The organism is Acinetobacter sp. V102_4 (genome assembly GCF_031799005.1).
Classification (GTDB): Bacteria; Pseudomonadota; Gammaproteobacteria; order Pseudomonadales; family Moraxellaceae; genus Acinetobacter; species Acinetobacter calcoaceticus.
Genome location: NZ_JAVQNR010000035.1, coordinates 53,632 through 111,302, shown reverse-complemented (window position 1 = coordinate 111,302; position 57,671 = coordinate 53,632). Strand labels below are relative to the sequence as shown.

The window sequence follows — 57,671 nt, the reverse complement described above, 5'->3', positions numbered from 1 at the left end:
CGACTGATCCAACTTGCCAAGTAACCTATTTAGCTTTAGAAGCTCCTTTATATGAGGTCGGAACAAAGGATTCTGCAGGTATAGACGCTTATAAGCTGAAACTAGGTTTATGGACAGATATCTTTGTGCGTAACCCAAATAAAATAAATGGTGCAGCAGATCAATTTAATTATGGGGACTCAAATGGCTTAATTGGCACTAGTACCGATGCAAGCCGTGCAAACCGTCTTCGTTTACAAGGTGTTTGGAATAACTTTAGCTTAAATGGCAGCCGTTTACAGCTTTTCCAAACATTAGGGGGCGCAACATCTGCTGGTGGGATGAGTCCTTTTTATAACGATACTTTGGGTTTAGCTGGAGTTGTTCGTTTAAACAGTGGTGATGCCTCTAATTTAAGAGCAACAATTACTTCAAATACCCCAACATCTACAGTAGGGCCATGGGTAAATCGCTATAGTACCCAATATACTGGCGCACCAAGTAATAACTCTCCAAGCTCGGACTGGTTATATCGGGTTCGTAGTCAGACTACGACTGTTACTTCAACGGGTTCATGGACCGCGCCAACGGATAGCGCTATGAATAACGTATTACGTTTGAGTACACGTGAATCTGGAACTACCCAAGGTAATTTGGTAACACCTGCAATTAATGGTGGGCTTGCTCCAACTTTTGATGCGAATGAAGGTTTATATCTCTATAACCCAAACATTAACCTTGTGTTAGGGTCTTTATATCAACCACTCGTTTTAAGCTCAGATGGTAAAAACTTTAGTTTAGAGCTCGCTCGTATTCCAAATAAACCAGAAATTTATAAGAAAATTTATACAGACTATAGTGGTGCCGATACTAGTTATTTAGGTTCTACTTGTAATATTTACCAATGTGGTACGAATGTAACCTTAGGTGGTAAAACTTATCAAGGTTCTAGTGCAACACATAGTAGTATTTCAATTGGTTCAACTGTTTATAATTCTGCCAATAATACTTTAGAGGCTTTTAAAGGGAACAATACCCAAGATGCGGTTGGTATTTCTTTTGGTAAATTACCTACGGGCACTGTGGCGGCGATAACGCAAACTAAAAACTTCTACCAATTGCAAAATCAGGAACGCCGTGCGGGTAGTTATACATGTGGCTTAATTTTTACTTGTTATGATACATGGCAATACCGTACAGCAACAGGCTGGACGGGCAATGCGGGCTCAGGTTTGAAATTTGACTCACAAGGTGCTAATTGGGCTAATGTAGATAGTACTGCTTATTATAACCCGACAGTAAATAATACAGGTTATACCTTAGCTGATGCCGGAAATGGGGCTCAGTTTGTTGTACCTAATGGCACACCTTTACCAGATGCACTTTATAATAATGGACGTTGGTCTACCACCACTCCAAATGCAGATTTGAACACCTATAAGCTATCTGGGGCGCAAATTAGCTCAGCGATTACCAATAACATGGGTTCAGCTGTCATTGATGGTGTATTAATCCAACATTTAAAACTGACAACTAAAGGCTTATAAGAGGAGGATAATGATATGAAAAAATTAAGTACTTTGATCCTCGCTCTTTTTGCAACGGTTACTCACGCAGAGCTGCAAACTTTAGATAATGAAGCTTTGCAGGCGATTAATGGGCAGGCCGGTGCTGATTTATCTTTGATGCTCAATTTAAACCAGACCAGTAATGGTATTTTTGACAATGGTAGTGGTGGTGTCTGTGAGAACGTAGAGTTCTGCCATATTGGTTTGGCAATTAACAAACGTTTTGTACAGGCTGATGCGACGAAACCGAGTGGTTGGGCTGAAAATAGCGATAGTGGTAATAAACTTTGGCTAGTATTTAAAGGCGTACAAGGAACTTTGAATATTCAAAAAATGGGTTTAGATGGTGCTGATTTAAAATATCTGGATAAAAACAATACAGAAATTATTAAGCCCGCCATTCAGCTGAGTTTTAGTGCAGCGCAGCCAATTTTAATTCGTAATTTTGGTTTCAATGCTTTATCGATTGAACAAGATAACTTTACGAGCTCAACAACAACGCAAGGGTCGAGTGCAAATATGTATGATTATGCATATTTCAAAAAGCCAACATATGCGGCGACTGCTAATAGTGCGAATCAGCAAGTTGCTACTGCAACACCATCGGCCTATGACCATGGGCGTGAAACTGGTTTTATGGGCTTAATGATGAACGGAAACTTGGCTATTCAAGGAAAAGTCATGGTCTTTAGCTGTGATGGTAGCCATCCTCGTTGTTAAGGGTTAATGTAGATTTCAAAGGAACTGAAGTGATGAAAAAAAATAAAGAAAATCACAGCTCAAAGTTTATTTTAAATACATTAACAACCAGCATGTTGTTAGTGAGTGGACAAATTTATGCTTTAGAAGCCTTAACAGACGCTGATTTGAGTGCCGTCAATGGACAAGATGGTATCTCGATACAAACTACGTTTAATGAAATTAATATTGATAATGCTTATTGGGATGACCATGCAGGCACACCAACAAGTGCTGATCAGGTCTTAAGAGCTCAAGCGAGTGGCGTAAAAGTTCAAAAAAGTAATGCATCTAGCCAACCTTTAAGTACTAATTACCGTTTAGATGTAGGTAGTAATCCGACTACGGGTAAAACTGGACTCGACTTTTCTATGCAAAGTAGTCCATCACTTATTACCGTAAATAGCGTTAAAGTTTGTAATAGTTCAGCTACATGTTCGCCAACTTTAGGGCAACTAGCAATTCAAACGACTTCTCCTTTAAATTTGGCAATTACTACCCAAGATGGTTTATTTAATGCAAATAGCCAGTCAAGCATGACGCTTGGTATTAATAATGCCAATATTTATCTAGGGCAAGTGGATGCTCGCAGCCAGTTAAATCAATTAATTTTAAGAAACTTTAATTTTAATTTTGTTGGTAAAGGGGCCATGTTGATTGATCCAACTCGTGGCTTAGTTTTACAGACAAATACAGGAACTAACGTTGCTGGTGTAGGACAAACTCCGAATACTACCTATGGCTATGTTGATTTTAACCGGGTAGCAGATTCAGCTTCTGGTTTAACTGCGGGTACGTATGTTGACAGTAGTGGCAAAGTAACCAATTCAGGCCTGAATATTGAGGTGATGCTCAGCTCGAATGTAGATAAAACTAACCCTTATGCTTTAGATGCAACTAATAGCCCACAAAATGCGAAAGGTTTGATTCGCTTAGGTGCTAGCGGACGTATGGTAAATAGTTATTTACAAGTCCGTGGTATGGATGGTACGGCGGATACCACCACTTTAGGCACTGCAAATACAGCTGCTGGTACAGGTTCAAGTAATAGTATTTTAGGTAATTCTGGCATTGCCTTTCGTATGAAAGGTGAATTCACTAAAGATAATGATTCAATGCTAGGTGCAGATGGTAAAGCAACCACTTTAGAAATTGGTGGAGCAGGTCTTAATGCTTACGGTTTCGAGTTTGGCAATTTAACAGGACTTAACTCTGCTACACGTGGTTATTTCGACAGCGGAAATATTTATTTAAATCTTGCTGATACAAAAACGTTATTAATGCCAAACAACGCGACTTTAAATGCAATTCGTTTAGGTAGTGGTACTTTAACAACAGCTGCTGATTATCAGCATAATATTCACCGTGATACGGTTACTAATCCGTTTAGCTTAATTCTTGCGATGCGTGGAGCAGAGTTTCAAGCATTTTCAAGACGTGGTCGTTTTACGACAAGTGCGAATGTCGCTCCTGCAAATCAGTTTGCAGACAATGGTGCAAACAACCAGTGGGGCTTAGCATTACCTTTTTATAACTTAAATGCTAATGCTGCTGTATATGGTTTAGATGCGCCGGCAAATAGTGCTTATTACTATACAAAAGATGCAAATGGTAAGCCTGTTCAGAATGTTGTTGCTACGTCTGGAACGACTTCTCGTTTAGGTTTTGGTATTGCTGCTGGAACTACAGGACGTGATGCGACTGGAACCAAAACAACCTCAATTTTATTAATTGATGGTTCTCCAAATGCTAATAATGGTGGTAGTCCTACTGATTATTACATGGGCTTACGTAATATCGATATGTTCCTCAAAGGCAATGGCAGTATCGGTTTAGAAAATGGCAGCCTCAATATTAGTTTAAAAGAGATGCTGCTTGCTTTATCAACAGAAATTGCAGCAGGTTATTTACCAGGGGCTAAATATAAAACTTGTCCAGCGACAGGTTCATGTACTTCACCTATTGATAATTTTGCCAAAAATAATGATGTCTTATTTGGTTTAAAACTACGTTTAGGTGGCGATCTTAACTTATCGATCGTGCCAAACAGTTCAATTGCTGATGGTAGTGCTCTAACTGTACTCGGCGATTTCACAATGCCTGCCACAGCAACTGGAAATACAGTTCAGATTAGTGATCCGATCGATGGTTCTGCAATTGGCTTTGATAATATTACTGGAAAGCTTGCGTTTAATACTGCTTTAGTTGTGGGTAAAGACACCGCAAGTGGTTTAGGTAAAGTTGGCGTAAATACGGCGGTTTATTTTAATCCTGATAAGAGTATTGACGGTGCATTACGTGTTAAAGATATTAACTTCTATCCGCCATCAACTGGTGCAGGTGCACGTTTAGGCGAGCTTGCCATTACTGGTGGACGTTTAAATAGTAGTTTTAGTATTGTGCCTAGAAATGGTGCTTTTAATTAATCAATTAAAGTGACGATTATCGTCACTTTTTTATATAAATTTTATTTTAGTGTGATTGGATTTACATTCGTCGGGTTGTAGGGATAATTGCTTTGTACTTGAATATTATTCTGATAGTCTGAACAAATAATAAGCGTTTGTCTCTTAAGGATTAGAGCGACATGAAGAATAAAAATATAGGGTGCTGGTTGTTACTTGCCAGTAGTTCAAGTGTTTTTGCAATGCAGCCTTTGGATGATCAAAGTCTTGCGGCAACGACAGGCCAAAATGGCCTAACTTTAGGTATTCAGGCCGATAAAGTCCAATTTAACCAAGTTGCTCTGATTGATACAAATGGTATTGCCTCAACTTCGTATAATAGTAAGGCTGGCTTTGTTATTGCAGGGAATTCTACTAATCCGGTTCCTGGCATAGAATTTATTAAAGCTGCGGTATCTAGTAATCCTTCTTTTAATATCGTAATGGATGTCGATGCAGGTGGTGGAAATCCTTTTTTAAATTTAGCTGTGTCTATGGGGAGTGATGTAAACGGTATTCGACTTTTACCATTTTCAGTTTATATGGCTCCCAGCGCATCTTTATCTAGTCCATCCGATTATGCATTAACGAGTTATGCACCAAAATCAATTTTTAGTTCGGGAACGACAGTGAATACAGGTGTAAAAGAACTCATTCGTTCAACTGGAAATCTAGATATTAACTTTGTACAAACCAATAAACCTCGTTTAAATATTCAGCTTGGCCATGCTGCTCAATCAGTGATGGTTAAATTTGGTGGGGCAATTCAATCTATTTGTTCTGCTGCTGCGGGTTGTCCAATTACTTTAGTCTCCGATAATACGGGAGCTACATTCGGATTTAAATTTGCTGGAACAAATACCTCGACAGGTTTTGTGCTTGATGGGTTTTATGCAGGCGTTGACCCGACGGGATTAACTTTTGGGAATAACGGCGTGTCGAGTAAGTTCGATGCTTCACTTAACAATGTCACTTTAGGAAATATGGGAACCCAAAGTACAACGACATTTAATAACTTGCCTAATGGTTCTATGGGGAGTTTTGGTATTACAGGGGCGTCAGTGACTGACTTAAAAATGAAAGTAAGTGGCTTTTAGAAAAAATAATAACTTAACCTGAAATATGAAAGAGGGCGGTTGTGAAAACAATCGCCCTCTTTTTATAACTATATTGAGTTAAATATTTTCTGATCTGGTGTGTTCTAACTGTTGAACAATTTCATCCAAAGCTTTAATACGTTTTACTTGGTCCCATAGGTCTTTCGCTTGTGGATAGGCTTTCGTCATCATTCCTAACCATTGCTTATAACGACCGACCATACCAATTTCTGTTTTTGCTTGACCGTTTAAAAAGCGAATTTGTAAGTCAACCAGTTGTTCCCAACTGAATAATGCCTCATTCATATTTTCACGAATGCATTGTGTTAAATCTGGGGTAGTCACAGCACCACGCCCAATCATTAAATCTTCACAGCCAGATTGTTGCTGGCAAGCTCTAGCATCTGCATTGCTCCAGATTTCACCGTTGGCAATTACATTAATTTTTAAAGCTTCTTTAATGGGCAGAATTTTTTCCCAATAAGCAGGTGGCGTGTAACCATCTGCTTTAGTACGAGCGTGAACTGTCAACCAACTTGCACCAGCATTTTCAACAGCATGGGCATTTTCCATGGTGTGATTTTCATCTAGATAACCTAAACGCATTTTTGCTGAAACAGGAATGTGTGCAGGCACAGCATCGCGGACAGCTTTAATGAGCATATGTACAACATCAGGTTCATCAAGAAGAACTGAGCCGCCTCGGTGTCGGTTTACAGTTTTTGCAGGACAACCAAAATTAAGGTCGATTGCAGGAGCACCTAGTTCAACCACTTTTGCAGCATTTGCTGCCAGCATATCTGGGTTGTTACCTAAGAACTGGACATGAACAGGCGTTCCCGCAGCTGTTTTACCGTCATTTTTTAATTCTGGACAAAAACTATAGTAAATATGGTCTGGCAAAATGCTGTCTGTAACACGAATAAACTCGGTCACACACCAGTCGAAATGACCAACAGATGTGAGTGTATCCCGCATGATCGGGTCAGTTAAACCTTCCATTGGAGCGAGTATGAGTTTCACAGTCTGTGTCACCTGAGCAAAAAGAAAACAGCGTTATACGGGATATGTATAACGCTGTCTAGTATCGATGAAATTTTAATTAATTTAGAGACCCAAAATCATTTCAAGCACAAATTTACTACCAATAAAACCAATGGCTAAAAGCACAAAACCGATTAAGGTAAAACGAATGGCCTTTTGTCCTCGCCATCCTAGTTTGTAATGGCCAATCAATAATGATCCATAGATAAACCAGGAAATAATACTAAATACGGTTTTATGAGCGAGATGTTGGGCAAAGAAGCTATCGATAGTCAAGAAACCAAAAGCGAGTGCAATTGTTAATAGAATAAAACCAGTAATGATGAGGTCAAATAACAAAGACTCCATCGCCTGAATTGATGGGAGTAAATTGACCCAAAAGCGTTTTTTTTGTTTCTTTTTGAGTTCACGATTTTGGAACCACAGCAAAATAGCGTGAATGGTTGCCATCAGTAAAACTGCATAGGCAGATAAAGACAGAATGATATGGACATCAAGGCCTAGGGAATGCTGTTCAATAAATTGATCGGGTCGGCTGAATGCAAAACCTAAAATCAGGCCAATAGCCGCTACAGGAATGCCTAACAAGTTTAACGGTACAATGGGGCGAAAAATACTAAAAATTAAACTTAACAACAGCATAAGCCACGATGTAAAAGATACTAAATTAAAAACATCGTAGTTAATTCCGGCTGGTGTCAGCATGGCGTGGCATAAAACTGTACCGTGCAACAGGAGTGCCAAAGTTGCAACAACAGCAAATAACCATGGGTTTGGTTCACGTTTTGACATTAAACGAATAAACAGATACCAGAAAGAAGTGGTATATGCAATGAGTGCCAAAATTGTGTAAACCAAGGGGAGGCTAATCATGTCAAACCTTTTTCAGGATTAATTCATCTATATAAGATATAAATTCGCTGCGAACTAAAGTATCCTATAGCATTCTATGCATAAATTTTCTATTTCGAGAAAGATTTTTTTGCAACTAGCCATTTTAAGCGGATTTTGCAATGTTTGATACCTTAACAGAACGACTCACACAGAGTTTAAGAAATGTTACTGGCTCAGGGCAGCTGACCGAAGACAATATTAAAGATACCTTACGTGAAGTACGTATGGCACTTCTTGAAGCCGATGTCGCGTTACCTGTAACTCGTGAATTTATCGCGAAAGTTAAGGAAGAGGCATTGGGCCAGGAAGTGATGACTCAGTTATCGCCAGGCCAGGCATTTGTAAAAATTGTCTATGACGAACTCACCAAGATGATGGGTGAGGCGAATGAAACACTTGATTTAAGTGCTAAGCCTCCCGTTGTTGTATTACTTGCTGGTTTACAAGGTGCGGGTAAAACGACAACTGCCGCTAAGTTGGCACGTTTCTTAAAAGAGCGTCAAAAGAAAAAAGTAATGACGGTTTCTGCCGACGTTTACCGTCCAGCAGCGATTAAGCAGTTAGAAACTGTCTCTAACGAAGTTGGTGCTGGTTTTATTCCTTCAGATGCTTCTGAAAAGCCAATTGATATCGTTAATCGTGCAATTGAACAGGCAAAAATCCAATTTGCTGATGTATTAATTGTTGATACCGCAGGTCGTTTACATGTCGATGCAGACATGATGGACGAAATTAAAGAATTACATGCCGCTGTTAAGCCAACTGAAACCTTGTTTGTGGTTGATGCCATGACAGGTCAGGATGCTGCAAATACAGCTAAAGCCTTTAATGATGCATTGGCACTTACAGGTGTGATTCTCACTAAAACTGATGGTGATGCACGTGGTGGTGCAGCGCTTTCTGTGCGTGCAATTACGGGTAAGCCAATCAAGTTCTTGGGTATGGGTGAGAAGCTTGATGCTTTAGAACCATTCCATCCAGATCGTGTTGCTCAACGTATTTTAGGCATGGGTGACGTACTTTCTTTAGTCGAGGAAGTTGAACGTAAAATCGACAAAGAAAAAGCCGAAAAAATGGCTAAAAAATTGCAAAAAGGAGGCAGCTTCAACTTTGAAGATATGCTGATGCAATTTGAGCAAATGAAAAGTATGGGTGGCATGATGGGCTTCTTAGATAAGTTGCCTGGCATGAGCGGTGCAGGAATTCAGCAAGCGATTGAGCAAGCGAATCCTGAAAAACAGGTCAAGAAAATGGAAGCTATTATCCAGTCGATGACCGTTAAAGAACGCCGTAATCCAGACTTAATGAACCCAAGCCGTAAAAAACGTATTGCAGCTGGTTGTGGTATGGATGTTGCTGAAGTGAATAAACTCATTAAGCAACAAGCACAAATGGCTAAAATGATGAAGAAGTTTGCGAATCCATCTGGTATGAGCAAAATGATGCGTTCATTAGGCAATATGCAAAAACAATTTGGCGGCGGCGGTGGCGGCGGAATGGGACCACTCTTTGGCAATAACGACCAAAAGAAATAAGTTCGTAAAATAAAAGGCGCAGATAGCGCCTTTTATTTTGCCCTACATTTTAGTCTTTAGGATAATGAGCAATATATTGTTGTAATCCTTTGAGCAAAAGATCAGTTTCTACAACTGGATCATATTTTTTCAAGAACTTGGCAAAAACAAGCGCATCTCCACCAGTAAGGAGCAGTTTTTTCGGAGATTGCTGCATAATATTTTCGATAGTACTAATTAAGCCTAATAAAATACCGTGGTGGACTGCATCTACAGTGTTGTTGCCTGGGTTCAGATTATCAAAAGCTGAGTCAGGAATTTTAATGCCTTTTGTATTTTGAATAAGTGCATCGCGTTGCAGATAAAGGTTAGGTAAAATGTACCCGCCTAAATGTTGTTTGCCTTGCGTTAAATCAATCGTTAAGGCTGTTCCACAACCAATAATACAATAGTTTTCATTAGCCTGAGCCACAGCGAGTACTTGTAACCAGCGGTCAATCCCGAGCTGACTCGGTACCTCATAGCCACACTTTAACTCAGCATATTCAGCATGAACTTTTGCAAAAACAACTGGAATTTCAAGCCATTTTAGAATTTGTTGAATGCGTTGATTATTCTCAGTATCTAAGACGGATGACACCCCAATCCGATGTAGACCTTGATGCTTAAAATGTTGAATTAACCCAAGTAATAAATCGGCAGGGGATTGCAAATGCAGTTCTGCGGCATGCTCAATAGTTTGGTGATTTTCAGTAATCCAGTATTTTAAACGAGTGTTCCCGATATCGAGCCATAAACTTTTCATGGAGAAACACCTGTTTATTGATTGATCTGTGGTCTTAAGCGACCTTGATAAAACTGCTTAGGTTCCGGAGTTTCAAGTATGACGGCTCCATCATTGGAAATTCCAACAAAACGACCTTCTACTAGTCCTTGGCTATGCTCAAACTGCACGAATTGATTAATCCATGCGGCATGATGATTAAAACGGCCAGCTAAGTTGTAGCAGCCATGATCGAACCAGCGAGCTGCATTTTGAATAGCCATATACAGCTCTGAAACTAACTCAAGACGGTTGTTTTGCTCTAAACCTAAATCTTCTAAAGAGGTAATCGGCTGATCACTGTCGGTTACGGGTGGCGTTTTTAAATTAATGCCCACACCTACTATAGCCTGATGTTGCGAAAGGGGTTCAACTAAAATTCCACCCCATTTACCTTGCACACTATATAAATCATTTGGCCATTTTACTTGTAAGCTTAGAGGCTGTAACTGAGGGATTTGCAAAATATTTAGAGCAACTTCAAGTGCTAAGCGACCATCTAAGGGTGTTCGAGTTTGCACCAATGTGCTTAAATAAATGTTTCCTTCAGGTGAAATCCATTGCCGTTGATGTTGACCTCGCCCTTGAGTTTGTTGAGCACTGCAAACCAAGCCTGTTGTAATGCCTTTTTGGGCAATTTCACGAATATCATCATTGGTCGAAGTTGTGGTTGCTTTTAATAAAACCACTTCTGGAAGCTGGTTTTTTGCGCTTAAAAGTTGTTGTAGTTGGCGAGTCTCTAAATCCATGTTGAATATGAGCAGAGTGGTAAAACATTTATGGAGTTAATCATATATTTACTCATTGGCGCAATTGCTGGTTTTACTGCCGGATTGTTTGGGGTTGGTGGTGGATTAATTATTGTACCAATCCTCTATGTCGTTTTTACCCAGTTACACTATGACCCTGCGGTAATCATGCATATTGCAGTAGGAACATCACTAGCAACGATTATCGTAACGTCTTTTAGTTCGGTGTCGGCTCACCATAAAAAAGGAGCTGTACTTTGGCCAGTTTTTCGTAATTTAGCGCCCGGGCTCATTATTGGTTCATTTTTGGGTGCTGGTATTGCTGACCTGATGTCTGGTCAACATTTGCAACTTCTTATTGGGATTTTTGCTGTTTCCATGGCTTATCGCATGTTTAAAGGCGCCCATGTTGTCGTTGATCCAACACGTCAACTTCCTTCAGCATCTATGCAAGTGATGGCAGGTGGCGGAATTGGTGTTGCCTCTGCAATTTTTGGAATTGGGGGAGGAAGCCTAACCGTACCGTATTTAAACCGTCATGGCGTCGTTATGCAAAAAGCAGTCGCAACTTCTGCTGCTTGTGGTTTACCCATTGCAATTGCAGGCGCAATTGGCTTCATGTGGTTTGGTGCTAAAGAACACATCTCTGTACCTAACACGATTGGCTATGTACATATCTATGCTTTTATCGGCATTAGTGTTATGAGTTTTATTACAGCCAAGTTTGGAGCAAAAGTCGCTCATGCATTGTCACCGCAAATGTTAAAAAAATGCTTTGCCTGTTTGCTAGTCGTGGTAGGTAGTTATTTTATTTATAAAGGCATTATGCACTAAAGAATAAAATATTAATCTTAATAAGACTACGATGTAAGAGCTTGAATTTTTAGAAATTCGAGCTTTTTTTATTAAATAATATAAGAACATTCGGGGCTTTTATTCATCCGATTTTGGTGTTGTTTTTAAATGGGTTGGCTTAAAATGCAATGAAATTGTCAGACAATGACATAGTTTTTAATCGGTACGATCAGTTAAAAACAAGGATGCGAAAGAAAAGCATGGATTAATGCATATAAAAAGTAGCGGGTGATTTATGAATCTCGAAGAGACAGAAAGTCTTTCTGAGCAAATTGTCAAATATATTAGCGAACAGATCATTAGTGGCGAGCTGGTTGAAGGCGAACGTATTCAAGAACTACGTATTGCTAAAGAGCTTGACGTGAGCCGAGGGTCAGTTCGTGAAGCATTGTTATTATTAGAGCGTACTCATTTAATTGAGATATTTCCACGCCGTGGGGCAATTGTTTCAGAAATGTCTGCACAGCAGGTTAAAGCACTGTTTGACACAAATATGATGTTATTGGGGCATATTGTTCAGCGAATAAGTGAAACATGGCGGGCACATGAAGCAGATCAATTGCAGTTATTGTTAGAACAACTTCTTGAGCATGTAAAAGCAGGGGATATCGAGAAATTTTATGATGGTGTTTTTCAGTATCTCGCTGAACAGCAAGATATGGTCGGAAATCCTTATCTAATGAAATTCTATAAAGAGTTATTGCCTTCATTACGTCGTAGTTATTTTTTGACCTTAAATACTTCTAAACGAGAACTACAAGAAGCATTTGCATTATTTAAACTCGTGATTGATGCAATTTTGATCCGAAAATCACAACAAGCCGCTTTATTTATGGAAGATTTTTGTCGACACTTACGTAACCTTGTGTTGGAATCGCTGACACGAATGAAACAGATTGAATTGGCCTGGGCAAGACGCTCACGCCGCTAGTTAGGGCATTATGCGTTTAAGCAGTTTAAAACTTTCCGGCTTTAAATCTTTTGCAGATAGTACAACTTTAAATTTTAAGGCTAACCGCACAGCAGTGGTTGGTCCAAATGGTTGTGGCAAATCAAATGTAATTGATGCCATTCGTTGGGTGATGGGTGAATCAAATGCTCGTCAACTGCGTGGTGGTAGCATGCAAGATGTTATTTTCACAGGAACCTCCAAACGTAAGCCAGTTGGTGTAGCGAGTGTTGAGCTACGTTTTGATAATACATATGGCAAGTTAGGTGGATCCTATAATGCTTATAATGAGTTAGCTGTTCGTCGTCAGGTCACTCGTGAAGGCAAGTCCGAATATTTCTTAAATGGCACACGTTGTCGCCGTCGTGATATTACCGATATTTTCTTAGGAACAGGGTTGGGACCACGTTCTTATGCGGTGATTGAACAGGGCATGATTAACCGCCTGGTTGATGCCAAGCCTGAAGAAATGCGTATCTTTATTGAAGAGGCAGCAGGTGTTTCACGCTATCAAGCTCGTCGACGCGAAACTTTGCAACATCTTGAGCATACTGAGCAAAACCTTTCACGTTTAGAAGATATTGCCCTAGAGTTAAAATCGCAGCTTAAGACGCTTAAACGCCAATCAGAAGCAGCCGTTCAATATAAAATATTAGAAGGTCAGATTCGTACGCTTAAGATTGAAATTTTATCTTTTCAAGCAGATAAAAGCGTACGCTTACAAGAAGAATATACAGTTCAAATGAATGAACTGGGCGAAAATTTTAAGTTGGTACGTTCAGAGCTAAGTACGATTGAACATGATTTGGAAGCAACTAGTGCTTTATTTCAGAGACTCATTCAGCAATCTTCACCACTACAACACGAATGGCAGCAAGCTGAAAAAAAACTATCTGAACTGAAAATGACTCTGGAACAAAAACAGAGTTTATACCAGCAAAATAGTATGACTCTCGTTCAGTTAGAACAGCAAAAATTCCAAACTAAAGAACGTTTACAACTTTCTGAATTGCAACTTGAAACACTGAATAATCAGTTAGATGAACAAACTGAATCATTAACTGGAATTGAGCATACTGCAACGGAAGCTGAACAAAACTTTGCTGATTTACAATCCCAGCAAAAACAAGCACAACAACAGTTTGAACAAGTAAAAGCTCAGGTTGAAAAACAACAGCAGCAAAAAATGCAAATGTCTGCCCAAATTGAGCAGTTAGGCAAAAATGTTCTAAGAATTGAGCAACAAAAAGAAACGTTGCAACATCAAGCAAGTCAGATTCAATCGCATGTTCATGAAGATGAGCAGGGTGAGTTTGAGCAACTGCAACAGCAGCTTCGTCGTGAAATTGCGACACTTGAGACTGAAATTGAGCAGCTTTCACAGCGTTTAGAGCAGTCTCAACTGCAACATCAGGCAAGCAGAAATCAGCAGCAAAACCTGAAAACAGAAATACAGGTTTTGTTATCTGAACAGAAGAATTTAAGCCAGCTTGTTGCTAAGCAAAGCCCAAAGCAACATCAAGATACTCTACGTTTAATGCAGGCTTTGCAATTAACAGAGCAGGGAAAACCGCATGCGCAGATTATTGAAAAGTTTTTAGCAAAATGGTTGCAAGCTCATATTCTTGAGACCGAACAAAATTTTCAAGAAGGGGTTGCTCGCCAGTTAAAACCTTCAGAGCAAACAAGTCAATTTAAAGGTAATTTAGCTTGTTTAAATGATTGGATTGCATCTCCACAGCTATCAATCTTTTCGAATGTAGCGATTGCACAAGATTTGGCTCATGCTTTAAAAGAGCAAAAGCAACTGCAACATGGGCAGTCTATTTTGACTTTAGATGGTTATCATGTCGGGCAGGATTGGGTCATTGCTCTTATGTATGATGACGAGAGTCAAAGTGCACAAGGTATGCTCAGTCATCGCATTCGTCTAGATGAAATTGAACAAGTTCTTGAAAAGCAACAACCCGAATTACAAGCATTAGATCAAGTTTTAGTTCAGCAAAAAGATGAACTAGGGCAGTTGCAGTCTGATGTGCAACAGAAACAGCAAGTTGTTAAACAAAAACAAAAAGACTTACAACAGCTTGATGTGCAAATTGCTAAACAGCAAACTGCGGCACAGGCATTTTTACTGCAAAAACAGCAATTGAAAGATCAACTCAGTCAGTTAGATATGCAACTTGAAGAAGATGCAATGCAAAAAGATGATCTGGAGATTGATTTACATGCGCTAGCAATCAAGCTTGAAACCATTTTACCTGACTATAAAACATTGCAATTTCGGGTAGAAGAGTTAACAGAGCAACTAGAGGAACAACAACAAGCTCTGCATCAGCAAAAACAAGAACGTGAAATTTTACGTCGTAACAGTACGCAAACGACTCAACAGATAGAGTTGCTTGAAAAAGATATCTCGTTTTTGCAGAGTCAATATCAGCAAATCAATGCTCAAATGGAACAGGCGAAAAAATTTGTTGATCCAATTCAGTTAGAGTTGCCAAATCTTGAGTCAGAATTTCAGCAACAATTTGCTCAAACTGAAAAGTTGCAAAAGAACTGGAATGAATGGCAGCTTGAACTCAATAGTGTGCAGGAAAAACAACAAACCCTGACAGATCAGCGTCATCAATATCAACAAAAAGATGAGCAGCTCAGAGAACAACTTGAAGCAAAACGTTTGGCATGGCAAGCAGCTAAGTCCGATCGTGAACATTACCAAGAACAGCTTAAAGAGCTAAATGCTGAGCTCCAAAAGGGTTTACAAATCGACTTAACCGAGCACCAACAAAAACTGGAAAAAGTACAGAAACAGTTTGAAAAAATCGGTGCGGTTAATCTTGCTGCTTCACAAGAGTTTGACGAAGTTTCTCAGCGGTTTGATGAGTTGAGCCACCAGATTCAAGATCTGGAAAATACGGTAACTCAACTAAAAGATGCGATGAAAAGCATTGATCAGGAAACCCGTAAGTTGTTTATGACAACGTTTGATCAGATTAATCAAGAGTTGCAAAATCTGTTTCCAAAGGTCTTTAATGGTGGTGAAGCAAGTTTAAGTCTTGAAGATGACTGGCAATCTGGTGTTAAACTGATGGCTAGACCGCCGGGTAAGAAAAATAGTTCTCTAGCATTACTTTCCGGTGGAGAAAAGGCTTTAACAGCTTTAGCATTAGTATTTGCGATTTTTAGATTGAATCCGGCACCGTTTTGTGTGTTAGATGAAGTGGACGCACCACTTGATGATGCGAATGTTCAGAGATATTGTAATTTGGTAAAAGAGCTTTCTGAACATGTACAATTCATTTACATTACACATAATAAGCTGGCGATGACCATGGCAACTGATTTGTTGGGTGTGACCATGCCTGAACCGGGTACATCAAAATTAGTCACTGTCGATTTAGAACAGGCAAAAGAATACGGGTTAGTTTCGGAGTCATAGAATGGAAATCAATACGATTATTGGCATCGTTGTCGCCATTATTATTATGCTAATTGGCTTAAAAATGATTTTAAAAAAGTCAAACCATGCTGAACCCTCATTAGACAGTGATTTGCATATTAATCCTGATAGTAATCAGCCGGTTATACCTAGGCATGTGAGAGATCAGCTTGAGCAAGCTGAAGCCGAGGGTGTATCGGCGACTAGCGCAGAGCGAGTAGAACCGACTTTAAATGCGGCGTCACAAGTCAGTGAAACAAAACAAACAGAAACTTTGGCTGTAGAACCTACTAAATCAATTTCGGCTGAACAAATTCAACCAGTTGTTGAAACGTCTCCAGATGAAATTAAATCTGAAGAAACTGTAAAAAGCTCTACCATTAACACAGATAGTTCAGTTGAGTTGGTTGATACGGTTTCTGTTAAACCAGAAGAAAGCTTGGAACCTGAAAGTGAAAAGGCTGAGCCTGAGTTGAGTTTGAACCCAAATATTGAAACTGCCGAAATTGCTGAATTTGAAGGCGAGAGTAATATTCTGGATGTGCATTTGCATGAACAGCAACGCTATGATGATGAAAGTGCATTAGCGATGGCTGAACAGATTATTGCATTAAATGTCTATCCAAACCCTCGTCGCGCGTTGTCTGGCGATAAAGCACTTAAAGTGCTGCTGAAATACGGTTTACGTTATGGCGAAATGTCGTGTTTCCATCGCTATGAAAATACTGATGAGCCGAGTGTACTTATGTTTTCAGTACTGCGTATGACAGACAATGGACCAGCTGGGTTTGATCTTGAAACCTTATCCACTGAACAAGTCCAAGGGTTGGCATTTTTCCTTGCGCTTCCAAACAGTAAAGCTGTAACTGGTTTTGACATGATGGCGAGTATTGCAGGTTTAATTGCTCGTGAAATTGACGGCAAAGTTTATGATGAGAATAATCTTGAATTTACACCACAGTTAAAAGAGCACTGGCGTCATCATGTGATTGATTATCGTCCGGCACAGGCGACCGCCTAGTTTTAATTTTTTACATTCGTTGCGATAATTGCAACATATCTAGTCGCAGTTCAGGGTGGAGAAATTTCCACCCTTTTTTATGGTGAATAACATAATGGCAACAACTTCCGTGATCGAACAGATGCGTCAGCTTATTCAACTGATTGCAAAGCATAACCATGCATATTATGTGATGGATCAGCCGACAATCTCGGACAGTGAATATGATCATTTATTTCACCAGTTAAAAGCTTTAGAAGAGCAATATCCAGAACAGGTTCAATCAGACTCTCCAACTACAAAGGTAGGCGGACAAGCACTCTCTAAATTTCAAAGTGTGACCCATGTGGTTCCTATGCTTTCTTTGGGGAATGTTTTTAATCAGGAAGACTTGTTTGCTTTTGCACGCCGTGTCGAAGAGCGTTTGCCCAATCAAAAAGTACAATATGAAGTAGAACTAAAACTCGATGGTCTTGCGATTTCGCTTTGGTATGAAAACGGTGTGTTAATACGTGGTGTTACACGTGGTGACGGAGAAACCGGAGAAGACATTACCCAGAACGTTAAAACGATTCGCAACTTGCCTAAAGTGTTGCATTCGGATCATTTTGAAATTCCACGACTGCTTGAAGTACGCGGTGAAGTGCTCATGCCAAAGTCTGGCTTTGAAAAACTCAATGCTGATCAAGAAGCAAAAGGCGATAAAACGTTTGCGAACCCACGTAATGCCGCAGCTGGTAGTTTAAGACAGCTCGATCCAAATATTGCTGCTGGCAGACCGTTAGCGTTTTATGCGTATGGTATTGCTCAGTGCGAACCAAATCATGGCTTAACCACCATGCATGATAGCCTGCAATGGCTAACACAACTTGGATTTGAAATTGCTGAACGTCAATATCTATGTAATTCAATTCAAGAAGTACAACAACGCTACGAGCAAATTCAGCAAGAACGTCCAGATCTACAAGTTGAAATTGATGGAATGGTCGTAAAGGTTGATGACTTAAAACAACAGCAACAACTTGGTTTTTTAAGTCGTGAACCACGTTGGGCGACTGCTTATAAATTCCCTGCACAAGCTGCATTAACTACGGTGGATCAGATTGATTGGCAAGTGGGGCGTACAGGTACTTTGACTCCTGTAGCACGCTTAAACCCTGTATTTGTGGGTGGTGTTACGGTTTCCAATGTGACTTTACACAACATTGGTGAAATCCATCGTCTGGATGTACGAGTTGGCGATACGGTTAGTGTTTATCGTACTGGCGATGTTATTCCTAAAGTAGAAAAAGTCTGGCCAGAGTTCCGCTCACCTGATGCTGAAATTGTACATTTACCTGAAAGCTGTCCTGTTTGTGCCTCACCCGTTGTAATGCCAGAAGGGGAAGCCTTAGCACGTTGTTCTGGTGGTCTTTACTGTGCTGCTCAGCGAATTGAAGCCATTCGTCATTTCGTGTCACGTAAGGCGCTTGATATTGAAGGTTTGGGCGATCGTTGGGTAGAGTCTTTATTACATCTCGATTTGCTTAAAGATGTTGCCGATATTTATCATTTACATGAGCACCGAGAAACTTTACTTGGCATTGAAAAAATGGGAGAAAAGTCAGTACAAAATCTGATTGATGCCATCGAAGCCAGTAAAAAGACAACCCTTGCGCGTTTTATTTATGCTTTAGGAATTCGTGGGGTAGGTGAAACTACTGCCAGAATGTTGGCTAATACTTTCCAAACTTTAGAAGCCCTAAAAGCTGCTGATGTTGAAGCTTTAAAGAAAACACCGGATGTCGGCGATATTACCGCAGAATGGATTGCTGACTTTTTCTTGGCGCCTCATAACCTTGAAGTGCTTGATCGCTTAATTGCAGCTGGAATTCATTGGGATGCACCGACTGCACCAACACGCCAGCCATTAAATGGCGAGAGTTGGGTTTTAACAGGCACATTAGAGCAAATGACCCGTGATCAAGCGACTCAAATGCTACAAGCCTTAGGTGCGCGTGTGAGCGGTAGTGTATCGAGCAAAACGAAATGTGTTGTTGCTGGTGAAAAAGCAGGTTCTAAATTAGAAAAAGCTGCAAAGCTTGGTATTATCGTTATGAATGAGACTGATTTCTTATCTCTTATGGCGAGCTATGGGCAGACCTTAAGCGAATAAACCTACCGAAATAAGAACCATTGATTTTAGTTACAAATTTATAAATTGATGGTTTATGTCATATTTTAACGCTTGTCTGGATGTATAAATCGGACAAGCGTTTCTTTTTGCAGAGAAAATTTAATTAACTTAAACTGCAAATGCGTATGTTTCTCATTTTAATTTGATAAAAATCATAAACTTAACTATTTTTTACTTTGCAATCATTTTTAAGATTGCCCATAATAGTTCTCATACGATAGGAGATTTATTATGCGTGGCAATCCAGAAGTCATAGACTATTTAAATATGCTCATTGGCGGAGAATTGGCTGCCCGTGATCAATATCTAATCCATTCTCGTATGTACGAAGATTGGGGTTTAAATAAAATTTATGAACGTATTGATCATGAGATGCAAGAAGAAGCATCTCATGCTGATGCGATCATTCGCCGTGTATTGTTTTTAGGTGCTAAACCAAACATGCACCGTGAAGACATTAATGTCGGTACAGACGTTGTTTCTTGTTTAAAAGCAGATTTAGCACTTGAATATCATGTTCGTGAAAAATTAGCGACAGGTATCAAACTCTGTGAAGAGAAAGGCGATTACATTAGCCGTGATATGTTACGTCAACAATTATCTGATACTGAAGAAGACCATACCTACTGGTTAGAAAAGCAATTACGTTTAATTGAGTTGATTGGCTTACAAAACTATATTCAATCTCAAATTTAATAAAAAACCCAGCTGATGCTGGGTTTTTTATCGCCTGATTTTTAGCTTTAATAAAATAGAAATAAAAAAGTATTTTTCTCAAATTTAATATATTCAAAGCCTTAGTATATAAGGCTTTGGCAGTTACAAAAAAATCAGAAAAATTGTATCACCCCCCCTGTTTTTTTTATGAAATTGGATATAATTTCGCCAACAAAACCCTTGCCTAGAAACTTCATGAGGCAAGGGTTTTTCTATGGAAAATCGGTTGGTATGGATCGCCAATGATTTTATGGTGAGTTCGCGAAATATGTTATTTACCAAACCTGCTGTTTTAGATACAGCTACTCTCTTAAGCACGCAGCGTCTTGCAACACGACTAAGCTTTTTTAGCTTAGGTTTTGCGACCGCAGCTTGGGCGCCATTGATTCCTTTTGCACAGCAACGTTTAAACCTCAATCATGCTGATTTTGGTTTGCTTTTGCTTTGTATGGGTATCGGCTCAATGATTGCGATGCCTGCGACTGGCGCTTTAGTCAAGCGTTGGGGATGTCGACCATTAATTGCGTTGGCATTGATGCTGTTAATGGTGTTATTACCTAGCCTAACGATGTGGAACAGCATTGTGATGATGGCTGTAGCATTATTTGTGTTTGGGTCGGCAGCAGGCTGTCTTGGGGTAGCTATAAATTTACAGGCAGTGGTTGTTGAAAAACATAGCCTGCGAGCTCTGATGTCTAGCTTTCATGGAATGTGTAGTCTTGGCGGCTTAACTGGGGCTATGCTGGTGACTGCATTATTGGCAGTAGGTCTTTCTCCATTAATGAGTACTTTGTCTGTTGTAATGATTTTGCTCGTCATTGGTGCAGTTGCTATTCCTCCTTGTTTAACGTCTTTTGAACAGGATGAAAAGCCACATCAAGAAGCCGATACACCTAAAAAACTCTATCGACCTAACGGCATTATTCTGCTTATTGGCATGATGTGTTTTATTGCCTTTTTATCAGAAGGTGCGGCAATGGATTGGGGTGGTATTTATTTAACAAGTAAGTATGAACTTAATCCAGCCTTTGCGGGTCTTGCTTATACCTTTTTTGCTCTGAGCATGACGACTGGACGTTTTACGGGCCACATTTTGCTAAAGCAATGGGGTGAAAAAAATGTTGTAACTTATAGTGCCATTGGTGCAGCAATTGGTATGGCTGTTATTGTGACCGCACCCGTATGGCAAGTGGTTGTATTAGGCTATGCACTTTTAGGATTAGGCTGTTCCAATATTGTGCCAGTGATGTTTTCTCGCGTAGGTCGACAAAACGATATGCCTAAAGCAGCAGCACTTTCTTTAGTATCAACGATTGCCTATACCGGTTCCTTAAGTGGGCCAGCTTTAATTGGTTTAATTGGTGAATGGACTGGTTTAAGTACAGTTTTAACAGGTGTAGCAGTATTGCTATTTATTATTGCTTTACTTAATCGCTTTACACTCGCAAAGGCGAATTAATTTATAAATAATAGAAACAATCTAAAGAACATCGAGAATTTAATTTCTCGATGTTCTTTTATTTAGATTTATAAAACCTGATAGATAGATTGATAATTGTCTTGTAATAAGCGCTGAGGTTTCATCAGTAAAGTTGGTGTTTTTTCTAAATCATCTAAGAAATCGTTTCTCCAATGAGTAAGATCAGATGCTGATAAACCCTCTATCAATTGTTGATAACGATTAATACGCTCAGCTTTAGACATTTCTAAAGCCATTTTTAAAGCATCCATCATTGCCGCTCTGTCTTGCGGATCAACAATCAAGGCTTGAGACATTTGCTCAGCAGCACCAGCATATTTAGATAAAATTAGTACGCCAGGATTCTCCGGATCTTGAGCTGCAATATATTCTTTAGCGACTAGGTTCATACCATCGCGTAGTGAACTAATCCAGCAAATATCGGAGTGACGATAAATATGCATGAGATTATGGTGTTGAACTGGATCATAGCAACAATCTACAGGTCTCCAGTCTTCATGTGCAAATTCTTCATTGATCAATTCCAACTTGGTCTTAAAACGTTCGTATAAACGTTGATAAACTGCAATATCAGTACGTGACGGTGTTGCAACTTGCAGATGTCGGACTAAGCCATGATATTCAGGATTAGTTTCTAAGAAGGTTGCAAATGCATTAAAACGCTCAAGTAAACCTTTTGAATAATCAATTCGGTCAACCCCAATGATTGTTTTTTGACGAGGTATTTCTTCAAAATTAAACACACAAGGGCTTTGCAAATCTTGTTGCGCTTGTTTTTGAATAAGTTCCGGCTGAACGCCAATCGGGTACGATTTAATTAATATTTGACGTTTTTTGTAGCTGATACTGTCACGGTGAATTTTCTGAGCTTCAAGTAAACTTAAACATGTTTGCATGCATGCATTTTGATCAATCTGGGTTTGTAAACCAATCACATCATATTGGCTCAAGTCTTGAATTAATTCTCGGGCCACGGGAATTTTGAGCCATATGTTCAGGCTAGCAAATGGGATATGTAGAAAGAAACCAATTTTATTTTGCATGCCTAATTCACGGCAGTAACGGGCTACACTAAAAAAATGATAATCATGTATCCAGATGATATCTTCAGGCTGAGCCAGCTGTTTTAACTTTTCAGCGAATAATCGATTGACCTTTTGATAGGTTTTATATTCTTGCGAATCATATTCAATAAGATCCTCTCGGTCATGCATCGCTGGCCACAGAACCTTATTTGCAAAACCACAGTAATATTGCGCGTATTGTTGATGGGTGAGAGGGCAGGTGATGTAGTCAATTCCCTGAGAATAGGCCTGCTCAAATTCTGGCGCTTCGCTATCGGTAATTTGCTGACCATTCCAGCCTAACCAAATACCATTGCTATCATTCAATGCATCTTGTACAGCTACAGCAAGGCCACCTGCTGAAGCCTTACCAGATGGCATACTTATTCGGTTCGATAATACGATTAATTTAGACATATTTTTTCTCCATTCTGATTTCGGCTATTTTTGACATATAAGTTTTTTATTCTGTTTTGAAATAAAAAAAGAAAATTAGCGACGTCATCGATATCTTTCAATCTATATTTGGCATGTGTTTCACCAGAACCTACTTTAATGGTGAGGCCAGATTGCTGATTAATACAAATAAAACCAGATTCATCTGTTAAATCATCTCCTATAAAAATAGGTAACGCTGAGGGTAAATTAAGATGATTTAATATAGTTTGAATTGCTTTGCCTTTATCAGCTTGGTGAGGAATTAATTCAAAAACAAATTTCCCCCTGTTTATTTTTAACTGGGGGTAAAAGGATTTAATCTGTTGCATTATATTAAATGCATGTTTTTCTAAGTTAGGATTTTTGCGATAATGTAAAGCAATAGAATATCCTTTATCTTCAATTAATAGTTCAGGATATTTCTCACAAGATTTTATAATGTCTTGTTTTAATTTTTTAAAATTAATACTGCTTAAATCTGGTCGAATATAATTATCTGAACCAAAATAAATATCTAAACCATGCAAGCCTGCGATAGGAACCTCAATAGGGGCTAGTAGCTTGCCTGCTGTATCTATATCACGACCTGTTACAGCAATAACGGGAATATTTAATTCAACAATATCTTTTATAATTTCTAATGTGGTTTTTGGAATAAAACTTTGCTCAGGATTAATTTGAAATGGTGCTAATGTTCCATCAATATCTAAAAATAAACAGTAATTTTTATCTAAGGATAAGGTATTTATAATATCATTGGATGTAACAAAATATGTGTTTTTCTCTCTCCTATTAGATATTGTGCTTTGACTGTTCATATTAGCCTTCCCAATATTTTTTGATCAATAATTAATCTTCTAACATTAAAATGAATTGATGAGTCATTTCTTTTAATAAAAAAACATAAGTATTAACATTAATTACATTGCATAATGGATTTATAGACGAAGTGTGGAGTATGTTGTTTTTTGATGGGCTTCAATGTTTAGATAATTAAATTTTTGTATATTTCCTATTAATAATGCGCGTTTTATTTATCAATATATTTCAGAATATTAATGGGTTTTAATATGTGATCTAAAATCAATATTTTTAAATTTTATGGCTGATTTTAAAAGATATTTTTTTGAAATATTAATATATAATTTTCATCAAATAAGCTTTGGGTAAGAATATGAAGTTACAAAATAAAATTTTATTGATTACAGGGTGGGGAGTAGGAATTGAACCTTTGGAATCATTAAAATTGCATTTGCAGGAGAAGGGTTTTGATGTACAACTTATTAATATATTTGATGTTTTAACTAGCAGTTTCCAAAAACAGCTTAATTTGTTGAATGATATCGATACTGTAATTGGGTGGTCTTTAGGAGGTCAGTTAGCAGCTCACTTAGTTGATTCTTTTTATAAGAGCACTGGTCTAACTAAAACTTTAATTACACTTGCTTCTAATCCATGTTTTGTTGCTAACACTAATTGGCAGACTGCAATGCCTGCTGATGTGTTCAGTCAATTTAAAGCTTCTTTTTTGCAAAACCAGCAAGTCACTTTAAAGCGCTTTTATTATTTAATTACTCAAGGATCAGCACAAGCTAAAAAAGATTGGCTAAACATGCAAAATATAGCAAATCCGCCCCCTTATGAGTTGTTATTACAAGGGTTAGAAATGTTAGAGCATTTAAACTTGGTAGATAACTTAAAAAATTACTCAGGTCCACAGCTTCATTTATTTGCAGAGCAAGATGGTGTCATTCCTTGCAAAATTGAGGAAAATTTTGCACATATTGCGACAGAAAAGATGAAATACAAAGTATTAAATGAAGCTACTCATGCTTTTCCATATCTACAAGTAGAACGAACAATTGAAGAAATCTGCCAATTTTTAACAATTCATCAGCAAAGTTAATCAGCTTTGATTGATATCGCAATTTTCTTTCATTCTTAACAGGTTTAACATGTGTTCAATGAAAGATTTGAACGCTGTAAAAGGGTAAATAGGATGACCGATAATTTTGATTTGGAACATATTTGGCATCCTTATACTTCAATGACCCAACCTTTACCGACATTTAAAGTTAAACGTGCTTATGGCGCGACGATTGAGTTAGATGATGGTAGGACTTTAATTGATGGTATGTCATCTTGGTGGTGTGCGATTCACGGCTATAACCACCCTGAACTCAATCAGGCAGTGACCGATCAATTACAAAATATGTCTCACATCATGTTTGGTGGTTTAACCCATGATCCTGCAATTGAACTTGGAAAAATTCTTTTAAAAATTACCCCGCCAAGTCTCGATAAAATTTTCTATGCAGACTCGGGTTCTGTTGCCGTTGAAGTTGCTTTGAAAATGGCAGTGCAGTTTTGGACTGCTCAAGATAAGCCGCAAAAAACAAATTTTATTACAACGCGTTCTGGCTACCATGGGGATACATGGAATGCGATGTCGGTGTGTGATCCAGTTACAGGCATGCATCAGATTTTTGGTACAAGCTTACCAAATCGTCTTTTTGTTGCAGCACCGCAAACCAAATTTCATGAAGAATGGAATCCACAAGATATTGCAGAATTAGAACAAGCGATTCAGCAAAATCATGAGCATCTTGCAGCCTTAATTATTGAGCCGATTGTACAGGGTGCAGGCGGCATGCGTTTTTATCATCCTGAATATCTGCGTCAAGCCAAAGCACTTTGTGAACAATATAATCTGTTATTAATTTTTGATGAAATTGCGACAGGCTTTGGGCGTACCGGTAAGCTCTTTGCGTGGGAACATGCACAAGTCGAGCCGGATATTATGTGCATTGGTAAAGGGCTAACAGGCGGTTATATGACATTGTCGGCTACTTTAACGACGAAGCATGTTGCCGAGACCATTAGTCGGGGTGAGGCTGGCGTATTTATGCATGGTCCAACCTTTATGGCGAACCCCCTTGCTTGTGCTGTTGCCTTAAAAAGTACGCAATTATTAATTGAGCAAGATTGGCAAGCCAATATTGAGCGAATTGAACAACAACTTACTCAATACTTAACACCACTCAATCAGCTTGATTATGTTGCTGATGTAAGAGTATTGGGGGCAATAGGGGTAGTTGAACTCACTGTGAATGTTGATATGAAAACATTGCAGCAACAGTTTGTTGATCGTGGAATTTGGATTCGTCCGTTTGGTAAATTGGTGTATGTAATGCCACCTTATGTGATTACCAGTCAGGAATTAAGCTATTTGCTTGAGCAGTTGGTTGAGGTTGTTAAAACCATGCGGGGAGTGCATTGAAATGTCGTTGCTTGATCATTTTGCTATCCAATTAGATGAACTAAAACAACACGGCAATTTCAGACAGTTCACTCAAAATGTACAGCATGAGCGTTTTATTACGATTCAAAATAAAACGATGCTCAACTTAGCTTCAAACGATTATCTTGGCCTAGCTGCAGATGTAAAACTTCGTGAAGAGTTTTTAGAAAATTTTCCAGTCGAACGTAGCTATTTTAGTTCTTCGTCATCACGTTTATTAACGGGTAATTTTGAAGAATATGAAAAATTAGAAAATAGCCTAAGCCAAGCATTTGGTGGTCGGGCGGCACTATTGTTTAATAGTGGCTACCACATGAATATCGGTATTTTGCCAGCTGTTGCCGATGGGAAAACTTTAATTTTGGCAGATAAGCTGGTTCATGCGAGCATGATCGACGGTATACGTTTATCAGGTGCGCAATATGTACGTTATCGCCATAATGATTTGCAGCACCTAGAGCAACTTTTGCAAAAATATCATGATGATGACAAGATTGAGCGAATCATTGTGGTGACTGAAAGTATTTTTAGTATGGACGGTGATGAAACTGATTTAGCTGCTTTAGTGCGGCTAAAAAAACGCTTTGCCAAAACTATGCTCTATGTTGATGAAGCACATTCAATTGGTGTGCGTGGCGAACAAGGTTTAGGGTGTGCTGAACAATACAATGTCATTCACGATATTGATTTTTTAGTGGGGACATTAGGTAAAGCACTAGCGGCAGTGGGTGGATACATTATTTGTCACCCAATTATTAAAGATTATTTAATTAATAAAATGCGCCCACTTATTTTCAGTACTGCTCAACCGCCGATTGTTATGGCATGGGCAAACTTTGTTTTTCAAAAAGTATTACACGCCCAATCTCAGCGTGAACATTTAAAAAATATTAGCCAATATCTTCAACAAGCTGTTGTGCAAAAGGGTTATGTAAGTCCATCGACCAGCCATATTATTCCAGTCATTGTGGGAGAAAGTCAGGCTGCTATCGATAAGGCAAAGCAGGTTCAGCAAAGTGGTTTTTATGCCATGCCTGTGCGTCCACCGACCGTACCTAAAAATAGTTCGCGTTTGCGTATTTCTTTAACGTCAATGGTACAGCAACATGAGCTTGAAGAATTGGTGAGTTTTCTGTGAGTCTGAATAAAAACTTGGTTGCCCAGCGTTTTGCCAAAGCAGGGCAAAGCTATTCAGAGCATGCAATTGTTCAAAAACAAATTTGCCAAAATTTAACGGTTTTACTCCAGCAGTTTTGCCCGAGTATGATGTCACGTGTCTTTGAAATTGGTTGTGGTTCTGGCAATTTAACTCGTCTTATTGCTACATCTTTTCAGATTGAAGAGTTAATTTTGAATGACTTGTATGCAGATGTGCAGCAGCACTTTAACCATCAAGAAAATTTGAAATGGTTGATCGGTGATATTGAAACTTTAGCGTTTCCGCAGCAGCTCGACATGATCGTTTCTGGTTCGGCTTTGCAATGGATGCAAGATTTACCTCGTGTACTTCAACATTGTCATACTGCTTTAAATGAAAAAGGCTGGTTATGTTTTTCAACTTTTGGCCCAAGAAACTTAATCGAGATTAAAGAATTAACAGGGCAAGGTTTAAGTTATTGGTCTATTGAAAATTGGAACAATGCCTTAACTCAGGCGGGTTTTGAAGTTCTGCATTTGTCTGAGTCAGAAGCCCAACTCTATTTCGATTCGCCTAAAGCTGTATTGCAGCATTTAAAAGCAACAGGTGTGACTGCAACTGCTCAGCATCGTTGGACTAAGCAAACTTTACAACAGTTTTATCAAGATTATGATCGGTTTAAGCATGCCGAGGGATATTCCTTAACATATCATCCGATCTATTGTATTGCGCGGAGAATGAAGTAAATGAATGGTCAGATCTATTTTGTGAGTGGGATTGATACCGAAATTGGTAAGACCTACGCGACAGGCTTTTTAGCAAAATTATGGACTGAGCAGGGTAAAAAAGTGATTACCCAAAAACTCATTCAGACGGGTAATGCTGATATTTCTGAAGATATTGAAAAGCATCGTGAAATTATGGGGCAGGGTTGGTTTCAAGAAGATCATGAAAAGCTCACCATGCCGGAAATTTTTAGTTATCCTGCTTCGCCTCATCTGGCAACACGCCTAGATAACAGAGAAATTGACTTTCAAAAAATTGAAAATGCAACTCAAACATTAGCTGAGCGTTTTGATATTGTTTTACTCGAAGGGGCTGGTGGATTAATGGTGCCATTAACTACAAGTTTACTCACCATCGATTATATTGCTCAGCACCAGTTCCCCGTTATTTTAGTAACATCGGGTCGTTTAGGAAGTATTAATCATACTTTACTTAGTCTTGAAGCACTTAAGTCTCGTGGGTTGAAATTACAAGCCTTGGTATATAACCTAAAAGATGAATCAAAAGATCCATTAATTTCTCAAGATACGTCAAATTACTTGAAAGACTATTTAGCAATTCATTTCCCTAAAGCTGAATGGATTGAGCTGGAAAAAATGAATTAATTTAAAATAGGCTATAAAAAACCGCTCTTATAAGAGCGGTTTTTTATGCATTAATTAATATTTTAGAATTTCTTAGAACCACGGTTAAAACCAGTCGATTTGCGTTGGTTACCAGTATTCACAGGAGCTTCTTTTTCATCATCGCGACGTTGTTGACGCAAGAAACCGCCACGACGAGCTGCCATTGGCTTTTCGGTCATACGGTCAGTACGACGTTTTGCCATACCAAATAAACCTGTGCCTTGGCGTGGTTTTAATTCAACTGATTTTGCTAGATTATCGATATCAGTTTTATCGAGTTCCATCCAGCGGCCTGTACGTAATTCGCGTGGTAAAATAACTGTACCGTAGCGCGTACGCAATAAGCGGCTTACTTTAAGTTCTTGTGATTCAAAAATACGACGAACCTCACGGTTACGACCTTCTTTCACCACTACTTGGTACCAGCGGTTAATACCTTCACCACCAATTTCCGAGAAAGACTCAAATTTAGCTGGACCATCTTCAAGCTCTACACCAGTTACCATTTTTTGGCGTATTTTAGGCGTTACTTCACCCATAACTCGAACAGCATATTCACGTTCAATTTCATTTGATGGGTGCATTAAGCGATTAGCAAGCTCACCATCATTTGTGAATAGTAATAAACCAGTACTGTTAATATCTAGACGACCTACCATTACCCAGCGGTCATTTGCAATTTGTGGTAAATGATCAAATACGGTTGGGCGTTTTTCAGGGTCATTACGTGAACAGATTTCGCCTTCTGGCTTATAGTAAATCAATACACGGCGACGAATTTCGTCTTCAATTTGAAACTGAACTTTACGGCCATCAATGCGTAATTCATCGCCTGGTTCAATGCGCTCACCCACTTGGGCAACACGGCCGTTCACACTCACGCGTCCTGCGGCAATAACCTCTTCCATATATCGGCGGGAACCTAATCCGATCCGCGCTAATACTTTTTGCAATTTTTCACTCATGACAGCACAACCTTAGACATAATGATCAACAGTCCACCTCTTTATGATTTCGGTGCATTTGCATCGAGAGCCATAAAGGCTTCCTTGGCGTTCTGTAGGGGAGGCAATTGGCCTAGCGAAGCTAGACCAAAAGCATTCAGAAACTGAGGCGTTGTAATTAGCAACGCAGGTCTTCCGGGTAAATCTCTAAAACCGGCTTCTTTAATCCAGTTCCAGTCAAATAGTGTTCTAAGAATCTGACTATTATTAGACACACCACGAATTTGTTCAATATCAGCACGGGTAACCGGTTGATGATAAGCAATGACAGCCAGTGTTTCTAGTAATGAAGGCGACAGTTTTGTTGGTCGCTCTGGCCATATTTGCGCAATAATACTACGATATTTAGATCTTACCTGAAAGCGAAACCCTTGCGCTGTTTCAATCAACTCAATAGATCGACCATGTTGTAATAGCGCGAGCTGTTGTAAAAGTTGACGAAGCTGTTGTTTATTATACTGATTATTAAATGCTTCTTTTAAACGGGCAATTGAAACGGGCGCTTCACTGGCAAAAATAATTGCTTCAAGTTGTAATAAGACTTCGTGATGAATGTCAGCTAATGACAAATCACTATTATTTTGTTCAAAGCTCATATTGAAGATCCTTGAATTGCAAGAGGAGCTTCAATACCAGAGGCAATAATTTTAACTCGCTGTTGTCGGGTTAACTCTAAAACAGCCATAAAAGTCACAACCATTCCCATGCGACCTTGCAAAGGATTGAGTAATTCTTTAAAACTTAACACGTCACCAGACTCTAATTTCTCTTCAATATATGCAATGCGTTCTTCGAGTAATACAGGCTCTTGAGCCACGACATGAATAACGGGTTCTGGGCGATTAAACACACAGAACAACGCATCATGTAATGCTGAAATATCATAGCCTTCATAAACAGGAGCGATATGACCTAAGCTTACATTTGCACTGAATGTATCACGCTCAAGAATTGGCATTTGACCTAAACGCTCAGCCGCTTGCTTAATGCGTAGATAAGTTTCAAGTCGATCAATAAGTTCCTGTTTAGGATCTTTTTCAATACTTATAACCGTAGGTTTCGGCAAAAGTAGACGAGACTTTAAATCAGCCAATAAAGCTGCCATCACCATATAATCAGCGGTCAGCTCAATATTTAACGACTTCATACTATCCATATAGGTTAAATATTGAGTTGCTATAGGAGCGATATCGACTTGAATTAAATCAAAACCGTTTTTTTGAATCAGATAAATTAAAAAATCTAGTGGACCTTCAAACTGTTCGAGCAAAATCTCAAATGCAGCAGGAGGTATATAGAGATCTTCAGGAATTTTGTCATGCCACTCATCTAAAACACGGATGTGTGGAGCGTCTTCCATGGATTGATGAAGTGATTGATTCATTACGATTATAAGCCACGCGAATTTTCAAAAGCATGAGACTTGTTATTCAAGTCAAAGAGAGCTGTAAATAGAAGAACAGCAGATAGTGGAAATTATTCTAAATGAATTGTGCCTTTTAATAAATTACTTAACGACTAAAGTGTAAAAAAAATCCAAAATAAATAAAGAGTATTTTTTTGAGTGATAATACTTTTTTTAAAACTATTGGTAAAAATTGTAAGTGCTTATTCAAAAGCACTTACATCACCAATACCACGACGGATAATTTCAGGATGTTCACCCGATAAATCGACAATACTAGTGCTTGTTAAAGTACCGAAACCGCCATCAATAAATACATCAATTCGTTTATCTAATTGATTTTCAATATCGTAGGGATCATCTAGAGGATCTTCTTGTCCTGGTAAAATTAATGTACTGGTGAGTAGGGGTTCCCCAAGTTCTTTTAATAGAGCCTGACAAATTGGGTTACTTGGAATACGTAAGCCAATGGTTTTCTTTTTAGGGTGCATCAACCTACGAGGAACTTCACTGGTTGCAGGTAAAATGAAAGTCGTAATGGCTGGGGTATTGGCTTTCAATAAACGATAAGTTGCATTATCAACTTTTGCATAAGTTGCAATATCAGATAAATCACAGCACATAATGGCATATTGATGCTTAGGTCCTAAACCGCGAATCTGCGCAATACGTTCCATAGCATTTTTATTACCGATCTGACAGCCAATTGCGTAGGCAGCATCGGTAGGGTAAACCACAACATCTCCGGCACGAATGCGTTCAACCGCTTGGCTAATGAGGCGTTGCTGTGGATTTTCAGGATGTACATGTAAATGCATCATATTTTGGAGACTCCATCACGCCAGTGTTAAAAATAATTATTAGGCTTTTTAAATGAACTAGACAAGTAGTGAACGTAGTTTTTTTGTCAATTAATCAAGGAGTTCACGTTTGAATTCATTTAATTGTAATGGCGTACCCGAACGTGTACATTGGCAAATAAAGCCAATAAATGCTGCTGCATCACGTGGCAACTTAGCTTCGCCTGAAAAATAACGTTGTACTTGAGCATAAACATTATCTTTAAATATTTTGCCATCCCCGCCTTCACCTGTGAGGTTATCAAGCGAAACTCTAAACTTTCTACCAAACGACTGAGAGAACAACCATTCAATTGCCTGCGGCTTAATTTCTACTTGTTCAAATAAACTTTGTTGCTCTTGAGTGCGGCCATCAGGTGCATACCAATATCCTAAATCAGGTAATAGGCGGCGTTTTTCACCAGCGATCGACCAATGACTGATTTCGTGAAGGGCACTGTTAAAAAAACCATGGGCGAATTGGATTTTAGCCGGACCCTGATTTGTTGCCGGGAAATATTCTGGTTCAAAATCTCCACGAACTAATGTCACATTATGGTGGGAAAACCAGTGATTAAAGTGTAAAATAAGCCAATCGACTTGCTCAGACTCTGATTTTGAGCTTGACCATGGTGAGAGTTGCACCGTGTCAGGTACAAGAGTGTTCTGATGAGTTGAATGGGTGCAAACGAGTAATGAAGAGTTAACTTCAGGTTGCGGCTGCAACAGGTGCATTGCTTAATTTACCCCGAGTTCTGTCTAAAGAAGTGCAAAATTGTATCTTAATCTTTGACAGAGTACCGATGAATTTGTAGAATTGCCGCCTTAATTATGTCAGCAAATACCTTTCCGGCACAGATTGAGCCGTTTAAATGGGCTGAACAAGGCTTTACATGGTCAGGTCAACTGCCCCTGTCTCGCTTTGCTCGTATCGCTCGTGAAGCTGTTGGATCAATTGATAACCAATTGATCAACATAGACTGTAAGCTATCAATGGATGCATATCATCGCATTGTGTGGATGGATGGTCATATGGACACGAAAGTTCCAATGGAGTGCCAACGTTGTTTGGAACCTGTTGAAATGCCTCTTGTCTTAGACTTCCATATTGCATTAATGGATGATGAGTCACTGATAGAGCGCTTGGATGAGGATGCTGATTTCATCGTTTTAGGTGAAAGTGAGTTTACGACGAAAGGTGATTATGATACGCCAGCCTCGATTAACTTACTCGCACTACTAGAAGATGAACTGTTATTGTTGGTGCCTTTATCTCCCAAGCATGATGCTTGTGAAAATAAACATCAACCTACCATTCAAAATGTTGTTGAAGAAAAACGGGATAATCCGTTTGATGTTTTGGCAGGTTTGAAGGGTAAACTTAACTCATAATTTGTGATATAATTGTGAGATAAGACAACTGAATTTGTTCTGATCCATTTTTTCGATCTTTGTAAGGAGCCATCATGGCCGTTCAGCAAAACCGTAAAAGTCGCTCTCGCCGTGACATGCGCCGTTCACATGACGCTTTAACCGAGAATGCATTAACAGTAGACCAAGCAACTGGTGAAACTCATCGTCGTCACCACGTGACTAAAGACGGTTTCTACCGTGGTCGTCAATTATTCGCTAAAGCAGCTGATGCTGAATAATTGTATGATATGCATTAAGCGTGATGCTTAAGTATAGAAAAAATGGGAGCGAAAGCTCCCTTTTTTTGTTGTTTTTCGCAATTATAAAAATATAAATAACATGTTAAATTTCCGCTCCAGAAATGAGTGAAAACCCAAAAAAGGATTTCTTATGTCTGCTAAACGTCTTGAACAAGTAGCTTTAGCCACAAAAACTGCGTTTGTGTTTCCAGGTCAAGGTTCACAAAAAGTCGGTATGCTTGCTGAACTAGCAGAACAGTTTAGTGGGGTTGGGCAAACCTTTGCTGAAGCTTCAGATGCGCTTGGATTCGATCTGTGGCATATCGCGCAAAGTGGTGAAGGCCTCAACCAAACAGAAAATACCCAACCTGTGTTATTAACTGCCAGTATCGCTCTATGGCGTGTATGGCTTGATTTAGGCGGTCTGGCACCTAAGTATCTTGCAGGACATTCTCTAGGTGAATACAGCGCTTTGGTTGCTGCAGAATCTATGAGCTTGGCAGATGCAGTGAAACTAGTGAATTTGCGTGGAAAACTCATGCAAAGTGCTGTTCCTCAAGGGGAAGGGGCTATGGCTGCAATCCTTGGTTTGGCTGATGAAAAAGTGGTTGAACTTTGCCAAATCGTGAATGCAGAAGGTCAAGGTTCAGTAGAAGCTGCAAACTATAATTCACAAGGGCAAGTCGTGATTGCTGGAAGTACAGCATCTGTACAACAAGTGATGGCTTTGGCAAAAGAGCAGTCTGCTAAGGCAATTGCTTTACCTGTGTCGGTTCCTTCGCATTGTTCATTGATGAAACCTGCTGCTGAAAAATTTGCAGAAGCTTTGGAACAAACTGCCATTGAGCTGCCTACCATACCTGTAATACAAAATGTCAACGCGGGAATAGCTACCGATGTTGCTCAATTGCGTCAGGCGTTAACTGCTCAATTGTACCAATCTGTACAATGGACAGACACGATGCAGTTTTTACAAGACCAAGGTATTCACTACGTTGTTGAGTGTGGGCCTGGTACAGTATTGAGTAATCTCGCGAAGCGTTTACCAAATATAGAAAAAGCTTTTGCTATTGATAGCAAGAGTAAAATGGAAGATGCCCTAAATGCTGTTTTAGTGGCAGAAGGAAAAATTGCATGACACAAGAACGCAAAGTTGCATTAGTAACGGGCGCGAGTCGGGGCATTGGCGCTGCAATTGCCCAGCAACTTATTCAAGACGGTTATTTTGTTGTAGGTACTGCGACATCTGAATCTGGTGCACAAAAGTTAAGTGAAAGCTTTGGTGAGCAAGGTGCAGGTTTAGCTCTCGATGTGCGTAATCTCGATGAGATTGAAGCAGTCGTTTCTCATATTGAACAGAACTATGGCCCTGTGCTTGTTTTGGTTAATAATGCGGGTATCACGAAAGACAATTTATTGCTACGTATGTCAGAAGATGATTGGGATGACATTCTCAACATTCACCTTAAAGCCGTATATCGTTTATCTAAACGTGTGCTTAAAGGTATGACAAAAGCGCGCTTTGGCCGCATTATTAATATTAGTTCTGTTGTTGCACATTTTGCAAACCCAGGTCAGGCGAACTACTCTGCTGCAAAAGCAGGTATTGAAGCGTTTAGCCGTAGTCTTGCAAAAGAGATGGGTAGCCGCCAAATCACTGTGAACAGTGTGGCACCAGGCTTCATTGCAACAGAAATGACAGATGCACTTAGTGAAGAAATTCGCAAAAAAATGAGTGATCAAGTGGCTTTAAATCGCTTAGGCGAGCCACAAGATATCGCAAATGCGGTGAGTTTCCTTGCAAGTGATAAAGCAGGTTACATTACCGGTACGGTATTACATGTAAATGGTGGTTTATACATGGCCTAGGGCTGATGTATAACTTTTAAAAATTTTTATATTCAATTAAACTAGTGGCAAATCAAACGCCACGAGCAATGAGGAGAATTCCTGTGAGCGATATCGAACTACGCGTTAAGCAAGCAGTTGCAGAACAACTTGGTCTTAAAGCTGAAGAGATTAAAAACGAAGCATCTTTTATGGATGACTTAGGTGCTGACTCTTTAGATTTAGTTGAACTTGTAATGTCTTTCGAAAACGACTTCGACATCACTATCCCTGATGAAGATTCAAACGAAATCACTACAGTTCAATCTGCAATTGACTATGTAACTAAAAAACTTGGTTAATTCGCATATTGCTGAATAAAAAGAAGGCCACCGCAAGGTGGCTTTTTTTATTTGAGTAAAATAAAAGAGATACATATTTTTACAAGATCAACCTCAATTGATAGCAGAGGCTTATCTTTTTTGAAGTATAACAATAAGGGTCAGTTTAATGACTTTACTATAAACAATAATATGAGGACTAAAAGATGGGTCTTTTTGATTTTGTAAAAGGTATTGGTAAGAAAAATACCGCACCAGCAGAACCACAACCAGCTCCGGCAACACCAGCAGAACCTTCTGCACAAGAAATCGCAAATAAATTATTAGGATTAATTAAAAGCTTAGGCCTAGGGGTAGAGGGTTTATCTGTAACGTATAACGGTGCAACTGATACCGCAATCATTAAAGGACAGGTAAAAAGCCAAGCGGATAAAGAGAAAATTATTCTTATTGTTGGGAATATTGATCATGTTGCACAAGTAGATGATCAAATGACCGTTGCAACTCCTGAACCAGAAAGTAAATTCTACACAGTAAAATCTGGTGATAACCTTTCAAAAATTGCGAAAGAATTTTATGGTGATGCGAATCAATACCAAAAAATCTTTGAAGCAAACAAACCAATGCTTAAAGATCCAGATGAAATCTTCCCAGGACAGGTTTTACGTATTCCTCAATAATTGAGGGTAATAAAAAAGGCGCTTTTAGCGCCTTTTTCTTTTTCTAGAATCTTTTTGGTATTTTTTGCCCATTTGCTACCGGAGTCTCGGCGTTCTTTAAAACTCCAAATAACCATGTTTCAGCATGTTGAACTGCAATTTTTAAAGAATCACCTAAAGCCAAACGACCAGCAATAAAACTGGCTAAAGAACAACCTGAACCGTGATACTCACCGTCTAAGCGGGGGCAACTACTACTCGCTGCAAGTTCACCATTAATATATAAACTATTTTTAATATAATCTGGTGTATCTTCGTGTCCACCTTTGACTAAAACAGCTTTTGCGCCCATTTCAAATAGCTTTTGCGTTGCTTGTTCTAAGTCATGGGCACCCGTGAGAGCACGTAATTCGACTGTATTTGGAGTAATAATAGTGGCTAGGGGAATAAGCTCAACGAAAGCTTTGACAAGAGTTGCTTGATCACCTAAAGAACCCCCGCTGTTTGCCACCAAAACAGGATCGAGTACATATTGATATTCTGGATGGGCACGAAGAAACTCCGCTAAAGCAGCAATGTTATCTGTGGTGCCAAGCATGCCTGACTTAACGCATTTAATCGGCAAATCACCTACAACGGCATTTGCTTGAGCTAATAATAGTTCTTTTGAGGTTGCTTCGAAGCCAAATACTTGTTGTGAGTTTTGTATGGTGAGGGCTGTACATGCAATTGCTGCATGAGCACCACTTTGTCCAATCGCTTCAATATCAGCTTGTAAACCTGCACCACCTGAAGGGTCTAAACCCGAGAAACAAAGTACGGTTGGACGCACGGTTATTTCCTTTTCAATTTAAATTTACGTTAGTATAAGAGAGTTTGATTAAACTCTCGACCAATTGAATTAAATACTTTACTGGGTTAATGATTGAATGGCTATAAAACATATTTTGATTGATTTGGATGGAACACTAACAGACCCAAAAGTTGGTATTCATACTTCAATTCGCTATGCAATGGATAAGTTGGGCTTTCCATTGGCTGCCGATTTAAATATTGACTGGACAATTGGCCCCCCTTTAAAAGCCTCATTAGCAAAACTATTAGCCACTCAAGATGATGCTTTGGCTGAACAAGCCTTACTTGCTTATCGTGAGCGTTTTTCAGTTACAGGTTTATTTGAAAATGAAGTATATCCATCGGTTGCGCAAACACTTAATGCATTGAAAGAAGATGGGTATCGTTTATTCGTCGCAACCGCTAAACCAACTATTTATGCAAAACGTATCTTAGATTATTTTGACTTAAGCCAATATTTTGTAAATATTTATGGTAGTGAGTTAACTGGGGAACGTACCAATAAAGCTGAACTTATTCATTATATTCTTGAGCGTGAGCAATTAAACTCAGAAGAATGCTTAATGGTAGGTGACCGTCAATATGATGTTTTAGGTGCTCGCCACAATGGTATTGAGGCGGTCGCTGTGACTTATGGTTACGGAACACCAGAGGAACTTAAGCAAGCACAACCTAAAGCAATGATTACGCAATTTTCTGAACTTTTGGAATACGTCGAAGATCAGGCAACACAAAAGAAAGTATCTTAAATATTAGTAAATTTTAATTTGAAGGTTTGGCTTTTATCTAAAGCCAAACCTTTTTTATTTAAATACCGTGTTGTTGGCGGTATTGAACAAGTTCTTCAATTGTAATCACGGTTAAATGATGAGTTTGGGCATATGCCAAAACTTGAATACCTGATGCCATCGTGCCATCTGGGTTAGTTAATTCACATAACACACCAGCAGGTTTAAGCCCTGCTAGTCTTGCTAGATCAATTGTTCCCTCAGTATGACCTCGGCGAGTCAGTACTCCTCCAGTACGTGCACGTAAAGGAAAAACATGGCCCGGACGGTTAAGATCACTTGGAACAGCACCATCTTTAATTGCAGTTTGAATGGTAGTAACGCGGTCTTTAGCCGAAACACCAGTCGTAACACCTTGAGCTGCTTCAATAGTCACTGTGAAAGCCGTATGAAACTGGCTTGAGTTTTGAGAAACCATTGGGGGAAGTTCTAAATGATCTGCTAACTCTTCTGTAAGGCATAAACATACAATACCTGAGCCATCACGAATCATACGTGCCATGGTTTCAATAGTTAGAGTTTCAGCTGCAACAATTAAATCTGCTTCATTTTCACGATCGAAGTCATCCATAACCAAGACAGGTTTGCCTTGACGGATATCTTCTAATGCTTGTTGAATACGTTGTTCAGCAGGAGAGAGGGCTGAGAAAAAAAGTTCTGGTTGAATTAAGCTAGACATAATGAAACGCTCTCGTAAAAATACGGTTGAACATTTCAGGACTGATGTAAAAACAGGCTGGCACTGAAATAAAACGGATTTATCCCAGTTCGTCGTCTTCTTTCATCCGGACTATACCGTCGGCTTTGGAGTCTCACCAAATCTGCTCAAATCATAAAATTTAAGCTCGTGGGCTTGTTAATTTATCAATAAAAATTAACTTTACCACCGGTGGGGAATTACACCCCGCCCTGAAGCGATGGGTTTTATTATAGCGCGCTTGATAAAATTGGCTAGATGCTTTTGTAGAATGCTAAGTTTCTTTATGAATAAGTATTTTCACAAATGGAAATAAGCTTTTTAACAAGAGCTTACTTGTTGATATGAAAATGGAATGCTATGTTTTTTATAGAAAATTATAAATAAAATAGGTGTTTCATGCAGATAAGAGATGATTATCCCCTTAGGAATACTTTATTTATTCAGCATCTCCATATTTTTAGTTATGTATTTATGGCGGTCAGTATTCTTTATTTAATTGCTGCTAATTGGTTAATGCTTCCAGACAGCATTCAGCTAGCCATCCCACCACTTATATTACTTGTGACAGCATGGATCAGCATAAAAGATACCTTAAGTGAAGGAGTTAGGCAGACTTTACATGGTATTTGCGGCTTGATGGTAGGCTTAAGTTTGGCTGTAATCGGGCAGGTCTATCAAACTGGAGCAGACAGTTATTTACTTTTCCTGATTTGGACATTGCTGTTATTACCTTGGCTATATCGACCAAATATTGGAATCTTTGCTTTAATTTGTATTACTAGCCAACTTACACTTTTTTTATTTTTTAAGCAGACTTTTTGGTTGGAAAAGTTTCCTTATTTATATCTGTTTGCTTTGAATTTATTAAGCCTTATAGAATTTTGGGTATGTATAAAGAAGTATCGTGCTTTACGTTTCGTCTTTATCGCTTGGTTTGCAGTCATTTCAATCATTGGAATGATCCAATATTTATCTGGTGAAAATATTCCTTATCTGATCTCGGCTTTCTTTTCAGGAATAATCGGTTTTTATTATTTCTTCAAAAAAGATGATCAATTATGTGCCAGCTTAATGGCCGCTGTTCTTGGCGTGACTGCAACAATATGGCTTGTAGATAGGATCAATGACTTATTTAAAGATTCAAATGAGTTCATTTTTTTATTCATTGCAGGCATTATTTTTATCTGGTTTGCGCTGATTAGTTATTTTTTAATAAAAATTTTTCGTCAAAGCCGCTTTTATATAATTCCTTTAGCTATTGGAGCTTGGCTTGCTGGCCTAGCACTCGCGGCTTTCACTCTCGTGTTCTGGGAAGCTGTTTCTTTAATTATTGGAGTTATTTTTGTTTGTATAGCTTCTATTTTATTGAAAAAATCTCAACACTACTTTTTTCGGCAATTTGCCTATTGTTTATTCATAAGTGGTCAGACTGCTTTTTTGTTTCATCTAGAGTCTGAAACAGATCAGATGTTGTGGGTGCTAATTGCACAGATTTTTATTCTCTGTATAAGTTATTTTTTTAAACCCCATTGGTTCTTTATTTTAATTCAAATGCTCGCTACTTATGGCATAGCATTTATTTACTTACTACAAATGGACCATTCATTGTGGTCAGTAAACTCCACTCAGACTTATTTAAATTTAACCCTGCTCAGCTATTTTGTTTTTAGTTTGGTGTTCTTGCCGAAGGCTAAATCGATAGTTCAATATGAGCGTAGTATCTATTTATGTGTGCTTACGGTAGTTGTAGTAGCTACTTTCTTTGATACTTTTATGGGACTGGTTCTAGATAGTTCGGAAGATCGGCAGATATGGATTTTCTATTTATTACCTAGTCTTTGGTTGCTTTGCTTTAGTATTTTTTATTTGTATAAGCAGTTGCATGGAGTAGTGTTTTTCGCATTCTTACTTTTTGGTGTATTGCTCATTGCACTTGGCTATTTTGAAGTTTTCATTTTATTTATCATTCTAACATGGGCGATAAAAAAGAAAGATTATATTGTTTATGGTGTCACTCTAGCAGTATTTGTTTTAGTACTTTGGCAGCTTTATTACAACTTACAAATAACTTTTTTGGCAAAGAGTGCATCGATTTTGATTTCTGGTCTTGTTCTATGGGCTTTATATTGGTTGCTCCACCAAGAAAATCAACGCAATCTTATTGAAGGAGAAAAATAATGAAGAAATATTTTTCTCTTATTCTGGCTATAGCTACCACATTATTTTTTGTGGGATTGATAGCAAAAAATGAATGGCATCTGGATCATAGTAAAAGTATTTTTATTGAGCTTAAGCCAGTTGATCCGCGTTCAATTTTACAAGGTGACTATATGGCATTGGCTTATGAATTAAATTTACAATCTCTTAAAGCCCTCTTAGGAAGTGAAGGTGAGGATCTAGATCAGGTAATTTTTAATCATTCTTCTGTTCCAGCAAAAGTTATTTTGGATTCACAAAATCGAGTAGTTCGTACCATTCTAGAACCTAACAATTTATCTGCTGAGCAAAGCTTAATTTTAAAAAATCCTGAAAACCGATATCAAGCTTTATATCCTGCATCTCGGAGTTTCTTATTTGCCGAAGGATTAGCTCAATGTTATGAGAAAGCAAAATATGCTGAATTTAAAATAAATCAAGAAGGAGAGGCGATTCTGTTTGATTTGCGAGGAGAGCAGCTTCAACCATTAAATTGCGAAAAGCAAAAGAATTGGTGGGAAGGAACTATGAAGGATTTATAAAATGATAAAAGCCCGTCAATGCGGGCTTTTTTTATTCTTAGAATAAATTAGGCAACTTGAACAGGAATACAATTCGCTGTGTGGTTGACTGTATTATTTGGGTTAGCATAGACCAAACGTGGTTTATGAATATTTGCTTCAGCTTCAGTAAAATCACCAAATGTAGCAATAATCACTAAATCACCGACATCTGCTTGATGTGCAGCGCCACCATTTACTGAAATAATTCCAGAGTTATCTTCACCACGAATCGCATAGGTCGTGAAGCGTTTGCCATTGGTTACATTCCAAACATGAATTTCTTCATATTCACGAATACCAGCTAAGTCCATCAATACGCCATCAATTGCACAAGAACCTTCATAGTGAAGTTCAGCATGGGTTACAACTGCGCGGTGAATTTTGCATTTTAATAAACGAGATAGCATGGCTAGCGTCTCCTGAGTAGACCTAAGAGTAAGATCTTATGGTGAAATCTTTAGCTTTTGCTGTTGGCAAAGTGGCTGATGCGCATTTTGCTCCTAAAAAAGCAAGATAGCAAGCTTGATTGTTCAACAATTTAAGTTGGTTTATACGCATTAATTTGATTCATGGCCTGTGGAACTTGTCCTTGAACAAGTAATTTCACTTTAGAAAGGGCATGATCAATTGCTGCATCCATCAGACTTTGTTCACTACTTGGTGCTTTCCCAAGTACATGACCTGAAACTCGCTCTTTTGAGCCAGGATGTCCGATACCAATACGTAAACGATGAAAATTTGGACCAATATGAGGGACAATGTCACGTAAACCGTTATGACCACCATGTCCTCCGCCTGTTTTTAGACGAATTACACCAGGGTTCATATCAAGTTCATCATGAGCAATCAAAATTGCTTCAGGAGCAATTTGATAAAATTTTGCAAATGGAACTACACTTTGTCCAGAACGGTTCATAAATGTAGTGGGTAGAAGTAGACGGACATCGTGTCCTTCTATATTACCACGTCCGCTGATTCCGTGAAATTTCGGATCATTTTTTAATGTAATGCCATATTTATTAGCAAGCTGTTCAATGAACCAAAAGCCTGCATTATGGCGGGTTTGGGCATATTCTGAACCAGGATTGCCCAAACCAACAATTAGCGAAATATTTGACACTAATCTACGCCTTTCAACACTTATGCGCGTTTGAAGTCAGCGTGCATAGGAGTGTTTTTAGCTGGGTGACGTTGTAACGCTTGGATTTTAACGTTTTCAACTTTGTCGCCAACTTGGATTTCTATAACTTCTTCAAAGAAAGCATTGTTTTCTAAAGCTTTTACAAGCTGACGAAGTTCTAAAGTAATAGCTACAGGCTCAGCATTGCCACCATAAATGATAGCTGGAATTAATGCTTCGTGACGAAGGCGGCGGCTCGCACCTTTCCCTTGTTTGTCTTCAGCACGCGCTTGAGCGTTTAATACGAAGTTTGACATGAGTAAATCCTCATTAAAGTTAAATAGACTAAACTTGCGACCAGTTTAGTGATAGAAAACCCCAGCCAAGGCCAGGGTTCATAAAAGCTGCGGTATTATAAACTATCGAACATCGCACTGATAGATTCTTCGTTATTAATACGACGAATCGTTTCAGCAACCATGCTAGCAACAGAAACCTGACGGATTTTGCCCAAGGTTAATGCTTCTTCAGAAAGAGGAATAGTGTCAGTGACAACTAATTCATCAATAACTGAATTACGTAAGTTTTCAATAGCCTTGCCAGAAAGTACAGGGTGAGTTGCGTATGCAACTACACGGCGTGCACCAAATTGCTTAAGCGCATCAGCTGCTTTACACAATGTACCGGCAGTATCAACCATGTCATCTACGATAACGCAATCACGATCTTTTACGTCACCAATTAAATGCATAACTTGCGATTCATTGGCTTTTTGACGACGTTTATCAATAATTGCTAAATCGATGTCACCCATCTGTTTGGCAACGGCACGAGCACGTACTACGCCACCAACGTCAGGAGAAACCACCATAAGGTTATCATGCGATTGTTGACGTAAGTCAGCAAGTAAAGCAGGAGTACCATAGATGTTGTCGACTGGAATATCGAAGAAACCCTGAATTTGGTCAGCATGTAAGTCAATCATTACGACACGATCAATACCAACAGTGGTAAGCATGTCTGCAACAACTTTAGCTGTAATCGGCACACGTGCAGAACGTGGGCGACGGTCTTGGCGAGCATAACCAAAATACGGGATAACGGCTGTAATACGACCAGCACTTGCACGACGCAAAGCATCTGCCATAACCAAGATTTCCATAAGGTTATCATTGGTAGGGGCACAAGTAGGCTGAACGATAAATACGTCTTTACCACGAACATTTTCAGTAATTTCTACTGAAATTTCTCCATCAGAAAAGTGACCGACTGATGCAGCACCTAGAGGGATATGTAAGTGACTTACGACTTTTTGAGCGAACTGTGGATGAGCATTTCCACTAAAAACGACAAGATTGGGCATGAAGCACCCTTGGCGGTTGGTATGTAATTAAATAGATGGCAGGGGCGGCTGGATTCGAACCAACGGATGCCGAGATCAAAACCCGGTGCCTTACCACTTGGCGACGCCCCTAACGTGTAACCTTAAAATGATTAAGAGGAGATTCTTTTAAACTATTTACCAAGTAAGATTTACATGGTGAATGCTTAAGAATTTCATCAATATTCATTTCATTCGTTACTTCAATAAAAACACAAGCACCTGTACCTGTAAGCTTTGCTTGACCAAACTGATCTAAATATTGCATTGCTTCTTCCACTTCAGGGTATAACTGTCGGGCCAATGGCTCAAAGTTATTTCCAAAATTAGAAGGTTCTAACTGATAGGCGCAAAATTTAGTGGTCTTAGAGTCTCTTGTCAATGTTTTTTGTGAAAAAAGCAATTGAGTGCTGATAAAACAATCAGGTTTTAAAATAATGAACTGTTTTTGATCTAAGTCTATGAATGATAAATGTTCACCAATACCTTCAGCCCATGCATTTTTACCATAAATAAAAATAGGAACATCGGCACCGAGCTTTACACCATAGTCTGCAAGTTGTTCTTGATTCAGGCCACATTCCCATAATTGATTTAACACAATCAGGGTTGTGGCAGCGTTGGATGAACCTCCGCCAAGACCTGCACCCATTGGAATATTTTTTTCAATTTTGATGTTTAGACCGCAGAATTTTTTTGCGTGCGGTCTTAATATTTGAGCAGCCCGATAAATCAGGTTTTCTTCAGGTCGAACTTCACTCAATCCATCAATTTTGATTTGTTCATCCAAAGTCGGTGTAAATATCATCCAATCATATAAATCAATGAGTTGGAAAATGGTTTGTAATTCATGATAACCATTTTCACGACGTCCTGTAATATGTAAAAACAGGTTGAGCTTAGCTGGAGAAGGGACTCGAATCATAGATTTATATAATTAGACTTAGCGGTTTTGGATGACCATTGTAATACGGTTTTCTTTATCTTCAGCAAGAGCTTGCTTTAAAACCAGTTTGTTTGGCAAAGTTTGTTCACCATCGTAACTGAAATTAACTGTCCAGCCGTCTTCAATGAGTTGGTTTACACGATTTTCATTATCTTTACTAATTTGAGCACTTAAAGTTGCAGGTTTGGCCAAAATCCAACTTGTTAAATGAGTAATTGGTGCTTGCCAACCAGTTGCACGCTCTAAAAGTTCTTCTGGAGAGGCGGCAGTAATCAACCCTGTTTTAGCACTATTTAACTTCACTTCACCAGGTTTACCCTGAATTTGGGTTTTTCCTACACCTAAAATGCCGCTTAATTCAATATCAAAATTATCTTGTTGTTGAACCCACGTGAAAAATGCACTACCAGTTTGCTGTGGCGTGCGAACCCCGATCTTACCTTGTAAATTAAAGTGTTTTTCATCTTGAACTTGCTGGGTAACCGCGGGTTTAGGTTGAGTAAAATGCTGACAACCGGTTAGAAATAATACACTTGATCCACAGATCGCTGTGCACAGTTGGGCAAATTTGCTCATATATTTAACTCTTTTTTGCAGATGTAGGTAAAATTAACGCATCAAGCTGTTGTAATTGTGGATCATTGGCATGTTTTTGTTTCAGTTGTTGTAACACAGCGCTAAATTGAGTTAATGATCCTTGCATATACAGGGCTTTAGCATAACGAACGCCAATATTTACATTATGGCTGAGCTCATAAGCTTTGCCTAAAGCTTCGGCTGCACCTTCATAATCATTCTGTAAAAATGCAATATAGCCAAGCGTATCTAGAATTGAGGCCTGTTCTGGCGCATATTCTAAGGCTTGTTCTGCATATTGACGTGCTTCTTTCAACCTACGGTTTTGTAAGGCTAGTGTATAGGCATATGCATTTAGATAAGTGGGGCTATTAGGTTCAAGTTGTAATAATTGCTTTAATGTTTTGTCGAGTTTATCGCGGTCAGTATATGGATCCAGTAATAAAACTTCTGCGTAAATGAGTTCCGGATCATCCGGTAAATTCTTTATCGCTTCATCTAATAAATTTAAGGCAGCTTTTTTATTGCCCATTTTCTTTAAAATTTCAGCTTGAGCTTGATATAAGAAACTTGCATGTTGAGGGTAATTTACGCGTTCTTGAGTGAGGAACCGTAAAGCATCGTGTAAATTATCCTGCTTATCATAAATCGCAATCAGATTACGTCTTGAAACAACGTATAAACTGCCATCAACTAAGCGATAGTAAGCTTTTGCTGATTCATAGTGTTGTTTGCGTTCTGCATTAATTGCTAAGTAGTAATAAGCCTCATTTTGGTATTTTGCAGAGTTTCGTAGGTCAACAAGATATTGTTCTGCTTTGTCATATTGTTTTAAATCAATGCTGGTTAAGCCTGCAATAAACAATGCTTCTTCAGCTTTGGGATTAGCCTCTATAACGTTTTCAAGCTTTTCTAAAGCCAGTTGAGATTGATTAAGTTGTATAAGATAACGGATTTCAGCTAAACGAATGTCTAAATTTTTCTTATATTTACGGCTGGACTTTGCATACCATTTAAGCGCGCCTTCTTGATCGCTAAGAGCAATGAGTAGGTTTGCTTTCATTAAAATAAAGCTCGTCACTTTAGGACGTCGGCGTAGTGCCTTGTTAATGTTGGTTAGAGCGGATTCTAATTGACCATTTTGGGCTTCTAAATTGGCGATGAGCGCTAAAATAGAAGGGTTGTTTTTTTCTGCACTAGAACGTAAAGCTGTTAATAATATTTCTCGATCTTGAGCATTTTCTGGGGCAATACTCGCTAAAATTTGTTCTAAATCGGCAGTCGGATCTATTTTTAAAATTTTATCTAATGTTTCAGCGGCAAGCTGGTATTCATGTGTTTTTAAAGCAATATGTGATAAATAGAATAAAGCAGGTACATCTTTGGGTTCTTGGGCTACCCAATGTGTAGCAATGTTTAAAGCGGCTTGAAAATCATTATATTCAAGCGCAACATCTAAAGCTCGCTGTTTAATTGAAGTAGAGTTACTTTTAATTGCGAGTACTGTGTAATTGTGCAAAGCGTTAGGAATGTCATCATAAGCCAGAGCAAATTCAGCGACCATAGTTTGCTCTAATGCCTGATCAAATGAATGCACGGCATAGGTCTCTTGCACAGGGCGTGCATAGACATGCGAGGACATGCTACCTAACAATAAGAATGTGGTAGAATACTGTCTTATCGAAGCACCGTTAAAATTAATACGGCTATTCATTTGACGCAATTTTTATTGATCCAAAGTAATGCTTTTTATGACACCGATGTTGCACAATAGCATAAATTTAGCGAAATGATGATCTGATATGTCTTTCTTTGCATTGGGTGTCAACCATCAAACAGCTTCTGTCGAACTCCGCGAACAAATTGCTTTCAATGCAGAGCGATTAAGTCGTTTGCTTGCCGAACAAAACCATCACCAAAGCTTAAAGGATTTGGTGGTCGTTTCGACGTGTAACCGTACAGAAGTTTATGCCATGGCGGAAAATGCCGAAAGCCTTCTGAAATGGTTAGCTGATGCCAATAATATTGATGTAAAGCATTTAATTCATCATGTTTATCGTTACGAGAACACGCAGGCAATTACACATTTAATGCGAGTAGCGAGCGGCTTAGACTCTCTCATGCTAGGTGAGCCGCAAATTTTAGGGCAGGTTAAAAGTGCTTTGGCATTGTCTAAAGAAGCCCAAGCGGTCTCTCCTGAATTAAACAGTGTTTTCGAATATGCTTTTTATGCAGCTAAACGTGTACGTTCCGAAACTGCGGTGGGCAGCCATGCCGTTTCGATGGGGTATGCAGTTGCACAATTAGCTTTACAGGTTTTTAGTAAGCCCGAAAAACTTACTGTGATGGTTGTTGCTGCGGGTGAAATGAATAGCTTGGTTGCTAAACATTTGGCTGAAATGGGCGTCGCCAAAATTATTATTTGTAATCGTAGCCGTGAGCGTGCTGACCAATTGGCTCAAGAGATTTCACATCAGGTTGAAGTTGAAATTATTGATTTTTCAGCATTGGCTGAAAACTTGTATCGTGCTGATGTGGTGTCGAGTTGTACTGGTAGTTTATATCAAGTTATTGCTTATCCTGATGTTAAGGCCGCATTAAAGAAACGTCGCTATCAACAAATGTTAATGGTTGATTTGGCTGTGCCGCGTGATATAGATCCTAAAGTTGAAGCGCTTGATGGCGTCTATTTGTATGGTGTTGATGATTTACAAAGTGTGATTGAGGAAAACCTCGCTCAACGTCGTCAGGCGGCTGTTGAAGCGGAAGTGATGGTGAATCAATTAGCTACCCAGCTTATTACTCATCAAAAAGTTAAAGAGGCGGGCAGCACAATTCATGCTTATCGCCAACATAGTGAAGAAGTGAGCCAACAAGAGCTGACGCATGCATTAGAGGCTTTGCATCACGGTGAGAATGCTGAGCAGGTATTGCAGCAATTCGCGCATCGTTTGACGCAAAAGCTTATGCATCCAACATCTATTTTGCTGCGCGAAGCTGCCAAGGCAGAAAGTCCTGATTATTTTGAATGGTTACAACAGCATTTACAGGATGTGTTTGATCATGAGCGTAAGTCAAAACATTAAGACAAGAGTCTTAAACTAATTTGTTTGGTTAATTCATTAAGCTGTTGTCTTAAATTTCTTGATTCAATTAGAGAAATTGGTGATTTAAGTTTCTGACGTAAATATCTTTCTTTTAGGCCTAAAGCATATTCTTGGGCTAACTTGTCGGCCACTTCAGGTGCTTGAGTTAATGCCTGAATATTGGTTCTTTGCATAATATCGGCAATTTCATGGCAATAGCTGCTACAAGCACCCAATACATAATATGTTGCCAGCTCTTGGTCATCCGGTAAGTCATCAAAAATACGATTTAAAATTGCCAGTACTTTTGCTAATAATTCATCTTGATGAATATAAGCACGTAGCCCTTCAAAATGAATATAAAGAAAAGGGTGGTGCATCAAAATTGCGATCGCAAAGTCTTCATCTTTAGTATGAATGTTAAATGAGAGCGAGGCATCATGGCTGATTTGTGGTGTAAAACGTTTACCCAGTCCGAGTTTTTCACGGAAAGATTGATTGAGTAAATAACGGAACGAACCCTGTTTGGGTAATAGTTCAGTCAGTTCTCGGAGTTCTCCCATGACCAAGCTTTTGCCTTCAGGGGTACTAATGTCGTGTTGACCTGTTAAATGGGCAAAGACAAAATCAGACAAAAGAGGGGACTGTTGTAGTAGTTTTTGGAAATTTTCAAGCCCTTCACGACGGATCAGAGAATCGGGGTCATGGTCATTCGGTAGTACGAAAAATTTGAGTTCACGACCATCATTGAGAAGTGGTAAAGCAATTTCTAACGTTCTGCGTGCTGCTTTTTGACCCGCAGCATCGCCGTCAAAAGCAATGGTAATACGGCTATTTTGTTTAAATAAAATATTAAGATGTTCTGTATTACTTGCTGTTCCTAAAGTTGCAACAGCTCCTGTAATGCCATATTGCTGAAGTGCAATGACATCCATGTAGCCTTCAACCATTAACCAGTCGTTAGACTTAAGTTTTCTACCTTCATAAAGCCCGTAAAGTAGCTGATTTTTATGGAAGACCTCTGAGTCAGGCGAGTTAATGTATTTGGGCTTAATCTCATCATTTAAGGCACGTCCACCAAAACCAACGACGCGGCCTTTCGGGTCTCGAATCGGAAAAATCACACGGTCACGTAATAAGTCAAAATCACGACCATTATCGCTTGAACGGATAAGCCCAAGTTGCTTTAAACCATCAATGTCATAAGGAAAAGCTTTCTCTAGGTGTTGCCAATCTTCTGGTGCATAGCCTAAGCGCCAAAATTGAATCGTCTGATTAGTTAAGCCACGTTGTTTAAAGTAGTTTTTTGCTTTTTGACTGTTAGGTAATTGGTGTTCATAGAACTGTGCAATATTTTCCAGTAAGTCATATAAATTACCTTCTTGAACAGGTTCCTCAAAGTTGAAAGGCTGTTCAAATTGGGCAAAAGGGTCATCAAAAAATACTGGTTCAAGCGAGTTGTAGCTGTCATCTATTGGTTGCTGAGGAACCACGGGCTCCGCCGTATTTGCTTTAGCAACTGGCGGCTTCGTAACCTGACGGGTATAAGACAGTTTTTTGTTTTCGGTATTATCTTTGGGTAGTTCAACTCCAGCGCTACTCGATAACTCTTTCATTACATCTATAAAGTTTCGGTTATCAATGTCCATCAGAAAACGGATCGCGTTACCGTTGGCCTGACAGCCAAAGCAGTGATAATACTGCTTGTCTCGATAGACGTGGAACGATGGAGATTTTTCTTGATGAAAAGGGCAACAGCCGGAATATGTACGTCCCGTCTTTTTCAGTTTCACACGCTGACCAATCAGATCGACAATATCTGTGCGATCTAAAATTTGATCAATCGTATGTTGTGGAATTGCCATAATTCAGATAACCGTATTAAAACTGATGAGAGAGTGATTCAGAATATTCTGACATGATGAGGCAAGATCTATCCAATAAATATTTTAATATTTTATAAAAACAAACAGGCAAGTGATATCACTTGCCTGTTTGTTGATGTTTTTTAAAGCTTAAACTTATTGAGCAGCGTCATCTGCACCTTGTTTCGCATCATCTGATTGAGAATCAGTTGATGTATCTGTAGAGGTAACAGCAGGAGCAACAGTTGTATTTTCTGCTGCTTGTGGCTCAGGTTTGTCTAATAAACCAAAGCTTAAACGGTTTGTCCAGCTACGTTCTGATTTTGGTGCTTCAACTTGTGTTTGCTCTGGCTCAGCAGTTTCTTCTTTATCTGAATTGCCAATTAAACCGAAGCTAACACGATTAAGGAAGCCACGTTTTGGAGCTTCTGATTCACTTGTGCTTTCTGGTGTTGCGGCAGTAGATTCACGGCCAAAAATACCTAGGGTCGCACGGTTAATCCAGTTGCCTTCTTTACGGGCAGCGCGCATGTTAACCGTACCATCTTTTTTCACAAGGTTAGGATAATTGAGTTTTAAAACTTCAATATATTGTTGTGAAGTCGCTTTATCGCCTAATTTGTCATAGCTATATGCCAAAGTTGCTAAAGCTTCTGGAACTTGAGGAGTTTGTGGATAGTGTTCAATTACCCATTGCGAACGTTCGGCAGCTGCGATCCAAGCTTTACGTTTAACGTTAAAACGCGCAGCAGTCATTTCATTTTCAGCAAGTTCTTGTCCAATAAATTTCATGCGCTGAGCGGCATCAACAGAATATTGGCTACTTGGGAAACGACGAATTAAATCAACAAAATTTTGATAAGCAACTTTTAAATAGCTCACATCACGATGAGATTGTTGCAAAGACGTATAACGCATCAAACTATCGTAGTTTTGCTCCATATTCGCTACAGCACGAACATAATAAGCATAATCTACATTTGGATGCTGAGGATTTAAACGAATAAAACGTTCCGCTAAGGCAATCGCGCCTTCATAATCTTTTTGCTTAAATTTCGAATAGAGAAGTTCAAGTTGTGCTTGTTGTGCGTATTGTCCAGTCGGATAATAAGTATCGATTGCTTCTAAAGACTTGGTCGCATCAAGATATTGACCACGGTCAAGCGACTTTTGGGCCTTTTCGAAGTAAGCTTGTTCACTAGATTGTGGGCCACTATCGACCACTTCTTTTTTACTTGGATTGCTGCTACAGCCCACAAATGCAGACGCTAAACCTAAAGATAAGGCAAGCATCGTAATTTTATAACGTGGTAGCGACATAAAAACTCCTCTGTTATGTTGGGCAATGAGCTACAATTGCGCTATTAAACCACTTTTATCTCAATGATCAAATGACTTCAGCACAATCTTCAAACACAAACTTATCTGAAACCGACTTCAATTTACTTGAAGATTCTGAGGATGCAGATAACCATACTTCTGATACAACTGCAACACGTTTATCGTTGCAAGTTCAGCTAGATGAAAGCTATCTGGGACAACGTATCGATCAGGTAGCAGCCTTGGTGTGGAATGAGTTTTCACGTGAAAAGCTTAAACAATGGTTGAAGGATGGCCATCTGTTGGTGAATGGTAACATTGTCAAGCCAAAGCACCGTTGTGAAGGGACAGAACTGCTTACACTCGAAGTTGAGCTCGAAGCTCAAACCACGAGCCAACCTGAAAATATTCCACTTAATATTGTCTATGAAGATGACGACATTTTAGTCATCAATAAACCTGTCGGCATGGTGGTACATCCAGGGGCTGGCAATAGTTCTGGAACTTTAGTGAATGCCTTGCTTTACCACTTCCCAAAATTGTCGGAACTTTCTCGTGCTGGTTTAGTACATCGTATTGATAAAGATACCAGCGGTTTGTTAGTCGTTGCTAAGAGCCTTGAGGCACAATTTTCTTTAAGTAAACAGTTGGCAAATAAATCGGTTTACCGTGTATACGACTTAGTTGTTTATGGAAATATTATTGCTGGCGGTACTATTGATGAACCTATCAAACGTCATCCGGTTGACCGCGTGAAAATGGCGATTTTACCGGGTGGGCGCGATGCTGTGACCCATTACAATGTAAAAGAACGCTTTAGAGATTTTACACGTGTACAAGCTCGTCTTGAAACAGGTCGAACTCATCAGATTCGTGTGCATTTTAGTTATATCGGTTATGGACTGATTGGCGATCAGATTTATATGAATCGTGTACGTGTACCAGCAGGGGCATCTGAATTACTCATTGACACTTTACGTGGTTTTAAACGCCAAGCATTGCATGCAGCTAAATTGGGCTTAAAACATCCTCGTACTGGTGAAGAAATGCTATTTGAAGCGCCGTGGCCTGAAGATTTTACACATTTAGTGAATGTGTTACGTTCAGAAAACGCTGCATATTAAGGACGCGTATATGGAATTTGTTCAAGGATTACCTCAAGGTGTATTTGTAGGGCAGACACGTGTTCAACATCCTTTGGCATTACCAACGGATCAACTTGAGTTGTCTGGCTTTAATCTGGCTTTACATGTCAACGATGAGGCACAACGTGTTCAGCAACATCGCATGATATTGCTAGATGAGTTTGCGAAGTTCGGTGTTAAAAAAATGACATGGATGACTCAAACACATAGTACGATTTGCCATACAGTAAATGAACAAATTCCTTTTAAGGCTTTAATTGGTGATGGTTTGGTCACTCAAACCAAAGGTCATGCTTTAATGATGATGACCGCTGATTGTTTACCTGTCGTGTTAGGAAATGCCGAAGGTACGGAAGTCGCAAACTTGCATGCGGGTTGGCGCGGTTTAGCTGGCGGCATTATTGAAAATACAGTTGCCGCTATGCAGAACCCTCCAACTTGGGCATGGTTAGGGGCTGCGATTAGCCAGCCTTGTTTTGAAATTGGAGCCGAAGTAAAGGCTGCTTTTTGTGATAAATATCCAGAGTTAGAAACAGCTTTTGTTGAGGGGGCAGCTCCCAATAAATTTCATGCAGATTTATATGCAATTGCGCGTTTTATTTTGCAGAGTCTAGGTGTGAAACAGGTTTTAGGTGGAGATCAATGTTCTTATCAACAGAGTGATGATTATTTTTCTTATCGCCGTGATGCGAAGACTGGACGTATGGCTACCTTTGTTTTTATATAAGCTTTATAAACATAAGTAAATTTACTCTCTTATTTTGTCTTAATTAAACAGAATAAGAGAGTTTTTATTGAGTTTGAAGATATTACGATTGTGAACCGTATTGAAACGCTTGTATTTCATATTTATAGATGTAGGTTTAGCAAGCGCTAATAAAATGATAAAATAGAAAAAATCGCTCAAAATTTTAATCTTATGTCTTTGCCTGAAAAACATCTCTCTATTGTTTACCACAGTCCATATGGTCATACCGCCAAGGTAGCTTTCGCTATTGCTGCTGGTGCAGAGGTGATGGGGGTAAAAGTACATCTAATGAATATTGAGCATATTGATTGGGATGCGCTTGATGCATCACAAGGCATTATTTTCGGATCTCCTACCTATATGGGAAGTATGACTGCCGACTTTAAAAAGTTTATGGACAGTACTTCTAAGCGTTGGAAAGAGCGCTTATGGCAAGGCAAGCTTGCGGCTGGCTTTGCAAATTCGGGTGGATTGAGTGGCGATAAACTAGCGGTATTACAACAATTAAATATTTTTGCCATGCAACATGGCATGTTGTGGTCAGGTTTACCTTTAATGACCACAGGGCATAGTGAAAAAGATTTAAACCGATTATCGAGTTGTTTAGGCTTAATGACCCAGTCAGACAATGCTCCTGTTGAGATCACTCCTCCACAAGGTGACTTAGATACAGCTAAGTGGTTTGGTGAATATATTGCTGGATTACTTTATCGCATAAGTTAAAATAAGTATTTGATTTTATATAGATAAATATTTAATTTTTAATCTAATTACAAAAATGTTGTATTTTTTTTATTCTTTTTTTATTATTTTTTACCAAATGGTTTATTTGGACAATGATGTCCAAAACTTAATAAATAAAAAAATGGAATAATCATGAAAATTTTTTTAACAGCTCTTTGTCTAAGTTGGGCTACCTTAAGCTACGCCAATTTAGAATCTGCAAATCTTGTTCCACTCAGTGATTCAGAACTTTCTAAAGTTGAAGCTCAGGCATTATTTTCATTTACCTATACCGACCCAAAACAAGCTGATGCTTCAATGAACCAGCAAAATATTGGCTTTTATAAATTGGGTTTAGAGGCAAATCTTGAATTAAATGCCAATGTTAATAAGTTGCAATTAGGATGTGGGGGAGTAAACGGTTTAGGTGGGTGTGATATTGATATTGATAACTTAAGTTTAAGTGGCTTAAGTGATACCAGTGATGGGCGAGCTTCTTCTTCTGCTGTTTTTAGTAATCCCTTTATTGAATTTGCAATTAAAAATCCAGACAGCGCAGCCTTAAGAGAAATTAAAGGTTTTCGTTTAAGTGCTGAAAAGGTTATGGGACTGCTGACTATGGGGCTTGAAAATTCGGAAACACCAAATGGAATTAATAGCTTAAGTGGTTACATGAAAATTAAAGATACCACTGGTTTAGCTTATACCGCTGCCCGTAATATGTCTTATCAAGATACAGGCAAGACCATTGATGGGACTGTTAATGCATGTATCGGGATTTGTATTCCTTTAGGATTTAACTCGTCTGATTATAATTTGCAATTACAACAGACCACTGCACCTATTGTGATCAACGGGCAAGTGATTTCTGGTTCACGAATGAATAATGTCATGCTGAACGGAGTAGCAAATATCGATCAGCTTAACTTCTCTGGAGATCTGAAAGCTTCTATTAATGCAGCACTTGGTCTATTAAATTTACAAAAAAATGTAACGGGCAGCATTACCGGATTAAGAGCGGCGCTCACAGTTGATCAAAACTTAGGATTCATTCATAAAATTGAATTAAACAATCCTTTCTCGCTTTCTTTGCAAGGCCAACAAATATTTTGGCCAGGTGCAGATGCAGCAGCAGAACGTGGCTGGTGGATGGCTTTTGATGATGAAATTGATATTGGCAATGTTACGCCAAGTAAACAAATTGAGATAACTAATGATGTTTTAAAGCAGGTGGTAGGTCCAATTAGTGGTTATTTAACCGAAAATCCAGTGAGATGTAATCTTTTAAATTGTTTGTTTGGTGAAGACTTAGCAGTTGGTGAGGTTAAATTACCCAATACGATTGTGAATTTCCCTTTGAAAGATTTACAACTTAAAAATCAATCTTTTGCGCCAAACTGTTATGGCAATTTAAAATTCTGCTAAATTCAAAGTGACATAAAAAAACCTTTAAAGTTAACTTTAAAGGTTTTTTTATTACTTATGAAATATACGAGCTTTATCACGTTGCCAGTCACGGTCTTTTTCAGTTGCACGTTTGTCGTGAAGTTGTTTACCTTTCACAAGTGCAATTTCAAGTTTAACCAAGTGACCTTTCCAGTAACACGCCAAAGGAACACACGAGTAACCTTTTTGGTTAACTGCACCCATCAGGTGTTCAAGCTGACGGCGGGAGAGCAATAACTTACGGGTACGTGTTGCTTCAGGTACCACATGGGTCGAAGCCGATAATAAAGGCTGAATTTGTGAGCCAAGTAAAAATGCTTCGCCATTCTTGAAAATGACATAACTTTCCGTCAAAGTCATGCGCCCAGCACGTAAGGATTTTACTTCCCAACCTTGAAGTGACATGCCCGCTTCAAATTTTTCTTCGATAAAATAATCATGACGGGCACGTTTATTTTGTGCGATTGTTCCGCCATTATGTTTCTTTACAACTATCTTGTTCATCTTAACCTTTTGAAAATGATCAATTAAATTCTAAATGGCTAGAGTGTTACCCGTTTAGTTACCCGTTTTTAAACGCACTCGACTTAAAAGAAAGCCTGCAATTAGCAGGCTATCATATCAGAATTATCTTTGTGTTTTTCGACTACTTTCTTAACACTTGATTCGTGCCAAAAAACTTCTTTCTCACTAACCTTGATTGGTTGTGGAATTTCACCTGTCTTAATCATGCGATAGAATTTAGTTCGGCCAATAGACATTAACATCATAAATTCTTTTGCACGTACTCTACGATCAATCTCCATTCACCCCTCCTTACTTTCCGCTTTCATAAAAGTAATCCAATGTGTATTGCTACGTTTTCCGCTGATGTGGCCAAACAATGGTTTTTGATCAGTTAATTCTAAAAGTTCACTAACTTTGATCTGTGTTTCATTCCATTTGAAAATTAAAACTCCGCCATTGGCCAGCACACGAAAGCACTCTGCAAAGCCTTTGCGAATATCTTCGCGCCAATCTTCTGACAACTTCCCATACTTGGCAGCCAACCAACTTTGTTTACCAGCTTTCACTAGGTGAGGTGGGTCAAACACAACTAAAGTAAATTGGCCATCATTGAAAGGCATGTCGCGGAAGTCCATCATCACGTCTGGCTCAATCACTAAAGAACGACCATCACATAAAGTGTGTTCTTCTTTTCTGATATCCCCATAGACTACGTTTGGATTGTTACGGTCAAACCACATCATCTTTGAGCCGCAGCAAGGATCTAAAATTTGTCCACTCATCCCTCAGCTCCCGATTCGCTTTCTACAAATATTGTTCCGTCTGGATCTACATTCATTTCTTTACATAAGAGCGTTGATGTTGTAGAGCCAATCCCGACCATCTTAGATACATGTGACCAGTTTTCACGCGTCTTCAACACCTTTGAACTCTTAAGTGATCTACGTAGTAAATCCAACAAATCGAACTTAAAAACTTCGCCATTTCTTTGAAGGGTTACGATGTGTTCTGGCACCGCCTGAGCTTTGGCTTTATTCCAAAAGCTCCATAATTGTCGAGCCTGTTCACGCATGAAGAAGACTTCGCCATCCATAATTGAACAGCTAAATAAGTCCTTATTTTTGTATGTGTCAGCTAAGTTAGGTACAAACCAAAGC

General features: G+C 38.9%; 57 protein-coding genes, 1 tRNA gene and 1 riboswitch (2 of these 59 only partly in view). Of the genes, 31 read left to right on the top strand and 27 right to left on the bottom strand.

Annotated features, from left to right (window positions below):
* The 4 genes from RMB13_RS07540 to RMB13_RS07525 all read left to right on the top strand — a co-directional run.
* Nucleotides 1-1,526, top strand: partial view of a hypothetical protein gene (locus RMB13_RS07540; protein WP_311084853.1) — the 3' portion only. 511 nt of this gene lie to the left of the window's left edge; 1,526 of the gene's 2,037 nt are visible here — the last part of the coding sequence; its start codon lies beyond the left edge, outside the window; it ends in the stop codon at nucleotides 1,524-1,526.
* 15 nt (nucleotides 1,527-1,541) lie between these two features.
* Complete coding sequence (locus tag RMB13_RS07535) at nucleotides 1,542-2,267, top strand: DUF6160 family protein (protein WP_192455629.1); 726 nt, start codon at nucleotides 1,542-1,544, stop codon at nucleotides 2,265-2,267.
* Nucleotides 2,268-2,299: 32 nt separating this feature from the next.
* Nucleotides 2,300-4,711 carry a DUF6160 family protein gene (locus tag RMB13_RS07530; RefSeq protein ID WP_311084852.1) on the top strand — a complete coding sequence of 804 codons (2,412 nt, stop codon included), beginning with the start codon at nucleotides 2,300-2,302 and terminating at the stop codon, nucleotides 4,709-4,711.
* Nucleotides 4,712-4,872: 161 nt separating this feature from the next.
* Nucleotides 4,873-5,826 (top strand): DUF6160 family protein, encoded by a 954-nt coding sequence (locus RMB13_RS07525; protein WP_311084851.1) that lies wholly within the window; start codon nucleotides 4,873-4,875, stop codon nucleotides 5,824-5,826.
* Between the two features lie 78 nt (nucleotides 5,827-5,904).
* On the opposite strand, the gene RMB13_RS07520 is transcribed toward RMB13_RS07525, so the two are convergent.
* Both RMB13_RS07520 and RMB13_RS07515 read right to left on the bottom strand, forming a co-directional pair.
* Nucleotides 5,905-6,849, bottom strand: a complete 945-nt coding sequence (locus RMB13_RS07520) for a tRNA-dihydrouridine synthase (protein ID WP_311084850.1) — start codon at nucleotides 6,847-6,849, stop codon at nucleotides 5,905-5,907.
* An 84-nt stretch (nucleotides 6,850-6,933) separates the two neighbouring features.
* On the bottom strand, nucleotides 6,934-7,743 hold the full coding sequence (locus tag RMB13_RS07515; protein WP_004641527.1) for an inner membrane protein YpjD: 810 nt from the start codon (nucleotides 7,741-7,743) through the stop codon (nucleotides 6,934-6,936).
* A gap of 140 nt (nucleotides 7,744-7,883) precedes the next feature.
* Between RMB13_RS07515 and ffh the strand changes: the two genes are divergently transcribed.
* The gene (ffh, locus tag RMB13_RS07510; protein WP_017392298.1) at nucleotides 7,884-9,299 is read left to right on the top strand and encodes a signal recognition particle protein; all 1,416 of its coding nucleotides are present in this window, start codon (nucleotides 7,884-7,886) and stop codon (nucleotides 9,297-9,299) included.
* Nucleotides 9,300-9,348: 49 nt separating this feature from the next.
* Here ffh and RMB13_RS07505 read toward each other — a convergent pair whose 3' ends face one another.
* Both RMB13_RS07505 and RMB13_RS07500 read right to left on the bottom strand, forming a co-directional pair.
* Nucleotides 9,349-10,083, bottom strand: coding sequence for a pantothenate kinase (locus RMB13_RS07505; protein WP_311084849.1), 735 nt, complete (start codon nucleotides 10,081-10,083; stop codon nucleotides 9,349-9,351).
* A gap of 14 nt (nucleotides 10,084-10,097) precedes the next feature.
* Nucleotides 10,098-10,850, bottom strand: coding sequence for a biotin--[acetyl-CoA-carboxylase] ligase (locus RMB13_RS07500; RefSeq protein WP_127494273.1), 753 nt, complete (start codon nucleotides 10,848-10,850; stop codon nucleotides 10,098-10,100).
* Nucleotides 10,851-10,880: 30 nt separating this feature from the next.
* Here RMB13_RS07500 and RMB13_RS07495 point away from each other — a divergent pair, with 30 nt between their 5' ends.
* From RMB13_RS07495 to RMB13_RS07465, 7 genes are all read left to right on the top strand, one after another.
* Nucleotides 10,881-11,684 (top strand): sulfite exporter TauE/SafE family protein, encoded by an 804-nt coding sequence (locus RMB13_RS07495; RefSeq protein WP_005042782.1) that lies wholly within the window; start codon nucleotides 10,881-10,883, stop codon nucleotides 11,682-11,684.
* 256 nt (nucleotides 11,685-11,940) lie between these two features.
* Entirely contained in the window at nucleotides 11,941-12,636 is a 696-nt protein-coding gene (locus RMB13_RS07490) for a GntR family transcriptional regulator (RefSeq protein WP_003653383.1), read from the top strand.
* 10 nt (nucleotides 12,637-12,646) lie between these two features.
* Complete coding sequence (smc, locus tag RMB13_RS07485) at nucleotides 12,647-16,096, top strand: chromosome segregation protein SMC (protein ID WP_311084848.1); 3,450 nt, start codon at nucleotides 12,647-12,649, stop codon at nucleotides 16,094-16,096.
* A gap of 1 nt (nucleotide 16,097) precedes the next feature.
* Nucleotides 16,098-17,117, top strand: a complete 1,020-nt coding sequence (locus tag RMB13_RS07480; protein ID WP_209830108.1) for a cell division protein ZipA C-terminal FtsZ-binding domain-containing protein — start codon at nucleotides 16,098-16,100, stop codon at nucleotides 17,115-17,117.
* 94 nt (nucleotides 17,118-17,211) lie between these two features.
* Nucleotides 17,212-19,251, top strand: a complete 2,040-nt coding sequence (gene ligA / locus RMB13_RS07475; RefSeq protein WP_004641540.1) for an NAD-dependent DNA ligase LigA — start codon at nucleotides 17,212-17,214, stop codon at nucleotides 19,249-19,251.
* A 252-nt stretch (nucleotides 19,252-19,503) separates the two neighbouring features.
* Complete coding sequence (bfr, locus tag RMB13_RS07470; protein ID WP_001214863.1) at nucleotides 19,504-19,968, top strand: bacterioferritin; 465 nt, start codon at nucleotides 19,504-19,506, stop codon at nucleotides 19,966-19,968.
* A gap of 289 nt (nucleotides 19,969-20,257) precedes the next feature.
* The gene (locus tag RMB13_RS07465; protein WP_080593115.1) at nucleotides 20,258-21,448 is read left to right on the top strand and encodes an MFS transporter; all 1,191 of its coding nucleotides are present in this window, start codon (nucleotides 20,258-20,260) and stop codon (nucleotides 21,446-21,448) included.
* Between the two features lie 68 nt (nucleotides 21,449-21,516).
* Here the strand turns inward: RMB13_RS07465 and RMB13_RS07460 are convergent, their stop codons facing one another.
* Together RMB13_RS07460 and otsB are read right to left on the bottom strand one after the other, a co-directional pair.
* Complete coding sequence (locus tag RMB13_RS07460) at nucleotides 21,517-22,950, bottom strand: trehalose-6-phosphate synthase (protein WP_311084847.1); 1,434 nt, start codon at nucleotides 22,948-22,950, stop codon at nucleotides 21,517-21,519.
* On the bottom strand, nucleotides 22,938-23,789 hold the full coding sequence (otsB, locus tag RMB13_RS07455) for a trehalose-phosphatase (RefSeq protein WP_311084846.1): 852 nt from the start codon (nucleotides 23,787-23,789) through the stop codon (nucleotides 22,938-22,940). Before otsB ends, RMB13_RS07460 begins: the two co-directional genes overlap by 13 nt.
* A 356-nt stretch (nucleotides 23,790-24,145) precedes the next feature.
* Between otsB and RMB13_RS07450 the strand changes: the two genes are divergently transcribed.
* The 5 genes from RMB13_RS07450 to bioD all read left to right on the top strand — a co-directional run bounded on the left by RMB13_RS07450 (nucleotide 24,146) and on the right by bioD (nucleotide 28,801).
* Nucleotides 24,146-24,877: a hydrolase gene (locus RMB13_RS07450; protein WP_311084845.1), complete on the top strand. Its 732-nt coding sequence runs from the start codon at nucleotides 24,146-24,148 to the stop codon at nucleotides 24,875-24,877.
* Nucleotides 24,878-24,970: 93 nt separating this feature from the next.
* Nucleotides 24,971-26,251 carry an adenosylmethionine--8-amino-7-oxononanoate transaminase gene (bioA, locus tag RMB13_RS07445; protein WP_311084844.1) on the top strand — a complete coding sequence of 427 codons (1,281 nt, stop codon included), beginning with the start codon at nucleotides 24,971-24,973 and terminating at the stop codon, nucleotides 26,249-26,251.
* Nucleotide 26,252: 1 nt separating this feature from the next.
* Nucleotides 26,253-27,410, top strand: coding sequence for an 8-amino-7-oxononanoate synthase (locus RMB13_RS07440; RefSeq protein ID WP_311084843.1), 1,158 nt, complete (start codon nucleotides 26,253-26,255; stop codon nucleotides 27,408-27,410).
* The gene (bioC, locus tag RMB13_RS07435; protein WP_311084842.1) at nucleotides 27,407-28,156 is read left to right on the top strand and encodes a malonyl-ACP O-methyltransferase BioC; all 750 of its coding nucleotides are present in this window, start codon (nucleotides 27,407-27,409) and stop codon (nucleotides 28,154-28,156) included. Before RMB13_RS07440 ends, bioC begins: the two co-directional genes overlap by 4 nt.
* Nucleotides 28,157-28,801, top strand: a complete 645-nt coding sequence (gene bioD, locus RMB13_RS07430) for a dethiobiotin synthase (RefSeq protein WP_311084841.1) — start codon at nucleotides 28,157-28,159, stop codon at nucleotides 28,799-28,801.
* Between the two features lie 62 nt (nucleotides 28,802-28,863).
* Here bioD and rluB read toward each other — a convergent pair whose 3' ends face one another.
* From rluB to RMB13_RS07405, 5 genes are all read right to left on the bottom strand, one after another.
* Nucleotides 28,864-29,787, bottom strand: coding sequence for a 23S rRNA pseudouridine(2605) synthase RluB (rluB, locus tag RMB13_RS07425; RefSeq protein WP_003653361.1), 924 nt, complete (start codon nucleotides 29,785-29,787; stop codon nucleotides 28,864-28,866).
* 41 nt (nucleotides 29,788-29,828) lie between these two features.
* Entirely contained in the window at nucleotides 29,829-30,422 is a 594-nt protein-coding gene (gene scpB / locus RMB13_RS07420; protein WP_004641560.1) for an SMC-Scp complex subunit ScpB, read from the bottom strand.
* On the bottom strand, nucleotides 30,419-31,210 hold the full coding sequence (locus RMB13_RS07415; protein WP_016802315.1) for a ScpA family protein: 792 nt from the start codon (nucleotides 31,208-31,210) through the stop codon (nucleotides 30,419-30,421). Before RMB13_RS07415 ends, scpB begins: the two co-directional genes overlap by 4 nt.
* 224 nt (nucleotides 31,211-31,434) lie before the next feature.
* Entirely contained in the window at nucleotides 31,435-32,052 is a 618-nt protein-coding gene (locus RMB13_RS07410; RefSeq protein WP_003653356.1) for an L-threonylcarbamoyladenylate synthase, read from the bottom strand.
* 90 nt (nucleotides 32,053-32,142) lie between these two features.
* Nucleotides 32,143-32,805, bottom strand: coding sequence for an elongation factor P hydroxylase (locus RMB13_RS07405; RefSeq protein ID WP_311084840.1), 663 nt, complete (start codon nucleotides 32,803-32,805; stop codon nucleotides 32,143-32,145).
* A 96-nt stretch (nucleotides 32,806-32,901) separates the two neighbouring features.
* Between RMB13_RS07405 and RMB13_RS07400 the strand changes: the two genes are divergently transcribed.
* From RMB13_RS07400 to lysM, 6 genes are all read left to right on the top strand, one after another.
* A complete protein-coding gene (locus RMB13_RS07400) occupies nucleotides 32,902-33,462 on the top strand; it encodes a DUF177 domain-containing protein (protein ID WP_004641565.1) in 561 nt (186 codons plus the stop codon).
* 74 nt (nucleotides 33,463-33,536) lie between these two features.
* The gene (gene rpmF, locus RMB13_RS07395; RefSeq protein ID WP_000290730.1) at nucleotides 33,537-33,722 is read left to right on the top strand and encodes a 50S ribosomal protein L32; all 186 of its coding nucleotides are present in this window, start codon (nucleotides 33,537-33,539) and stop codon (nucleotides 33,720-33,722) included.
* Between the two features lie 151 nt (nucleotides 33,723-33,873).
* Nucleotides 33,874-34,860, top strand: coding sequence for an ACP S-malonyltransferase (fabD, locus tag RMB13_RS07390; RefSeq protein ID WP_005042715.1), 987 nt, complete (start codon nucleotides 33,874-33,876; stop codon nucleotides 34,858-34,860).
* A complete protein-coding gene (gene fabG, locus RMB13_RS07385) occupies nucleotides 34,857-35,591 on the top strand; it encodes a 3-oxoacyl-ACP reductase FabG (protein ID WP_092709241.1) in 735 nt (244 codons plus the stop codon). Before fabD ends, fabG begins: the two co-directional genes overlap by 4 nt.
* Before the next feature lie 83 nt (nucleotides 35,592-35,674).
* Nucleotides 35,675-35,911 carry an acyl carrier protein gene (gene acpP / locus RMB13_RS07380; RefSeq protein WP_004641570.1) on the top strand — a complete coding sequence of 79 codons (237 nt, stop codon included), beginning with the start codon at nucleotides 35,675-35,677 and terminating at the stop codon, nucleotides 35,909-35,911.
* Between the two features lie 185 nt (nucleotides 35,912-36,096).
* Entirely contained in the window at nucleotides 36,097-36,570 is a 474-nt protein-coding gene (gene lysM / locus RMB13_RS07375) for a peptidoglycan-binding protein LysM (protein WP_004641572.1), read from the top strand.
* Between the two features lie 43 nt (nucleotides 36,571-36,613).
* Here the strand turns inward: lysM and RMB13_RS07370 are convergent, their stop codons facing one another.
* A complete protein-coding gene (locus tag RMB13_RS07370) occupies nucleotides 36,614-37,381 on the bottom strand; it encodes a hydroxymethylpyrimidine/phosphomethylpyrimidine kinase (RefSeq protein ID WP_311084839.1) in 768 nt (255 codons plus the stop codon).
* Between the two features lie 97 nt (nucleotides 37,382-37,478).
* On the opposite strand from RMB13_RS07370, the gene RMB13_RS07365 reads away from it, so the two are divergent.
* On the top strand, nucleotides 37,479-38,153 hold the full coding sequence (locus RMB13_RS07365) for an HAD-IA family hydrolase (protein WP_311084838.1): 675 nt from the start codon (nucleotides 37,479-37,481) through the stop codon (nucleotides 38,151-38,153).
* 58 nt (nucleotides 38,154-38,211) lie between these two features.
* Here RMB13_RS07365 and ribB read toward each other — a convergent pair whose 3' ends face one another.
* The gene (ribB, locus tag RMB13_RS07360; RefSeq protein WP_311084837.1) at nucleotides 38,212-38,871 is read right to left on the bottom strand and encodes a 3,4-dihydroxy-2-butanone-4-phosphate synthase; all 660 of its coding nucleotides are present in this window, start codon (nucleotides 38,869-38,871) and stop codon (nucleotides 38,212-38,214) included.
* Nucleotides 38,872-38,961: 90 nt separating this feature from the next.
* Nucleotides 38,962-39,112, bottom strand: a riboswitch (FMN riboswitch).
* Nucleotides 39,113-39,288: 176 nt separating this feature from the next.
* On the opposite strand from ribB, the gene RMB13_RS07355 reads away from it, so the two are divergent.
* Together RMB13_RS07355 and RMB13_RS07350 are read left to right on the top strand one after the other, a co-directional pair.
* On the top strand, nucleotides 39,289-41,070 hold the full coding sequence (locus RMB13_RS07355; RefSeq protein WP_311084836.1) for a DUF2157 domain-containing protein: 1,782 nt from the start codon (nucleotides 39,289-39,291) through the stop codon (nucleotides 41,068-41,070).
* Nucleotides 41,070-41,630, top strand: a complete 561-nt coding sequence (locus RMB13_RS07350; RefSeq protein ID WP_311084835.1) for a GDYXXLXY domain-containing protein — start codon at nucleotides 41,070-41,072, stop codon at nucleotides 41,628-41,630. The genes RMB13_RS07355 and RMB13_RS07350 overlap by 1 nt, the downstream gene beginning before the upstream one ends.
* 47 nt (nucleotides 41,631-41,677) lie before the next feature.
* Here the strand turns inward: RMB13_RS07350 and panD are convergent, their stop codons facing one another.
* The 8 genes from panD to RMB13_RS07310 form a co-directional block, all read right to left on the bottom strand.
* Entirely contained in the window at nucleotides 41,678-42,058 is a 381-nt protein-coding gene (panD, locus tag RMB13_RS07345) for an aspartate 1-decarboxylase (RefSeq protein ID WP_002120296.1), read from the bottom strand.
* Between the two features lie 131 nt (nucleotides 42,059-42,189).
* Nucleotides 42,190-42,771 (bottom strand): aminoacyl-tRNA hydrolase, encoded by a 582-nt coding sequence (pth, locus tag RMB13_RS07340; protein ID WP_003653332.1) that lies wholly within the window; start codon nucleotides 42,769-42,771, stop codon nucleotides 42,190-42,192.
* A 20-nt stretch (nucleotides 42,772-42,791) separates the two neighbouring features.
* The gene (gene rplY, locus RMB13_RS07335) at nucleotides 42,792-43,088 is read right to left on the bottom strand and encodes a 50S ribosomal protein L25 (protein WP_004641581.1); all 297 of its coding nucleotides are present in this window, start codon (nucleotides 43,086-43,088) and stop codon (nucleotides 42,792-42,794) included.
* A gap of 95 nt (nucleotides 43,089-43,183) precedes the next feature.
* Entirely contained in the window at nucleotides 43,184-44,134 is a 951-nt protein-coding gene (locus RMB13_RS07330; RefSeq protein ID WP_003653329.1) for a ribose-phosphate pyrophosphokinase, read from the bottom strand.
* 36 nt (nucleotides 44,135-44,170) lie between these two features.
* Nucleotides 44,171-44,245 (bottom strand) — tRNA-Gln (locus RMB13_RS07325).
* On the bottom strand, nucleotides 44,244-45,077 hold the full coding sequence (gene ispE / locus RMB13_RS07320; protein ID WP_311084834.1) for a 4-(cytidine 5'-diphospho)-2-C-methyl-D-erythritol kinase: 834 nt from the start codon (nucleotides 45,075-45,077) through the stop codon (nucleotides 44,244-44,246). Before ispE ends, RMB13_RS07325 begins: the two co-directional genes overlap by 2 nt.
* Before the next feature lie 18 nt (nucleotides 45,078-45,095).
* Complete coding sequence (gene lolB / locus RMB13_RS07315) at nucleotides 45,096-45,674, bottom strand: lipoprotein insertase outer membrane protein LolB (protein ID WP_003653326.1); 579 nt, start codon at nucleotides 45,672-45,674, stop codon at nucleotides 45,096-45,098.
* 4 nt (nucleotides 45,675-45,678) lie between these two features.
* On the bottom strand, nucleotides 45,679-47,388 hold the full coding sequence (locus RMB13_RS07310; RefSeq protein ID WP_017392279.1) for a tetratricopeptide repeat protein: 1,710 nt from the start codon (nucleotides 47,386-47,388) through the stop codon (nucleotides 45,679-45,681).
* Between the two features lie 88 nt (nucleotides 47,389-47,476).
* Here RMB13_RS07310 and hemA point away from each other — a divergent pair, with 88 nt between their 5' ends.
* Entirely contained in the window at nucleotides 47,477-48,760 is a 1,284-nt protein-coding gene (hemA, locus tag RMB13_RS07305; protein WP_311084833.1) for a glutamyl-tRNA reductase, read from the top strand.
* Here hemA and RMB13_RS07300 read toward each other — a convergent pair.
* Nucleotides 48,757-50,625, bottom strand: coding sequence for a DNA primase (locus RMB13_RS07300; RefSeq protein WP_005042696.1), 1,869 nt, complete (start codon nucleotides 50,623-50,625; stop codon nucleotides 48,757-48,759). The genes hemA and RMB13_RS07300 overlap by 4 nt on opposite strands.
* A 156-nt stretch (nucleotides 50,626-50,781) precedes the next feature.
* Nucleotides 50,782-51,945, bottom strand: coding sequence for an outer membrane protein assembly factor BamD (locus RMB13_RS07295; protein WP_017392277.1), 1,164 nt, complete (start codon nucleotides 51,943-51,945; stop codon nucleotides 50,782-50,784).
* Nucleotides 51,946-52,016: 71 nt separating this feature from the next.
* Here RMB13_RS07295 and rluD point away from each other — a divergent pair, with 71 nt between their 5' ends.
* From rluD to RMB13_RS07275, 4 genes are all read left to right on the top strand, one after another.
* Nucleotides 52,017-53,069 carry a 23S rRNA pseudouridine(1911/1915/1917) synthase RluD gene (gene rluD, locus RMB13_RS07290; RefSeq protein ID WP_005042691.1) on the top strand — a complete coding sequence of 351 codons (1,053 nt, stop codon included), beginning with the start codon at nucleotides 52,017-52,019 and terminating at the stop codon, nucleotides 53,067-53,069.
* Nucleotides 53,070-53,079: 10 nt separating this feature from the next.
* Complete coding sequence (gene pgeF / locus RMB13_RS07285) at nucleotides 53,080-53,817, top strand: peptidoglycan editing factor PgeF (RefSeq protein ID WP_311084832.1); 738 nt, start codon at nucleotides 53,080-53,082, stop codon at nucleotides 53,815-53,817.
* Nucleotides 53,818-54,009: 192 nt separating this feature from the next.
* On the top strand, nucleotides 54,010-54,561 hold the full coding sequence (locus tag RMB13_RS07280) for a flavodoxin family protein (RefSeq protein ID WP_017392275.1): 552 nt from the start codon (nucleotides 54,010-54,012) through the stop codon (nucleotides 54,559-54,561).
* Between the two features lie 153 nt (nucleotides 54,562-54,714).
* Nucleotides 54,715-55,986, top strand: a complete 1,272-nt coding sequence (locus tag RMB13_RS07275) for a hypothetical protein (RefSeq protein WP_311084831.1) — start codon at nucleotides 54,715-54,717, stop codon at nucleotides 55,984-55,986.
* A gap of 51 nt (nucleotides 55,987-56,037) precedes the next feature.
* Here RMB13_RS07275 and smpB read toward each other — a convergent pair whose 3' ends face one another.
* From smpB to RMB13_RS07255, 4 genes are all read right to left on the bottom strand, one after another.
* Nucleotides 56,038-56,511, bottom strand: coding sequence for an SsrA-binding protein SmpB (gene smpB / locus RMB13_RS07270; protein ID WP_049066894.1), 474 nt, complete (start codon nucleotides 56,509-56,511; stop codon nucleotides 56,038-56,040).
* Nucleotides 56,512-56,612: 101 nt separating this feature from the next.
* On the bottom strand, nucleotides 56,613-56,813 hold the full coding sequence (locus RMB13_RS07265; protein WP_311084830.1) for an AlpA family phage regulatory protein: 201 nt from the start codon (nucleotides 56,811-56,813) through the stop codon (nucleotides 56,613-56,615).
* Nucleotides 56,814-57,296, bottom strand: coding sequence for a methyltransferase domain-containing protein (locus RMB13_RS07260; RefSeq protein WP_311084829.1), 483 nt, complete (start codon nucleotides 57,294-57,296; stop codon nucleotides 56,814-56,816).
* Nucleotides 57,293-57,671, bottom strand: partial view of a hypothetical protein gene (locus tag RMB13_RS07255; RefSeq protein WP_311084828.1) — the 3' portion only. 68 nt of this gene lie beyond the right edge of the window; the window shows 379 of its 447 coding nt (coding positions 69-447); its start codon lies off the right edge, out of view; its stop codon occupies nucleotides 57,293-57,295. Before RMB13_RS07255 ends, RMB13_RS07260 begins: the two co-directional genes overlap by 4 nt.

Bases quoted from the DNA above. Each gene is read 5' to 3' on its own strand.
- RMB13_RS07410 (WP_003653356.1), bottom strand. From the start codon at position 32,052: ATGATGCATTTACATGTACATCCTGAAAATCCACAGCAACGCCTCATT.
- RMB13_RS07530 (WP_311084852.1), top strand. From the start codon at position 2,300: ATGAAAAAAAATAAAGAAAATCACAGCTCAAAGTTTATTTTAAATACA.
- rluD (WP_005042691.1), top strand. From the start codon at position 52,017: ATGACTTCAGCACAATCTTCAAACACAAACTTATCTGAAACCGACTTC.
- RMB13_RS07480 (WP_209830108.1), top strand. From the start codon at position 16,098: ATGGAAATCAATACGATTATTGGCATCGTTGTCGCCATTATTATTATG.
- ligA (WP_004641540.1), top strand. From the start codon at position 17,212: ATGGCAACAACTTCCGTGATCGAACAGATGCGTCAGCTTATTCAACTG.
- smpB (WP_049066894.1), bottom strand. From the start codon at position 56,511: ATGAACAAGATAGTTGTAAAGAAACATAATGGCGGAACAATCGCACAA.
- ffh (WP_017392298.1), top strand. From the start codon at position 7,884: ATGTTTGATACCTTAACAGAACGACTCACACAGAGTTTAAGAAATGTT.
- RMB13_RS07265 (WP_311084830.1), bottom strand. From the start codon at position 56,813: ATGGAGATTGATCGTAGAGTACGTGCAAAAGAATTTATGATGTTAATG.
- RMB13_RS07505 (WP_311084849.1), bottom strand. From the start codon at position 10,083: ATGAAAAGTTTATGGCTCGATATCGGGAACACTCGTTTAAAATACTGG.
- RMB13_RS07275 (WP_311084831.1), top strand. From the start codon at position 54,715: ATGAAAATTTTTTTAACAGCTCTTTGTCTAAGTTGGGCTACCTTAAGC.
- pgeF (WP_311084832.1), top strand. From the start codon at position 53,080: ATGGAATTTGTTCAAGGATTACCTCAAGGTGTATTTGTAGGGCAGACA.
- RMB13_RS07525 (WP_311084851.1), top strand. From the start codon at position 4,873: ATGAAGAATAAAAATATAGGGTGCTGGTTGTTACTTGCCAGTAGTTCA.
- RMB13_RS07515 (WP_004641527.1), bottom strand. From the start codon at position 7,743: ATGATTAGCCTCCCCTTGGTTTACACAATTTTGGCACTCATTGCATAT.
- RMB13_RS07465 (WP_080593115.1), top strand. From the start codon at position 20,258: ATGTTATTTACCAAACCTGCTGTTTTAGATACAGCTACTCTCTTAAGC.
- RMB13_RS07450 (WP_311084845.1), top strand. From the start codon at position 24,146: ATGAAGTTACAAAATAAAATTTTATTGATTACAGGGTGGGGAGTAGGA.
- lolB (WP_003653326.1), bottom strand. From the start codon at position 45,674: ATGAGCAAATTTGCCCAACTGTGCACAGCGATCTGTGGATCAAGTGTA.
- ispE (WP_311084834.1), bottom strand. From the start codon at position 45,077: ATGATTCGAGTCCCTTCTCCAGCTAAGCTCAACCTGTTTTTACATATT.
- RMB13_RS07260 (WP_311084829.1), bottom strand. From the start codon at position 57,296: ATGAGTGGACAAATTTTAGATCCTTGCTGCGGCTCAAAGATGATGTGG.
- RMB13_RS07295 (WP_017392277.1), bottom strand. From the start codon at position 51,945: ATGTCGCTACCACGTTATAAAATTACGATGCTTGCCTTATCTTTAGGT.
- bioA (WP_311084844.1), top strand. From the start codon at position 24,971: ATGACCGATAATTTTGATTTGGAACATATTTGGCATCCTTATACTTCA.
- bfr (WP_001214863.1), top strand. From the start codon at position 19,504: ATGCGTGGCAATCCAGAAGTCATAGACTATTTAAATATGCTCATTGGC.
- RMB13_RS07440 (WP_311084843.1), top strand. From the start codon at position 26,253: ATGTCGTTGCTTGATCATTTTGCTATCCAATTAGATGAACTAAAACAA.
- rplY (WP_004641581.1), bottom strand. From the start codon at position 43,088: ATGTCAAACTTCGTATTAAACGCTCAAGCGCGTGCTGAAGACAAACAA.
- RMB13_RS07310 (WP_017392279.1), bottom strand. From the start codon at position 47,388: ATGAATAGCCGTATTAATTTTAACGGTGCTTCGATAAGACAGTATTCT.
- smc (WP_311084848.1), top strand. From the start codon at position 12,647: ATGCGTTTAAGCAGTTTAAAACTTTCCGGCTTTAAATCTTTTGCAGAT.
- RMB13_RS07500 (WP_127494273.1), bottom strand. From the start codon at position 10,850: ATGGATTTAGAGACTCGCCAACTACAACAACTTTTAAGCGCAAAAAAC.
- fabD (WP_005042715.1), top strand. From the start codon at position 33,874: ATGTCTGCTAAACGTCTTGAACAAGTAGCTTTAGCCACAAAAACTGCG.
- RMB13_RS07460 (WP_311084847.1), bottom strand. From the start codon at position 22,950: ATGTCTAAATTAATCGTATTATCGAACCGAATAAGTATGCCATCTGGT.
- RMB13_RS07280 (WP_017392275.1), top strand. From the start codon at position 54,010: ATGTCTTTGCCTGAAAAACATCTCTCTATTGTTTACCACAGTCCATAT.
- ribB (WP_311084837.1), bottom strand. From the start codon at position 38,871: ATGTCTAGCTTAATTCAACCAGAACTTTTTTTCTCAGCCCTCTCTCCT.
- bioD (WP_311084841.1), top strand. From the start codon at position 28,157: ATGAATGGTCAGATCTATTTTGTGAGTGGGATTGATACCGAAATTGGT.
- panD (WP_002120296.1), bottom strand. From the start codon at position 42,058: ATGCTATCTCGTTTATTAAAATGCAAAATTCACCGCGCAGTTGTAACC.
- RMB13_RS07350 (WP_311084835.1), top strand. From the start codon at position 41,070: ATGAAGAAATATTTTTCTCTTATTCTGGCTATAGCTACCACATTATTT.
- RMB13_RS07365 (WP_311084838.1), top strand. From the start codon at position 37,479: ATGGCTATAAAACATATTTTGATTGATTTGGATGGAACACTAACAGAC.
- otsB (WP_311084846.1), bottom strand. From the start codon at position 23,789: ATGAACAGTCAAAGCACAATATCTAATAGGAGAGAGAAAAACACATAT.
- RMB13_RS07355 (WP_311084836.1), top strand. From the start codon at position 39,289: ATGCAGATAAGAGATGATTATCCCCTTAGGAATACTTTATTTATTCAG.
- RMB13_RS07400 (WP_004641565.1), top strand. From the start codon at position 32,902: ATGTCAGCAAATACCTTTCCGGCACAGATTGAGCCGTTTAAATGGGCT.
- RMB13_RS07330 (WP_003653329.1), bottom strand. From the start codon at position 44,134: ATGCCCAATCTTGTCGTTTTTAGTGGAAATGCTCATCCACAGTTCGCT.
- RMB13_RS07405 (WP_311084840.1), bottom strand. From the start codon at position 32,805: ATGCACCTGTTGCAGCCGCAACCTGAAGTTAACTCTTCATTACTCGTT.
- hemA (WP_311084833.1), top strand. From the start codon at position 47,477: ATGTCTTTCTTTGCATTGGGTGTCAACCATCAAACAGCTTCTGTCGAA.
- RMB13_RS07495 (WP_005042782.1), top strand. From the start codon at position 10,881: ATGGAGTTAATCATATATTTACTCATTGGCGCAATTGCTGGTTTTACT.
- fabG (WP_092709241.1), top strand. From the start codon at position 34,857: ATGACACAAGAACGCAAAGTTGCATTAGTAACGGGCGCGAGTCGGGGC.
- scpB (WP_004641560.1), bottom strand. From the start codon at position 30,422: ATGAGCTTTGAACAAAATAATAGTGATTTGTCATTAGCTGACATTCAT.
- RMB13_RS07535 (WP_192455629.1), top strand. From the start codon at position 1,542: ATGAAAAAATTAAGTACTTTGATCCTCGCTCTTTTTGCAACGGTTACT.
- RMB13_RS07300 (WP_005042696.1), bottom strand. From the start codon at position 50,625: ATGGCAATTCCACAACATACGATTGATCAAATTTTAGATCGCACAGAT.
- lysM (WP_004641572.1), top strand. From the start codon at position 36,097: ATGGGTCTTTTTGATTTTGTAAAAGGTATTGGTAAGAAAAATACCGCA.
- rpmF (WP_000290730.1), top strand. From the start codon at position 33,537: ATGGCCGTTCAGCAAAACCGTAAAAGTCGCTCTCGCCGTGACATGCGC.
- RMB13_RS07415 (WP_016802315.1), bottom strand. From the start codon at position 31,210: ATGAATCAATCACTTCATCAATCCATGGAAGACGCTCCACACATCCGT.
- RMB13_RS07490 (WP_003653383.1), top strand. From the start codon at position 11,941: ATGAATCTCGAAGAGACAGAAAGTCTTTCTGAGCAAATTGTCAAATAT.
- rluB (WP_003653361.1), bottom strand. From the start codon at position 29,787: ATGAGTGAAAAATTGCAAAAAGTATTAGCGCGGATCGGATTAGGTTCC.